Source organism: Trebonia sp. (assembly GCF_030042015.1).
Lineage (GTDB): Bacteria > Actinomycetota > Actinomycetes > Streptosporangiales > Streptosporangiaceae > Trebonia.
The window spans coordinates 1-57,671 of record NZ_JASIAL010000203.1 but is presented as its reverse complement, the minus strand read 5'-3'; the positions used below and the strand labels follow the sequence as shown (position 1 = coordinate 57,671).

Here is a 57,671-nt window from a genome sequence, read left to right as displayed (position 1 = left end):
GGCCCTCACGATCGCGTCACGGCCCTGCGTACCGTGTTTGTGAGCTACAGCATGGCTACGCGAGTTAGGTGCCCGCATGCATTACATCCTGGACAACTGGTCGTTCGACCCGTTCCTGGTCATCGCGCTCGTGGTGGTCGTGTGGCACGAGATCGGGCTGCGGCGGCTCGCCAGCCGGTCCACGCCGGAGCGGACCAGGGAACGCAGGCTGCGGTCCTGCTGGTTCTACTCCGGCCTCGCGGTCTTCCTCATCGCGTTCGAGTCCCCGATCGACTATTGGGCCGGGTCGTACTTCCTGGTGCACATGCTGCAGCACCTGCTGCTGATGTTCGCCGCGCCGTCGCTGGTCGTCGCTGGCGCGCCGTGGCAGCCACTGCACGACGCGCTGCCCTGGCGGTCCGGCCCGCCGGCAGCGGGCGCGGGGGCTACGCACAGCTGGTCACAGCGGATGCGCAGGGCCGGCGGGTTCTTCCTGCGGCCGTGGGTGGCGATAGCCTGCTTCAACCTCGTGATGGTGGGCTGGCACATCCCTGCGCTGTTCGACGTGGGAGAGTCGAACTCGGCGGTGCGCGTGTGGCTGATGCTAACGAGCTTCTTCGTCGCGGGGGTGATCTTCTGGCTGCAGTTCATCCCCTCGCCGCCGTTCCGCAGCCAGCTGCCCCTGCTCGGCCGGGCCGCGGCGCTGCTCGCCACCAACGTCGTGATGATCATCATCGCGATGTCGCTGAGCATCTTCACGAACTATTCGGTGTATGCGATCTACAACCACGTGCCCGGCGTGACCCTGCCGCCGTTCGCTGACCAGCAGATCGGCGCGGCGATCTTGTGGGTGTGCGGCGACTTCTGGGCGCTGCCCACGATGATCGTCACGATCAGGAAGCTGATCGGTGACGAGGGCGGCGTCGGGACCGCGATGGAACGTTTCCTCGGCCGCGGCACCCAGAGCTCGACCGTCCGGGGCTGGGCCTCCTCGGGTTCGCGCGACCGGCTTTCGTAAGCCCCGCATACCGGGCTGTGACCGCTGGGCGGCCGCGTCGCCCGCCGGCTGCCCGGACGGGGCCTGGCCGTTCGCGGCCTGGCCGGCCGGGGGGCCCGTCACCGGCTCGGTGCTCGGCTGCTGGCCGTTCTCCTGCTGGCCGCTGTCCTGCTGCCCATTCGGCGCAGGCTCCTCCGCCGGCTGCCCGTCGGCGTGGCCGGAGTGCCTGCCGGGAATGCCGTGCGCAATCGTGGGCGGCGTCCACGTCCGCAGCTGCGACAGCGCCGGGGCACGGGCCACCATGATCACGCCGACGACCAGCGCGGCGATACCGCCCGCCTGGATCGCCAGCATTCCCGGGGCGACCTGGATGCGGTCACCGAAGACGATGATGCCGAGCAGGATGCCCACCAGCGGCTCGCCCGCGGAGATGGCAGGCAGCGACACCTGCAGCGGTCCGGCGTTGAACGCGCTCTGCATCAGCCAGATGCCCGTCACGCCCGCGCCGACCAGCGCGTATGGCGCCCACGCGGCGAACATCCCGCTGATCCCGTTGGACTGCAGGATCTGCAGGGTCTGCCGGGTCAGCGCGTCCTGGATGCCGAGCACCAGGCCCGCGCCGACCCCGGTGAGCATCGCCTTCGCCCGATTCGATCGCCTGCGGCCCGCCTGCACGGCCAGGAACGCGACCGCGGCGATCACGGCGGCGGCCGGCCAGTGCGACACCGAGCCGAACGACAGGCCGATCGGCTTCGCCGACCTCGACAACGACAGCAGCGCCACCCCGGTGCACAGCACCGCCGCGCCGAACACCTCCCAGAACCTGACCGACCGCCGCGCCAACGGCACCGCGAGCACCAGCGCGAAGATCAGGTTGGTGGCCAGCAGCGGCTCTACGAACGACAGCTCGAGGTGCCCGATCGACCAGGCCGCGAGAATGTAGCCGAGCACCATGCACGAGATCCCGGCGAGCCAGCGCGGGGCGCGCACCAGGTCGGTCATCAGCCGCCAGCTGAGAAAGCGCGACTGGGGCTCGCGTTCGGCCGCGTGCTGCTGCAGGACGAACCCGGTCCCGATCAGCATCGCGGCCAGCAGCGTGAGCCCGTAGTCGAGGCTGATGCCGATGTCACCAGCCAGACCAGAGCTCATGGTCGCTGTCGCCCCTGGTTTCGTACGGACGGGTCGCCTTGTGCGCGATCGCGCCGGAGCCCGGGATCCGGCGGTGCAGCACGCACTGGAACGTATGGTAGCCGGGTCCGGCGACCCAGCGGGCAGACGCGGGAAGCCGCCATCGGCCGACATCGAGCTGATACCCGGGCCGCCTATCATCCCGGGCTCGAAATGATAACGTTCCGGCGTTTCGCGGACCCGCCAGCCAACCGATTCCCGTCCGCGACGGCAATCTCTGCCGCCAGGGTCTGCCCAGGTCAGGCCGTACTATCATGAGGGCAGCCGCGGGTCAGCGGGCATGATTGCACAGCGTAGGGAGAGAGCCAGAGGTGGGGGACGCGATGGGCGGGTCTAAAATCACGCGCGCAGGCACGAAACGAACCGCCGGCCGGCCGCGGGCGGTCGGCACCCGGGACCGGATCATCGCTCATCTCGCGGCGGCCGCCGAGATCGCCGATCCCAACGGGATGGCGAGCACCAAGCTCGCCGGGGCAGTCGGGTACCCGGGTTCCAGCGTCGCGTTCGCGCAGCTGCTCTCCGGCATGGAGCGTGACGGGCTGATCGCGCGGGACGTGCGCGGCAAGCGCACCTACCGCATCGCCCTGCCTGGCACGCCGGCGCCGGCCACGCGCCCGAGGCGGGCGAACCCGGCCCCGACCGCCACCCAGGCGGCACCGCAAGCCGTCTCCGGCCTGGACTATGACGAGCTTGCCCGCAGGCTGCTCAGCCAGGTCATCCGGCGGCTCGCGACCAGCCCGGCCGACCTGGAGCAGACCGTGGCGGGGCTCGAGCGGGAGCTGGCCACCGCGTGGACCAGGCACGGAACGCTCACCGCGGAGAACGTGCGGTTGCGGCAGCAGCTCAGGCAGGCGCAACGCGACCTGGACCTGGCGCGCGAGCGCAATCGCCGCACTGCGATCGCCGGCGAGCTGGACCAGGGGGAGGCCGTCGAGCCCGAGCGGCTGCTCGACCCCGACACCGACGGCCGCGGCCAGCCGCCGGCCGGGACCGCGAGCTGGCGGCCGTGAGCCGGCCGGCCGCTAATCGTCTGGGGGCGGCAACGCCCAGGTGAACGCGGGGGCGGCGCGGTCGGGGGCGCAGGTCGGTTAGCGGAGGCGGCGCAGGCCTGCCCGGTGGTGGCGGGCGGTTTCGATGTAGGTGCTGACCGCCTGCCGTGTCCAGCTGGTGTCGACGCCGGTGCGCTTGATCGTCGCGGGCACGCCCGCCACCAGCGCGCCGGGCGGCACGACGAAGCCCTCGGGCACGAGGGCGGCCGCGGCGACGATCGAGCCCGCGCCGACGACGGCACGGTTCAGCGTCACAGACCCCGAGCCGATCAGGCATCCGTCCTCGACCACGCACCCCTCCAGGTGCGCGTTGTGCCCGATCACGCAGTCCGCTCCGATCACCGTCGGCGCGCGCACGCTCACGTGCACGACCGTGCCGTCCTGCACCGACGTCCGCGCGCCCACCGTGATCGTCCCGTGGTCGCCGCGGAGCACGGCACCCGGCCACACGGACGCCTCAGGGCCGATCGTCACCCGCCCGATCACCACCGCATCAGGGGCCACGTAGGCAAGTTCGTCGATGTCCGGCTCGTCATCGTCCAGGGCGTAGATCGGCACGTGCATAGGGTAGCGTCTCGCTCGTGGCCGACAGATCGCCTGCACAGGTTCAGGAGCTTCTCGCAAGGGCGATCGCCGCGATCGGCGGCTTGGAGCGGCCCGGGCAGACTCTGATGGCGGAAGCCGTCTGGACCGCGATGGCCGACCGAGCCCACCTCGCGGTCCAGGCGGGCACGGGCACCGGCAAGTCGCTGGCCTACCTGGTGCCCGCGCTGCTGCTCACGACCAGCCAGCGCGGCCCGGTCGTCGTGTCCACGGCGACGATCGCGCTGCAGCGCCAGCTCGTCGACCGCGACCTGCCCCGGCTCGTTGACGCGCTGCGCGGCCCGCTCGGCCGCACCCCCGCGTTCGCGATACTCAAGGGCCGCGCCAATTACCTGTGCCTGCACAAGCTGAGCAGCGCCCCGCAGGCCGGGCAGGAGGCGCTGTTCGAGCCGACCAGCGCGCTAGGCCTGCACGTCAAGCGGCTGCACGAGTGGGCAGGCGCCACCGCCACCGGGGACAGGGACGAGCTCGTTCCCGGGGTGCCCGACCAGGCGTGGCGCCAGGCGTCCGTGACAGCAATGGAGTGCATCGGGAGTCAGCGGTGTCCGTTCGGGATCCAATGTTTTAGTGAGCGCGCACGGCGGATAGCGGCGGACGCCGATGTGGTGGTCACCAACCATGCGCTGCTCGCGATCGACGCGCTCGGCGAGGGCGGGATCTTGCCCGAGCACCGCGTCGTCGTCGTCGACGAGGCGCACGAGCTTGTGGACCGGGTGCGATCGGTGGCGAGCGGCGAGCTGTCGGCGACCGCGGTGGAGGCGGCGGTGCGGCGCTGCGGGCGGCTGGCCAGCGAGGCGGAGACCGGGCGGCTCGCCGAGGCGGGCAACGCGCTTGGCCCGCTGCTGCTGACCACGCCCGCGGGGCGGATGGACCGGCTCGATCCGGCGCTGGCGGCGTCGCTCGGCGTCCTGCACAACACGGCCGTGACGTGCGCGGCGGAGGTGCGCAGCGCCGTCAAGCGCAACGAGGGCGACCCGGGGGTGGCCGCCGCCGGGCAGGCGGCACTGGTCGGCCTTGTCGACATCGCGGTCACCGCCGAACGCATGGTCACGACGTTCGACGAGCCGGTTGAGGAGCGCGACGAGGTCGTCTGGCTGGAACGGGCGGACGACGTTGCCGACACATCGCGCCCCGCGACGCTGCACGTCGCGCCGCTTGAGGTCGGGGAGGTGCTGGCAGCATCGCTCTTCGCGCAGCGGACCGTGGTGCTCACCTCCGCGACGCTGACCCTTGGCGGCTCGTTCGTGCCGCTCGCCAGGCAGTGGGGGCTTGACGCGGACTCGATGGGCACCACGTGGAGCGGCATCGACGTCGGCTCGCCGTTCGCGCACGGGCGCAGCGGGATCTTGTACGTCGCCAGGCACCTGCCACCGCCGGGGCGGGACGGGCTCCCGGCGCAGTACGTCACGGAGCTCGCGGGGCTGATCGAGGCGGCGGGCGGGCGGACGCTCGGCCTGTTCTCCTCGATGCGGGCGGCGCGCCAGGCGACCAACGCGCTGCGGCCGGAGCTGGGGTTCCCGCTGCTGTGCCAGGGGGACGACGCGACCGGGCAGCTGGTGCGGGAGTTCGCAGCAGACGAGCCGACCTGCCTGTTCGGGACGCTGTCGCTGTGGCAGGGCGTGGATGTGCCAGGGCCGTCGCTGCGGCTGGTCGTGATCGACAGGATCCCGTTCCCGCGCCCTGACGACCCGCTGGCGAGCGCGCGGACCCGGCAGGTGGAGGCGCGCGGCGGCAACGGGTTCATGGAGGTTTCCGTCGCGCACGCCGCGCTGCTGCTCGCCCAGGGCGCCGGGCGGCTGCTGCGGTCGGTGGACGACCGCGGCGTGGTCGCGGTGCTCGACCCGCGGCTGGTCACCAAGCGGTACGGGGACTTCCTGCGCGCGTCGCTGCCGCCCTTCTGGCAGACCACCGACCCGCAGGTAGTGCGGGGCGCGCTGCGGCGGCTGGCGGCGAGCTAAGCCGGTGCCGACTACGCCGCTCTGGTTACGCCGCTCTGGTTACGCCACGCCGGCCAGAGGTGGCGGTGGGTGTTCTTGGTGCGTTCTAATGGGTACTTGTGGGGGACATGAGGGAATCAGATGTTCTTGTGGTGGGCGGCGGGCCGTCCGGGCTTTTCGCCGCCGTGGAGCTGGCGCGCCACGGAGTGCGCGCCCGGGTAGTGGAGCGCGAGCGCCGCCCGCACGATCAGGCCCGGGCGACCGCCGTGCAGCCGGCCACGCTGGAAATCCTGCAGCAGGCGGGACTCGCGCAGCGGGTGCTCGAGTCGTCGGTGCACCTGGGGTACGCGCGGATCTTCGACGCGGGCCTGGCGTGCGTGGTCGAGCTGCCGCTGGCGGGGGCCGGCTGCCCCTGGGAGTTCCAGGCCAGCCTGCCGCAGTGGCAGACCGAGCAGATCCTCGCCGGCCGGCTTGCCGAACTCGGCGGCCGCGTGGAGCGCGGGGTCACGGCCGTGTCGCTCACCGAGCGGTCCGACGGCGTCGTGGCGGAGCTCAAGGGGGAGGACGGAGCGGTCGGCAGCGTCGAGGCGGCCTGGGTGATCGGGGCGGGCGGCGCGCACAGCGTGACGCGGGAGTCGATGGCCGAGGAACTCGCGGGCTCCACCTACGCCGGTGTGGCGCTGGCGGCCGACGTAGGTGTGTCGTGCGGGCTGCCGCGCGACGGCATGGCGCTGATCGCTTCCCCCGACGGCTACGTGCTGCTCGCGCCGCTGCCGCACGGGCGCTGGATCACGTTCGTGGGCGACCTGTCCGCGAGCGAGGCGGAGCTGCTGGCCGGCGATCGCTCGCGGAAGGCGGTCGCCACGGCGATCGGCCGGCGGATCCCTGGCACCCTGCTCACGCTCGATGACGTCGGCTGGGCGTCCCCGTTCCAGATGCATCGGCGCCTCGTGCCGCGCCTGGCCGACACGCGGCGCTTCCTGCTTGGCGACGCCGGTCACCTATCGAGCCCGTTCGGCGGTGAGGGCCTGAACTCCGGCCTGCACGACGCGCACAACCTGGCCTGGAAGCTCGCGCTGCAGCTGCGCGGTCGCGCCAGGCCTGGCCTGGTCGACAGCTTCGCCGCCGAGCGCTTTGCGGCCGACCGCCATGTCCTTGAGGTCTCCGACCGCCTGCACGCACTGGCGCACACGTCGGTCGAGGGCGCCAGAACCGGCTCCTTCCCTGCCCAGCCGGCGCCGGCCGAAGTGCTCGGCCTGGTCCGGGCCCGCTCCATGCTCGACGTCTCGTACGCCGACAGCCCGCTGACCGGCGAGTACTCCGCGCCCGGCGGGCCGCCGCCGCCGGCGTCCCCGGCGCCGGGCGATCGCTACCCCGACCGCACGTCGCTGAGCGGCACGCGGCACCAGCTGCTTGTGTTCGGTCCGGCCGCGGACGCTGACCTCGGCTACCTGCGCCGGCGGTGGGACGGGATCGTCGACGTCGCCTCCGCCGACGGCGATCCCAAGCGGGCCGGACTGGCGGGTGACGGCGCCATCCTGGTCCGGCCGGACGGCTACATCGGCTTCCGCGCGGTCCCAGCCGACCACGCCGGGCTCGGCGCGGTGGACGCGCACCTCGCGTCCTACCTCGTCCCCGCCGGCGCGTAGCCGGGGCACGCCGGGCCGCGTCGCTCGGCGGGGCCGGTCAGCGGGGCCGGTCAGCGGGCCAGGTCCAGGGCGTCGAACCGGTGGCGTTCCCACAGGTGCATCGACGCATCTTCTGGATACGGCGCGACGTCGGGCTGCAGGTCGTAGACCCGGGTCGTCCGGCGCTCGGTCCCGTACACCGGCCAGCCCGGGTCGCCGGAGTTCGCGAAGCTGAGCCACTCGCTGCGCATCAGGTCGCCGACCGCGACAAAGTCCGGCGGCGGCTGCTCGCCGGTCAGCAGGGCGCCGATGCCCTGCCCCGCCGAGCCGAACACCAGCGGCACGTCGAGCGCGTGGCATGCGCCGAACATGCCCTGGCCGGCGGGCGCTTCGGCGCGCAGCTCATACAGGAACGTCCTGCCACCCGAGGCCGCGTGCGCCTGCGCGAGGTGCAGCGTCGGCATCCGGAACAGCCAGTCGGAGAAGACCAGCTCGAACAGCCGGCCCGCGTCCGCCTCCGGGTACGACTTGCGGTACCCCGCGGGTCCGTCCGGGGCCGGCGCGAAGCTGTTCAGGACGGTGGCCGCGTCTTCTTCGGTGATCGTGCCGAGCCGCCCGGACATCGCGATGAACAGCCGGTACTCGTCGCGGTTGTGGCCGGTGAGCAGTTCGACCTCGCTGCCGGCGCCGGACAGCAGCGCCCGCCAGGGCGCGCGGGGCAGCACCTCACCGTCGACGACGGGGGAGAACGGGGTGTCGGTGAGGTTCACCGCGCCCCACTGGGGAAACTGCCTCATCCGGCCGGTGACCGCCATCTGCGCGTCGACCAGGAGCGTCGGCGGCGCCGCGCTGAGCGCCTCATAGGTGGCGGGGACCGCGGCCGCGGCCGCGATCGCCCGGGTTATGTCGGCGCTCAGCTCGGGGGTGAACACCGTCCCCGGCACGCTCTGCGCGATCGCCCTCGTGAACAGGCCGCGGGCGCTGTCCATCGCGAGCAGCGCCGAGATCGCGCCCGCCCCCGCCGACTCGCCGAACACGGTGACGTTCGCCGGGTCGCCGCCGAACCGGTCAATGTTGTCGCGCACCCAGCGCAGCGCGGCCACCAGGTCGAGCAGTCCCCGGTTGGCCGGCGCGCCAGGGATCTGCGCGAACCCCTCCATGCCGAGCCGGTAGTTGCAGGACACGAAGACCGTGCCGGCGCCCGCGAACTTGCCGCCGTCGTAGCCGGGATCGGCCGCCGAGCCGAACAGGTACGCGCCGCCGTGGATCCAGACCATCACCGGCAGCGTCCTCGCCGCGGGGTCCGGGGTCCAGACGTTCACGGTGAGCCACTCGTCGCTGTCGGTCTCCGCCGGCGGGGCGGCCGGCGACCCGGGGAACCGCGCCTGTGGCGCCGGCGGGCCGAAGGCCGTGGCGTCGCGCACGGCCTCCCATGGCTCCGGCGGCTGGGGCGCGCGGAACCTCAGCGCGCCAAGCGGCGGCTTCGCGAACGGGATGCCGCGGAACACGGCTATTCCGTCCTCGACGCTCCCGCGGATCCGGCCGGCAGTGGTGCGAACCTCAGGATCGGCTGGGCCCATGGACCGACCTCCCGCTACGTCGACGGAGCGTTCGTTCAGGTGTTATTTAACAGGATCGAGAACGACGACGGGAATCGTGCGGGGGGCTGCTTTGGTCGCGTACTGCGCGAAATGCGGGGCGCGCCGCGTCTGCCTTTCCCAGATCACGTCCCGCTCGGCGGGCTGCGCCAGGCGCGCGGTCACGGGAATGGTCTCGGTGCCGACCTCGACGGACGTGTCCGGGTGCGCGAGCAGGTTGTGGTACCAGGCGGGGTTCTCCTGGGCACCCGCCTTCGAGGCGAAGACCGCGAAGCCCTCCCCCACCCGCAGGTAAGCGAGCGGACTCACCCGCGCGGTCCCCGTGCGTGCCCCGGTATGGTGCAGGAGCAGGATGTCCGCGCCGGCGAACGGACCGCCCACCGTGCCGCCGTTCGCCCGGAACTCCGCGATGATCTTGCCGTTGAAGTCAGTGGGCTCCGTCATGGCCATTAGTTTAGGAAACAAAACCATGAAGTCACCGCGCAGCCTCGCGGACCTGCCCTTCGCGGCGGCATTGCGGCCGTTCGCCGGCGTGCTCGAGCTTGATGAGGATTACGACCGGGTCCTGTTCAACGATTCGGCGTTCGCCGACGCCGCGGCGGGCGGGTCCCGGTTCGCCGAGTCGGCCTTCACCGGCGTGACCTTCGACGGCGGACGGGCACGGCGGGCACGGCTGTCGCAGGTGTGGGTGTCCGAGTCGCGGTTCGTGGCCTTCGACCTGGCCGAGTCCGCGCTGGTTGACGTCTGGTTCAGCGGCTGCGTGCTGGCAGGCGTGCAGGCGTTCGCGCTGACGGCCAGGCGGCTGACATTCCGCGACTGCAAGCTGGACTCGGTGAACTTCCGCGATAGTTCGCTGACCGACGTGCTTTTCGACGGCTGCGTGCTGCGCGACGCCGACTTCGGCGGCGCCCGGCTCACCCGGGTACGGTTCCCTGGCTGCACGTTGCGCGGCGCCGATTTCACGAAGGCGTCGTGCACGGACGTCGACCTGCGCGGCGCGGCGCTGGGCGGCGCGGCGGGCGAGGCCGGCATCCGGGCGGGCTTCGACGCGCTGGGCGGTGCCCGCATCGACGCCCTGCAGCTCATCACGCTCGCCCCGTTCCTCGCCCGTCACCTGGGCATCATCGTCGAGGACGCCTAGCCACCCAGACAGGCGCGGGCATAGCCGAGCGGGCAACGGGAAAGATCCTCCGCCCCCCGGCCTCGTCGGGCAATCGCGATTGTCCGTTCCGCGCGGTTCCAGGCCGGTACGATCCCGGCGGCTATTGGCGGCGGGGCCAGCACGCGCGGCAACCTCAAGCGGGACTGACTACCGCAATCCGGGCAAATCGCTCGCGGAGGGTCGTTACGGCGTGCGGGCGCAGGCGCGCATCGCGCTGGCGAAAGCCTCGGCGCGGTCGCGGTAGTCGCGGAAGCGGCCGAAGCTCGGCGCGGCCGGGGAGAGCAGCACGATGCCGTCCGGGCGAGCCCAGCCGTACCCCGCGGCCACGGCGGCGTCCAGGTCGGGGCAGTCGGTCACGCCGGCCACCCTGTCGCCTGATCGGCCGTCCAGTGCCTTTTCGATCTCCGCGCGGATGCGCGGTCCGCTGTCGGGCAGCGTCAGGACGTACGTCTGGGCAGTCCGCCCGGCAAGTACCTCCGCGAGCGGCGTGTAGTCGATGCCGCGGTCCTCGCCGCCCACGATCAGCGCCACCCGGCGGCCTGGAAACGCCTCGAGCGCGGCGGCCGTCGGCAGGACGTTGGTAGAAAGGCTGTCGTCAACAAACGTCACCCCCGCGAGGTCGCCGATGATCTGCAGGCGGCTTTGCAACGGGAGGTATCCCTGCGCCGCACCGCGCAGGGCGTCGTCGTCGGCGGCCTCGGGAACGCCGAGAGCCACCAGGCACCGCCGCGCGATCAGCGCGTTACGCCGGTTGTGCGCGCCGAGCAGCCCTAGCGGATCCATCCAGGTGGCGCCGGGTTCATCCGTCGCGCATACCCACTCCACCCGGGGCCCGAGCTGGCCTGCGCGCTCGCGGATCAGGGCGGCGTCGCCGTTGGCGACCGTCAGGTCCGCGCCGGGCTGCGAGCACACGGACAGCTTGTCGTCGTAATACCGGTCGACGCCGCCGTGCCAGGGCAGGTGATCAGGGTTGAGCGACGTCACGGCGACGACCGGCGGCGAGCAGGCAAGGTCGGTCGCCTGATAGCTGGAGACCTCGATCACCCAGTAATCCCACGGCCCGGCGGATGCCTGCGGATCGTATGGGGGCGAGCCGAGGTTCCCGCCCATCATGCACGGGTACCCGAGTCCGTTCAGCAGGTGGCCGGCCACCGACGTCACAGTGCTCTTGCCCTTGGTACCGGTGACGCAGACGATCTTCTCGAGCGGGGCCTCCTGCAGCCAGAGCCCCAGTCCGCCCACCACGGGGATGCCGCGCTCGGCAAGGGCGGCCACCTCGGGACGGTAGCGGCTGATCCCCGGTGTCTTGACCACGACGTCACAGCCGCACAGTGCCGCGAGGCCATCCCCGCCAGTCGCCAGCAGCGGCAGTCCATCGATGAGATCCGCGCCCGGCTTGTCGTCGACGAGCACAGGTTCGATGCCCATCGAGCGAAGCTTGCGGAGGTTGGCCATGCCCTCGCGGCCGAGGCCCCAGACGCCGGCCCGCGCGCCGCGCAGGTCCGACCAGGCGAGCTTCGGACGTCCCGTCGTCGTCATGCCAGCAGGTCCTCGGGGCTGAAGGCGGCGGGGATGAAGTGGGCGCCGACTGGACGCAGCATGGCCGCCGACGCGGCGGGCGATGGAGCGTCCGGCAGGGCCGCCACCTCGGCCGCGAGCTCCTGCAACAGCTTGCAGTCGGCCCGGTCGGCACGCCGCGCGGCGAGCAGGGCTGCCGCGCGGCACTCGCCGATCTCACCGACACACTCGAAGGGCTTATCGCCCGCGGACGTGCCGAGCAACGCGCGGAACCTGTCCGCCTGCGCAGGATCTGCCAGCGGCTCACGACTGCCGGGGGCGGGCGGCAGGTCTCCGCCGGCGAAGATCTTCTCCAGTTCGGCGACCGGCAGGAACGGCGCGAGGATCAGGTCGATGAAGCAGCACTTGTCGCAGTGCCCGCACCAGTGGTCAAGGCGCAGCGTCGTGTCGATATGGAAGGCCCTGTTACAGCTGCGGAACGTGTCGTGGTAGCGCTTCAGGCCGGCGAACTTCCGCGCGACCCACAACTCCGTGCGGGGCCGGAGCAGCGAAAAGTACTCGGGAAGTCCCGCGCCGGCCGCCGCGAGCACCCGGCGGAATCCCGCTTCGAACGACTCGCTCTTGGAGTACTGGTGGTTAATCGGGCGGCCGCGATCTTCGAGCGTGGGAATGGACGCCGACCACTCGTTGGACATCACCACGGCGTCCCGGCCCGCAAGCACGGCCGCCAGGACAGCGACGGCGGAGAGGATCCCCGTCACCGGCACGTGCCCGTTGAGGAAACCGAGCTCCTTCGAGCGAAGCAGCTGCGGATCGATCTCGCGATCGGCCCGGATAACCGGCAAGCCGGTGACCGCCGCGGGGCGTTCGATGGCCGCGAACCTGTCCCCCGGCCTGCTCACGACGAACAGGGCGGCGTCGGCGCGCTGGCGGACCTGCTCCACAGTGACGATCGAGTCGATACCGCCGCCGAACGGCACGAGTGCCCGCAGCTGCCCACCGCCACCCGCCGACTCCGGCGCCGCGGCCGCGGCGACCGGGCCCTCGACGCGCAGCGACGTCAGGTCGATCCTGTTCTGGAAGCCGAACTCGCCAAGGCCCTGCAGGTAGTACTCGCGCAGGAAGCCGCGTTCGGTGTCGGTGACCGCGGTCTCGCCGAGGTCGATGACGGGCGGGGCGGCCGTCTTGTAGTAGGAGACGCCCGCGAGCAGGAACACCAGGCGGCCGGCCGCCCGCGCGGCCGGGGAGTTCCATCGGCCGGCCGGGGTCAGCGCGAACCGTTCCTCGAACCCCCGCCCGTCGACGCTGTAGCGGCAGGAGAGCAGGCCCGCCGCCTCGTCGACCAGGTAAGACTCGTAGCGGAAGACGTCTCCGCGGCGAGCTGAGTCGTCCACTAGCCGCCCCGGGGGCGCAGCCGCGCGACGGCGGCGAACCGGCCGCATGGCCGGACCTCGCGGTCGCTGAAGAACAGGCCAGTTCCGGCGGTTCCCGTGGGGGTAGCGGCCACGCTGACGTGCTCGTCGGCAAGGCCCGCCGCGCGCAGCACGATCCGGTTGGCGGCCCACAGGTCGAACAGCCACTTGCCCGTGCCGTCCGGGCGGATGACGTCGGCGGCCCCACCGCCGAGGTTCCGCTGTGCGGCCCCGACCACGTCCGCGCCCACCTGGTACCGGTCGGGCGAGATCGCAGGCCCCAGCCCGGCGATCACGTTCTCCGGGCTGGCCCCGAGTCCGCGCATCGCCGCCACCGCCGCCTCGCTGACCCGCGCCACCGTGCCGCGCCACCCGGCGTGCACGCAGGCAAGCACGTGCGCCACCGGATCGTAGAGCACGATCGGCACGCAGTCCGCGACCATGACCACGAGAACGACGCCGGGCTCCGCAGTGACCAGCGCGTCTGTCTGGGCTATCGCGTCGTCCAGCCTGAGCGAGCCTCGTCCCCGGTCGGCGGCAGAGACGACGCGCACCTCGCGGCCGTGCGCCTGGTCGCAGAAGACCATGTCGCGCAGGTCCGCCCCGAGCGCGACCGCAGCGCGCCTGCGGTTCTCAAGCACGTCTTCGCCTTGGTCGCCGACGTGCAAGCCGAGGTTGAGCGACGCGTACGGTCCTGATGAGACTCCGCCGATCCGGGTGGTCACCAGCACGTCGAGGTCGAGCCCGTCGAACGCCGGCCAGGTCAGCACATCCAGGTCCGCCCGCCGACGAAGCTCCGACGTGACTTCGGCCGGTGCCGCCATCAGCTCCGCCTCCCCAGGCTGCTCAGCGCTCGTGCCGTCACGCCGCAAGAGTACCGGACCTGGCGGCGGCAGGTGATGAGCGCGAGGCTACGCCGGGGCCAGGGTAAGCCGCAGGGTGTTGGTGGTTTCGCTGGTCATGCCGCCCTCGACGCCCACCGAGATGCTGCCGTCCCTGGTGACGCCGAACGAGATGTCGACGGTCGCGGTCGACAGCGCCCAGGGGTCCTCGCCCCCTGCCGCACTGACCACCGTTTGCCGGACCCGGCCGATGGCCGCGACCAGCACGCGGGGGAAGTCGCCGCTAGAGCGAGCGGCCCTGGACGTGAGCTGGCTCGGCGGTACCAGGGTGATGTCGATCGTGTGCGTGTCGTGCTGCGTGTGCGTGCTGCCTATGCCGACGTCGGCTCCGATGAACGGCACGCGGAAGTTCACCTTGACACCATCGGTTGTCGTCGCGACCACGTTGAGGATCAACTGGACTGAGCTCACCCGCAGGTCCGCGGCCGGGTTCGCGTTTGTCACTCCCGCCAGCACGAGCGCGTTCTTGACCTCGGCTATCAGCGCGTCAACCGGCATACCCCAGTCAGATTCTGCCATCGGGTCTCCCCTGCAGCTCGATTGGACCCGGCCAGCTCACCCGGCTGAAGGTCTCCGCCAGTGCCTCGCGCGTTACGTCCATCACGTTCTCGACGCCGGAGGAGGGCCGCGAACTACCGGCGAACAGCATCGCGATAGCCACCTTCAGCATGAACTGGCCTGACTTTTGGACATCGCCATTGGTCAGCACGGCCGGGCTGTCGGGGCCGCCAGCGACTATCTGCCGCTGCCGCATCGCCTCCGCGGTGAGCTCGAATGAGTCGATCAGCGCGCCGTGCTCGCCAAGCAGGATGGCGCGGTAGTAGGTCACGTACGCCTCGCCCTGCACGCAGGCGGCGAGGTGCGGATGCGGCTGGCCTCGGTACCGTATCTCCCGGAGCCGCCGTACGTGCTGGTAGACAGTACGCGAGTTGACCAGATCGTCGCTCGCCAGCGTCAGTAGCTCCCGGCGCCGCTCCGAGCCGGGCGGCTCGACCTCCGCTAGCTCGTGGTGGACCTTGGCGAGTTCGAGGTAGGTGCCTGACAGGTTGTAGTACGCACGTTCGGCGCTCAGGTCATCGCTGGGCGCCGGCGGCGCGCCGCGTTCGATGGCGGCATCCGCGCCGCGAATCAGACGCAACCGCGCCTCATAAGACAGCCAGAGCTGCTCTATCACCTCGGCCAGCTCGCCCGCCCGCTTTCGCGGGTTCCGCTCACGTCCGGCGATCCGCCGCGCGATGAGCCAGGACAGCGCGTTTCCCTGCTCCCGGAGTTCCCTGGCGCTCGAGTCAGCTAGCGGAGCGAGGAGGTCCCGGGCCGCTGCGACCTGCGCACGAGCCTGGGTCAGTTGGTCAGCAGACGACTGGGCGTTCTGGTAGACGACCCGGGCGCGCCCGATCATGCTCTCCGCCACCTCGCACGGGTACTGTTCGGGGTCCAGCAGCTGCAGGGCTTTGTCGAAGTGCGGGTCAGAGCCGGCGACGGGACCGCGCCGCTCCCGGATGTGTCCAAGGTTGTACCACAGCAGCCCCGCCGTGGACGGATCCGCGCTGGCGGCCGCTCGCGGCACATCACCGGGCTCGCCTGCTTCATCCCCGTGTTCCAGCCGCCCAAGGGCCTTGCTGTCCGCGGCGGCGATAAAGGTAGCTCGACCCTGTTCGGCCGAGAGCAGGCGGCTGATCACGCCGATGGCCATCTCCGGGTTGTCATGCCACGTCTGGCGTCGCACAGCCGCAGCGAACAGCCTGTGCATCTGGACCGTCAGCCGTCCGGCATTGAACGACGGCGACACGAAGGACAGCTCCGCGAGACGCCGGCCGACTGCCTCGCCATCGCCGCGCTCGCCGATCTCGCCGAGCAAGTCCGCGTCGATGGGCTCGGGCGGGCACCAGGCGAGCAGCCGCGCCAGTTCGCCGATGGCCGGCCAACGATGCTGCGACATGCGCAGCAAATGCCAGACCAGCCCGGGGCCGTCGGTGCCCGGCTGCGCGGGGAGCGTTACCGCGGCCCGCTCGCGAAGCGCCACGACGGCCTGCGTGATCAGCGGGGTGCCATACACCGCGCTGCCCGTTTGGCTGGCAAGGCCGAGCTTTTCAAGGTCTGGCTGTCCGAGCGGTGGCAGCTCGCGCACCTTCCACCCTGAGCTCTCGCCCAGGCGCGCCCAGTCCGGGTCTTTCGTCGTGATGATCACGACCTGACCGTTCGTCCGCGGCCGGGGAATCAGGCCGCGCAGGCCCGCTAGGCCGGGCGGACTGTCGCAGTTGTCGAGCACGACCACCCACGGCTGGCCGGTCTCGCTGAGCCGCCTGAGGGCGGCGGACGCTAGCCCCCGGTCCTCGATCGCGTCTACGCCCTCGCCGTGCATCGCGGGGCCGGCGAGGCCCGCTCGCTTGCCCAGTTCCTGGTTTTCGGCCTGGGCCAGCGACCTGGTGAGGATCTTGTCGTCTGTGGCGTTGAGGAACCATCCGCAGCCGTGGTCGGCGGCGACCGCGAGCCGGGCGGCGAGCATGCTCTTCCCGCGTCCCGGTTCTCCGTGCAGGACGATCGTCGCGGGGGGCAGCGCCGCGCCCACTACATCGTGCAGGTCCGCCAGCAGCTCCTGTCGCGTCGGGTAGTCGATGAACGACGGGAACGTCGGAAGGTATCCGTATATCGCGGGCACGGCCGACCCGACAGGCGGGACATAAGGCTCAAGGGGCGTCCGCCGGACACGGTCGACATCAACAAGGGTCGAATTCCGGGAAGCCCCCTCCATGCCCGGCAAGTCCAGTTCCTCGCGCTTCGCCGCGCTGAACGGCGCGCCAATTTCCGGCAGGGGCATGCCCGACAACGGAGGGTTACGGGCGGCGAGGGAGACGTCGATCACTAGCCAATTGCCGTCGCCGGCGAACGACGAACCGTCCGGCGCCGGATCCCAGACACCCGGTTCACCCGGGCGTTCGGTAAAGCCGGGCGGATCGGGAACTTTGTCACCCTGCACGGAACGAGCCCGTTGAATGGGCAAGACGACAAGCGCGTGCAGCACAGGTGCCGACTGCAGGGCGATGAACGGCCGCATGTCGGCGCACATCGCCATTCCCGCGAACACCAAGGCGAGGTCCAGGCAGGTCGCAGGTCCCTGAATGGTCTCGTTTGGGCCGCGCACGCGCTGCAGCGTGCCGGCGCCGCCATAACGGGCTTGCTCCTCCGGCCCGAACGGGACCGGATTCCACGGTTCATGAGAGTAGGGGATCCGCCTGGACCGCAGCTCTTCGTACAAGAGCTCTGCCCGCTCGCTGCCCGCCTGCGGCCCGTACCACGGGGAAAAGCAATTCACCGGAACCAGGCGCCAGGTTTGCGTGGTGTCGACGTAGCGTGCCAGTTCCCTCGCGTGCTCGCCTGGGTTGTCCCAGAAAACGGGCCAGTCAGGCCATGTCTCAGGCATCGAATCCATCCCCGTTTCGAAACGGCCCTGGCCCGCGTCGGCCATACTGGGGCGTTCAGTGCAGAGTCTTCCCTACCTTGAAAAGGCCCGCACTGTCCCCACAGATATTGTTTTGTCACGCGAAACAAGTAAACCATTGACGCGTGGTGCGCTCGGTGCGTTCGCGTGGGCTGTCGCGGCACGCGCAGACTCCGGCATGGCGCGTAGCATCGGCACGTGACCGAGGGAATCCGCTTCGAGCGGGTGCCGCTGCCGTCGCTCCCGCCGGGCGAGCTCACGGCAGCGCGCCTGGATCCATCACTACGGGAGTGGGCGAGTTCGGCACCGATGCGAGCCCTGGCCAGGGCGTCCGGCTGGGAGTGGCCAGCCGGCCGGGACACGGGAGAACTGCTCGACCGCCTGGCGGCGCTATCGGATGAGTGGGACTTCCGCGGACGCGGAGGCGGCGTTGAGCGAAACCTCATCGGCGCGGACGCCGCCGAGGTGAACGGTCACCTCGTCGCCGAGGAACTGGTACTCGCCGCGGCGGACGCGCTTGGCCTCGTCCGGGCGACCCCGGTACCAGACGTGACGTTCACCACGCTGCTGGTCCTGTCCGGCCTGGTGCGCGCGTGCGTGAACCGTACCAGGCACGCGGCCGCCTTGGTCAGGGACGGCCTGCACGCTGATTCCGTGACTGTCCTGGGCGGGCACAGGGAACTCGGCGGCGCCGAACCCGAACAGGCCGCGACGCTCGGATTCGGGGAACAGCTCGACGAGGCCGACGTCGTGCTGGCAGCGACGAGGCAGGCCTTCGGGCTCGGGGAACCGCGCAAGTCGGAAGAGTCGGGACCGCGACCCGGTGCGTGGGACGACCGACTGTGGTCCGCGTGGGCACGGTACGCGTGGCCGGGCATCCAGGTGCTCATCGCGCCGTCCAGCGATCCGGGCAGGCGCGTGAACACCGTGGACCAGCTGCGCTTCTGGGCCAGCGAAAACGGCATCGGCCACGGGGACCGGGTACTGCTGCTGACCACCCAGATCTACGTGCCGTACCAGCAGTTCGGCGCCCTCCAGGTGCTGGGCATCGAGCGGGGCTGCGGCGTCTATTGCTGCGGGGTGGACGCGGCCAGCTCCTTCCTGCCTGGCACGGTCTTCAGCGGGCGCAGTTATCTGCAGGAAATCCGGTCGGCACTGCGGGCGGCCTCCCAGTTGCTGTCGGCGGTGCGGAAGGCGGGCGGCTAGCGACGGCTAGCGCGCGGGCTAGCGCGCCCCCCGGGGCGCGGCTCACTCGTCCGCGGCGGCGAATGACTCCGCCGCGCGCAGGACCCGCAGGATGTTGCCGCCGGCGAGGGCCTCGCAGTCGGCTTCGGACCAGCGGCGGCGGAGCAGTTCGGCGAACAGGGCGGGGTAGCGGGAGACGTCGTGCAGGCCGGCCGGGAGGTTCGGGGTGCCGTCGAAGTCGCCGCCCAGGCCGACGTGCTCGATTCCGGCGACCGACCGCACGTGCTCCACGTGGTCGGCTACCTGGGCCAGGGTCGCGGCGGGCTCCGGGTGCGCCGCCGCCCAGTCGCCCTTGACCGCGTAGACGGCCGACAGGTCTCTCGGGTCGAGCCCCCGTGCGGCCACCTCGGCGCGCAGGCCGCCAAACCAGTCGTTGCACTCCTGCGAGACGAAGAACGGCACGAACGTGACCATGCACACGCCGCCGTTGACCGCCAGTCGCAGCAGGACCTCGTCGGGCACGTTGCGCGGATTGTCACAGAGCGCGAGCGCCGAGGAGTGCGAGAAGATCACCGGCGCCCGGGCCACGTCCAGGGCGGCGTGCATCGTGACGGGCGCGACGTGCGACAGGTCGACAAGCATTCCCAGCCGCTGCATCTGTCTGACGACCTCGCGGCCGAAGTCGGTCAGGCCGCCAGGGACGACGTCGTCGGTGGCCGAGGACGCCCAGCCGACGCTCGAGTTGTGCGTCAGCGTCAGGTACCGCACGCCGAGCGCGTACAGCGAGCGGAGCACGCCAAGCGACCCGCCGATCGAGTGCCCGCCCTCGGCTCCGAGCAGCGAGGCGATCCGCCCCGCGGCGAACGCCCTCGCCACGTCGTCCGCGGTCGTGGCCAGCTCGAAGCGGGACGGGTAACGCCGCACGAGGCGGTGCACCAGGTCGACCTGCTCAAGCACGGCGATCACCGCCGCCTCGCCGGCTAGCCGGGCCGGCACGAAGACCGACCAGAACTGGCCGCCCACCCCGCCGGCGACCAGCCTCGGGATGTCGGTGTGCGTTCCGGCGACCACCGCCGTCAGGTCGACGGCCCCAACGTCGCCGCCAAACTTCTCCCGCAGCTCCCACGGCAGGTCGTTGTGCCCGTCGATGAGCGGGAACCGGCTGAGCATGGCGCGCGCGAGCGCGAGGGAAAGAGCGGAACCGTCGGCTGTAGTCACGGCGTCAGGGTAGCCGCAGCCACGGTCAGGCCGCCTCGGGGACCGGCTGGCCGCCGAGGTCCCCCGGACCGTCCGCCATCGTCGGCGCGGCGTCGGCGTCATGGACCAGGGCAGAGAACAGCACGCCGAAAGCCATCAGGCACGCCGCGGCGGCGAACGCCATCCGGTAGCCGGCCAGGTCGACAGGTCCCGGCCGGGTGGCGCCGAGCACGGTGGCCAGCAGCGCGACCCCGGCCGCTCCCCCGGCCTGCCGCAGGGTGTTCAGGAGCGTCGACGCCTGCCCGGTCTGCGCCGCCGACACGGTGGCCATGCCCGCCGCCTGCGACGGCGACATCGCGAACCCGAACGAGCACCCCGTGCAGAACATCAGCACGGGGATCAGCCACGCCGCGTCGCCCGGGCCCGCGAACCCCATCCCGGCGATGGTCACCACGGTGCCGCACATCCCGGCGACCATCAGCCGCCGCGGCCCCACCCGCTTGTACAGCCGGGTGGTCACCTGCACGCCCGCCATCCCGCCGAGCGCCTCGGGGAACGTCGACAGGCCCGAGTGCAGGGCGCTGAACCCCAGGCCGTTCTGCAAGAACAGCGGCACGAGGAACAGCGTGCCGACGAACCCCGCGCCGGCGAACGTCAGCTGCAGGTTCGTGACCCGGAACAGGCGATCGGAGTAAATCCGCAGCCGCAGCATCGGCTCGCCGACCCGCAGCTCGACGAGCACGAACAGCACGAGCAGCAGCGCCCCGGCTACGCCCGTGCCGAGCACCGACGGCGATCCCCAGCCGGACGACGCGCCCGTCGACAGGCCGAACATGAACAGCGGGAAGCCGAACCCGGCCAGCAGGAAGCCCGGCAGGTCGAACCGGCCAGGCCGGTGCTCGGAGCCGCCCGGCATGAACAGGGCGCCGAATACCAGCGCCGCGACTCCGACCGGCAGGTTGATGTAGAAGATCCACCGCCAGGACAGACCGTCCACAAGCAGCCCGCCGATCACCGGTCCCAGCGCCGGCGCCATCAGTGTGGGCACTATCAGCAGCCGGTTCGCCCGGATCCGCTCGGCCGGCGGGAACGTGCGGAACAGCATCGCCATCCCCACCGGGATGAGCAGCCCGCCGCCGAACCCCTGGACCGCGCGGAACGCGATGAGCTCAGGCAGCGACGTCGCCACCCCGCACAGGGCGGACGCGGCGGTGAACAGGCCGATCGCGACGAGCATCACGCGCCTGGCGCCGAATCGGTCCCCGATCCAGCCGGACGCGGGCATCGCCACGGCCAGGGTCACCAGGTACGCGCTCACCACCCCGCTCACCGACGCCACCGGCACGGCGAAGTGCCGGCTCAGCGTGGGCAGTGCCACGTTCACCACGGTGGCGTCCATGATGTTCATGAACATCGACGCGACGAACACGGCGCTGACGACCAGCCTGGGCGGGACCGATACGCTCACGGACTAGTACAAGACCCGGCCGGGCGGGCGTGTTCCCAGCCTGGGCAAGGCGCGCCGGACTGGCAGGGGGGCAGCCCAGCCTACTTACGGCGCCCCGGGCCGGTCTTGGCCAGCCGCCACTGGGCCACGCCCAGGGAGATCACGCCGATGGCGAGCAGACAGACCATGTCGGTCAGCCACTGGCTGGCGGAGTGGGTCCACAGCGCGTCGAAGGGATGGCTGCCCGGCGGGTTGATCCTGTTCAGGTCGACCGTTGAGGCGAGCGCGGCCAGGCCCCAGCGGGCGGGGGCGATGTCGGAGAAGTAGCCCGCGATGCCGCCTAGCGCGATCACGCCTCCGGAGAGCACCACCTGGACCATGGTGACCACCACCAGCGCCGGCATCGTCTGCTCGGACTTGGTGACCAGCGCGGACACAGCGAGGCCGACGAGCATCGAGACCAGGCAGAGCACGGCGACCGCGACCAGTATCTCAAGGAACGCCGGCCCGATCGCCGCGCCGTGCGGCGGCATGCCCTTGCCGGCGAGCCCGATGACGACGATGAGCACCGTCTGGATCACGCTGACCAGGCCCAGGACGAGCACCTTCGAGGCCAGGTACGCGCCGGCGGAGAGCCCCGTCATGCGTTCCCGCTCGAATATCTCGCGTTCCTTGACGATCTCGCGGACCGAGTTCGCCATGCCGGACAGGCAGGCGGCCATCACCATGATCAGCAGCGCCAGCTGCGCGCTGGCGTTACCGTGCGGTCCGCCGGCGCCGAGACCGCCGCCGGACGTCGCCCGGACAAGCACTCCGAGGATCAGCGGCAGCAGGGCCGTGAACATCAGGTAGCCGCGGTCGACCGACATCACCCGGGCGTAGCGCCGCGCCAGCGTGGACGCCTGCTTCACGCGACCGCGCTGGTGCGACGGCGCCGCCTCCCCTCGCTGCTGCGCCCCAGGCGGCAGCGCCTGCGGCGGGCGGACGCTCAGCGGCGCTTCCACGTACCCGGCGTAGTCCTTGGAACTCCTGAACTCCCCCATCCAGTCGCGCCGCGGATCGTCAGAGAAGTCCTTGAAGACGTCCGCCCAGTCGGACTTCCCGAAGTACTTCAGGCCCTCCTGCGGCGGCCCGAAGTACGCCATCGTCCCGCCTGGGGCCAGCACGAGGAGCCGGTCGCACAGGTCGAGCAGCTTCGCCTCTACGTCGTGCGTGATCACGACGACCGTCTGGCCCTTTTCCGCCGTCCTTTCCGCCATCTTGCGCATCCGCTCCATGAGCTCGCGCTTCAGGTGCGGATCAAGCGGCGAGGTCGGCTCGTCGAGGAAGAGCAGGCTCGGCCTGGTCAGCAGCTCAAGGCCGATGTTGACCCGCTTGTTCTGGCCGCCGGAAAGACGGTCGACCCGGGTGTCCCCATGCTGGGTCATCTCAAGCTCGGCGAGCACCTCCTCGACGCGCTGGCGCCGTTCGCCTGCCCCCGTATCGGATGGGAAGCGGAGCTCGGCGGCGTAGCCAAACGCCGCCCTCGCGCTGAGCTGGTCGTGCGTGACGCTCTGCTGCGGCACCAGCCCGATCCGGTGCCGCAGCTCGTCGTAGCTCTTGTACAGGTCACGGTTGTCGTAGAGCACGACGCCCTCGCTCGCCGACTTCTTCCCGGTCAGCGCGTTGAGCAGCGTGGTCTTGCCGGCTCCCGCGGGGCCGATGACCGCGAGGAAGGAACGCTCGGGCAGCGGGAACGTGACGCCCTGCAGCAGGATCTTCGCCTTCCCGCCGTCGGTCACACGGACGAGGAGGTCGCGTGCCTCGAAGGTGACGTTGCCGTCGTCGACATACTCCCGCAGCTCGCCGCCGGCCAGCCGGAACGTGGCGTGGCCGATGCTGATGATGTCTTGCTCGCTGACTTCGGCCGCGTCGACGCGGGCGCCGTTGACGTACGTGCCGTTGTGGCTGCCCAGGTCGACGATCTGGTACCGGCCGGTTGGGGACTTCCTGAGCTCGGCGTGCTTTCTCGACACGCCAAGGTCGGAGACGACCAGGTCGTTGTCCGGGGTGCGGCCGATGCTCATGACCTTGGCGGGCAGCGGGAGGCGGGCGGTGGGCCGCCGGTCCACGCTCGGCAGGTGGTCGAGGTTCGCCGGTACCGCCGCCGGCCGCGGCGGCGGGGGCTCCGGGGGCAGTTGCGGCTCGAACCTCAGCACCGGCCCGTCGTCGGGGTTGCCGAGCCTTACCACGCAGTTGGACCGGATGTCGACTCGGTCGGTGCGCTCGGCGCCGACGAAGGTTCCGTTGGTGCTGCCGAGGTCCTCGAGCACCCAGGACTGGCCATCCGTTCGCAAGACCGCATGCCGCCAGGACACCCGCGAGTCGGTCAGCACGATGTCAGCCGCGGGATCACGCCCAATCCGGTATTCTGTCCCGCTGTCAAGCCGGTGATCAGAGCGCCTTGTCCGTACCAGCAGCGGTGCCACCTGATTACCCACCGCCGGATTCCCCTCCCGCTCGTTACGCCCCGTTGTTTGGTTGCGTTTGCTTCGTATTCTTGGTGTGCTGGCTGTGCGCCAGCTCGCCGTCGTGTTAGTCCGGCACCGTCGCCGACCGCGTCGAGGGCGGCCGGCTTCGTCATCCGGTTGCGGTCACCTTGCGCCGTTTACAGCCGTGTTGCGATCGCTCGGGGGGCATGGGGTTGCCGTATCCCCTTGAGTCTAGGGCTCGGGCGTGAAATCCGGAATCTGGTGAACTATAACTGCGAGGGAGACGTTTAAATCGGGACGTCGATATCAATCGATACGCGAATGCGGCGGCAGTTGACAAGATCTGGGGGCTGAAAATGAGCGTAGACCCGAGCCAGTCGGCGACTCCGCCGGCGTCGGCCGGTTCCGACTCCGCTGAAGAGCCGGAACTTCCCCCTGGGTCGGCGCCGCCGACCCGGCCGATACAGCCGCGGCAGGATGACTGGCCCCCGCCACCGCCGCCGCGGCCGTCTTTCACTCCGGCTGCGCCGACGTTCACCCCGGCTGAGCCGGCCGCCCAGGCCGCCGAGGCGGAGCAGCCAGGCCAGCAGCCAGGATGGGGCGACCAGCCAGCCCAGCAGCCAGGATGGGGCGACCAGCCAGCCCAGCAGGCACCGCAGGGGTTCCAGCCGGGGGGCTGGCCGGACCAGCCCGGGCAGCCCGGGCAGCCCGCCGGGGTGGGACAGGCTCCCCCGCCGGGCGACTGGCCGCCGCAGCAGTACCCGCCGCAGCAGTACCCGTCGCAACCTGGCTGGCCGCCGCAGCCGGGACCCGGCGCGATGCCCGGCGGGCAGCTGCCGCAAGGGCGCCGCGGGCAGGCGGGCTATCCGGACGGCCGGCCACGGCGCCGGCACCGCGGCCGGCGCTGGGTGATGGCCCTGTTCACCCTGATCGTGGTGCTGATCCTGCTGGTGATCGGCGACCGGGTGGCCAACGCGGTCGCCGAGAACGAGATGGCCGATCAGTTCGTGAAGAACGGCTTCCCCGTCAAGCCGTCGGTCGACATCACGGGCTTCCCGTTCCTCACCCAGCTGATCGCGCACGACCTGCGCCAGGTCGACATCTCGGCGAGCGAGGTCCCGGCCGGGCCGGTGAACATCACCAGCATCAAGGCCACGGTGACCGGCCTGCACATCAACTCGTCGTTCAACGGCGGGACGGCCAGCCACGTCAGCGGCACGGCGTTCGTGTCGTTCGCGGACCTGGCCGACGGCTTCGGCGCCGGGACGGGGACCGGGATCACCCTGTCCCAGGACGGGCCGGACCAGGTGAAGATCACCGCCGGCATCGGGCCGCTCAGCGACACCGAGGTGGCGACCGTCACCCAGACGGGGCCGAGCACGATCAGCGTTCAGGTGGTAAACAGCGGAAGCCTGCTCGGCGGACTGCTCAGCTCGCTTGGCCCGTTCTCGTTCAGCATTCCCAAGCTCCCTGAGGGCTTGCAGATCACCCACCTCGCCGTGACGCCGCAAGGGCTGACGGTGTCGGTGGCGGCCAACAACGTCCCGCTGACCCAGCCGAGCTCATCCTGATCATCGGGGCCGTGATGCTGGCACGGCCCCGGGTAGTCCCTGTCCGCCGGTATAAACGATGGTGGAGCGCAGCGGCGAGAGGGGCTTAGGTGAGCGAGTACCCGAAGCAGCAGCAGGCCGGGTGGCCGACGCAGCCGCCCCGGTACACCGCCCGCCCGCAAGAGCAGCCAGGCTACGCCGGCGCCGCGGGGCGCGCCCCGCGGCGCCGGCGGCGGGGGCGGCGGTGGATCGCGCTCATCGTCACGCTCGCCGTGCTGGCGGTGGCGTTCGTGGTCGCCGACCAGGTCGCGCGCGCGTACGCGCAGAACATAATCGCGGAAAAGCTCCAGGCGTCGTCGGGGTTGTCGGCCAGGCCCTCGGTGACGATCAAGGGGTTCCCCTTCCTCACCCAGGTCGCCGAGCACGACATCGCGACGATCGACATCAGCGCGAGTAACGTCCAGGCGGACAAGCTGGACATCTCGAGCATCACCGCGACGGCGACCGGCGTCCACCTCAACTCCGGCTTCAGCAGCGTCACGATCGACCACATCTCCGGCACCGCGTTGATCACGTTCGCCTCGCTGGAGAACGCGGCGGGCGCGCAGGGCATCACGATCACCGCGGACCCCGCCGCCGGGCCGAACGCCGCGAACGTCAGCCTTGGCCCGCTCACCGCCACCGCGGACATCGTGCAGACCGGGGCGAACCAGCTCACCGTCCGGATGGCGGGCCTGAGCGGCATCGCCGCCTCGCTCATCGGCTCGCTCCCCGGTTACGTGATCAACGTCCCGAAGCTGCCCGCGGGGCTGCAGATCACGGGCGTGGCTGTGGACAGCCAGGGCGTTGTCGTCAAGGTCGCGGCGCAGGACACGACGCTGTCGCAGTAGCGGCAGGAAACGTCCCAAGGCCGCACGCCGGCGACCTCGCCGGCCATCTCCCCGGCAGCCTGTGGTGTGACCGGACCGGCCCGGGGGAACAGCGGCAGTAAGGGGGAGCGCCCGGGACCTTCGCCCGCGGGGGCACGGCCGCCTGACGATAGTCACGGACCGTTGCCTCAGGACTACAACATGCTAAGTATCACGCGCGGCCACAAGGAGAGCGAACATGCCCACGATGAAGGCAGCGGTCGTCCCTGAGCTCGGTGCCAGCCTGGTAATCCGCGAGCTCCAGGTCCCCGACCCAGGACCGGGCCAGGTGCTCGTCAAGATGGAGGCCTCCGGCCTGTGTCACACCGACATCCACGCGGCGCACGGCGACTGGCCGGTCAAGCCGCACCCGCCGTTCGTCCCCGGCCACGAGGGTGTCGGCGTGGTGGTCGCGACCGGCCCAGGCGTCACCCTGCACAAGGCCGGCGACCGGGTGGCGATCGCCTGGCTCGGGTACGCGTGCGGGCACTGCGATTACTGCATCGGCGGCTGGGAGACGCTGTGCGAGGAGCAGCGCAACACCGGCTACTCGGTCGACGGCGCCTACGCCGAGTACGCGGTCGCCGACGACCGCTACGTCGTCAGCGTCCCCGACTCGATCTCGTCCTTCGAGGCGGCGCCGCTCACCTGCGCCGGCGTCACCACGTTCAAGGCCATCAAGGTGGCCGGGCTGCAGCCAGGCGAGACCGCGGCGGTCTTCGGCATCGGCGGGCTCGGCCACCTGGCGCTGCAGTACGCGCGAGTGCTCGGCGCCCGCGTGATCGCGGTCGATGTCGAGGACGCCAAGCTCGACCTGGCCAGGGAGCTCGGCGCGGACTACGCGATCAACGCCAGGACCGATGACCCGGTCAAGGCGATCGCCGAACTCGGCGGCGCCGACGTCGCGGTCGCCACCGCGGCCGCCGAGCGGTCGTTCGAGCAGGCCTACGCGTCGCTGCGGCGGGGCGGCAGGCTCGCCTGCGTGGCGCTGCCCGCCGACGACACGATGACGTTCTCGATCTTCGACACCGTGCTCAGCGGGAAGTCGATCATCGGCTCGATCGTCGGCACCCGCAACGACCTCGCCGACGTGTTCGCGCTGCACGCGGCGGGCCGGACGCGGGTCATCGCCGAGCCCAGGCAGCTCGCGGACGTCAACGCCTGCTTCGGCGAGGTGCTGGCCGGCCGGGTCCCCGCGCGACTGGTGTTCACGTTCTGACCGGCCGGCGCCGGCTGGCATGACGGCCGCTAGACTGCGGGCTCATGCCGGGTTCCGCCGCAGACACGTGCGCCTTCTGCGCGATCATCCGCGGCGAGGCGGACGCGGTGCGGATCCTGGAAACCGAGCGGCTGCTCGCGTTCCTCGACCACCGGCCGCTGTTCCGCGGTCACACGCTGCTCGTCCCCAGGGCGCACCTGCGGCTGCTGTCCGACCTGCCCGCGCAGGACGCAGGCGAATTCCTGATCACCGCGCAGCGCCTGGAGCGGGCGATCGAAGACGGGCTGGGCGCGGCGGGCACGATGATCCTGGTCAACAACGTGGTCAGCCAGTCGGTGCCGCACCTGCACATGCACGTGATCCCGCGCAACCCCAAGGACGGCCTGCGGTTCTGGCTCGGCCCGCGGCACCCGTACGACGCCGCGCACCCGGCGGAAGAATACGCGGCCAAAATCCGTGCCGCGCTCCCCGCGGGGTAGACATACGGGGGAAACCCGACCTTACGGGAGCCGCCATGACGGAAGCCAGCCGATTCGCGCGGAGCCTGTTCTCGCCGCTGCCCGCTCGTTACGACCGGCTCGCTGAAATTCTTTCCTTTCATCAGAACGGACAGTGGCGACTCGCCACGGTCGCCGCGATCGCGCGGGGGGTGGGGAACGGAGCGGCGGGCGGTGTGCGCGGGCCGCTCATCCTCGATGTCGCGTCAGGGACCGCGGGGGTGGCCATCGAGCTGGCCAAGCGGACGGGGGGGACCGTGGTCGGTGTCGACCTGACCGAGCAGATGCTGCGGCGGGGGGCGGCGAACGTGGCGGCGTCCCCGGCCGCCGGGCGGATCGTGCTCGTTGGCGGGCAGGCGGAACGGCTGCCGTTCGCCGACGCGACCTTCGACGCGCTCGCGTTCAGCTACCTGCTGCGCTACGTCACCGACCCGCAGGCCACGCTGGCCGAGCTCGGCCGCGTGGTCAAGCCGGGCGGGGTGATGGCCAGCCTGGAGTTCTGCGTCCCGGCCGGGCCGGTCTGGCACCCGTCGTGGGTCGCCTACACCCGGCTGGTGCTGCCCGTGGCCGGGCTGCTGGCCGGCGGGCCGGCCTGGTGGCGCGTCGGGCGGTTCCTCGGGCCGAACATCGCCGGGCACTACCGGCGCTACCCGGTCGACTGGACCGTCCGGGCGTGGGAGCAGGCCGGGTTCGCTGACGTGGGCACCCGGCGGATGAGCCTGGGGGGCGGGCTGATCATGTGGGGAACCCGGGCCGGTGGATGACAGGGGCGACGATGCCACCCGGCCGGCGTTCTACGCCGCGCGGCCCGGGGCGTGGCGGGACTGGTGGACGCTGCTGCACCCGCCGTACACGGCGTGGCACCTGTCCTACGTGGTGATCGGCGCGTGCCTGGCGCCGCACGTGTACCTGAGCAGGCTGCTCGCGTCGGTGGCGGCGTTCTTCCTCGCGGTCGGCGTCGCCGCGCACGCGCTCGACGAACTGCAGGGGCGGCCGCTGCGCACGTCGATACCCGGCTCGCTGCTTGTGGCGGCGACGGTGTTCGGGCTGGCGGGCGCGCTCGGGCTCGGCGCCGCGGGCATCGCCGTCATCGGCTGGCCGCGCGGGTGGATCCTGCTGCCGTTCATGGTGGCCGGGCCGGTGCTCGTCGTGGCGTACAACGCGGAGCTGTTCGGCGGGCTCGTGCACACCGACCTCGGCTTCGCCGCCGCCTGGGGCGCGTTCCCCGCGCTGACCGGGTACGCGGCGCAGGCCGGGGACCTGTCCGTGGCGGCGCTGCTGGCGGGCGCCGGCGCGCTCGCGCTGTCCGCCGCGCAGCGCCGGCTGTCCGCCCCGGCACGGGCGATCCGCCGCCGGGTCGCCAGCGCCGAGGGCACGATCACGTTCGCCGACGGCCGCGTGGTCCCGGTCAGCACGCGGCTGCTGCTCGAGCCGCTCGAGCGCGCGCTGCGCGCGGCGTCCTGGGCCGTCGTGCTGCTCGCGGCGGCGCTGGCCACGGCCAGGCTGAGCGGGACGATCCCCTGAGCGGGCGGGTTTTCGCCGTCCCACCAGGGCTGTTTCGCGCCGCGCTAGCGGTCGCTTGCCCCAGGCAGCACAGGAGAAGCCCACAAGCCATGACATACTGGACGATAATTGATAAAGGGGAAGAATCGGAACTCCTCTTTGCACCCGCGCGCGGTAGCCCATAATTGGCAAGAGCGCACCGTGCACGAAACTTCAGGAGCAGCCCGTGGCAACCGGCAGAAGGGTGAGCCGAAAGGCACCGCCGGTGAACGTGACCGTGAGCTCGTCGGTGCGGACCCTGATCCTCGGAATCGACCGTTCCGGCCGGATCGTCCAGCATGACCGCACGGCTCCCAAGATTCTGGCACGCACTTGCGACGACCTGCTCGGAGTTCACCTAAACGACATCACCGCGCAGGCACATGGCGGGGCCGCGGGAGCCGGCCCGGCTCGTTCGGGAGATAAGGAAAGGGACGCGGTCGGGACGCTGCTTGAGGCCGTCAAGAGCGAGCGGGAAGGGAACGCCGTCCTGACAGTCGCCCTCGCCAACGGCGGAACCGCCGAGGCCGTCGTGACCGCCAAGCCGATGCAGGCCGGGGACAGCAGCGTCGCGGCGTTCGTCATCTTGCAGATCCCCGTGCCGAGCGCCGAGCGGTTCGTCGACCCCGCGCTGATGCGCGACATGCTGCTGCGCGACACGTTCACCGGCATCGATGACACGCTCGACTTCAGCGACCTGGCCGAGAAGCTCATGAACCGGCTGGTGCCCGCGTTCTGCACCGCCGGTGACCTGCTCGTGCTCGAGAGCCTGGTCGGGGACAACGAGTTCCCCGCGCACGGGCCGGACATCAGCCACCCGCTGCGGCGGCTCGCCGTCGCCCACGACCAGAAGGACCCGGCCTGGCAGGCCGCGTTCCCGACCGGCGAGATCCTGCGCTACCCGCCCGGCTCGCCCTACGTGCGCTGCATCGAGTCGGGCAAGGCCGTCCTCGAGCAGTCGTTCAGCGCGGACGCGGCGCGCAAGCTCGCGCGGGCCTGGCGGCGCAAGCCGGTCTCCGACTTGCTGTCCGACGTCTCGATACTCATGCTGCCGCTGGTCGCGAAGGGCACCACGCTCGGGTTCTTCTGCTGCGTGCGGCAGCCGGGCACCCGCCGCTTCGACGCCTACGACATGGAGATGGGCATGGAGTTCGCCTCCCGTGCCGCGATCTTCTTCGACAACGCGCGGCGGTACAACCGCGAGCACGCCACGGCCCTCACGCTGCAGCGGTCCATGCTGCCGACCGGGCTGTCCGCGCCGTCCTCCGTCGAGGTGCGGCACAGGTACCTGCCAGGCAGCAAGCTCGTCGAGGTCGGCGGCGACTGGTATGAGTCGATCAGGCTGCCCGGCGCGCGGGTGGCCCTGGTCGTGGGCGACGTCGCGGGGCACGGCGTGCGGGCCGCGGTCACGATGGGACGGCTGCGCACCGCCATCCAGACGCTGGCGATGCTCGAGCTGCCGCCCGCCGAGTCGCTGCAGCAGCTCGACGAGCTGATGCACGCGATCGGCCAGCGGGAACCGCACTTCGCGACCTGCGCGTACGCGGTCTACGACGCGGTGACCGGCGAGTGCGAGCTCGCCGTGGCCGGGCACCTGCCGCCGCTGCTCGTCCACCCGGACGGCCGCAGTGAGCTGCTGTCGGTCACGCCGTCGCCGCCGCTCGGCGTCGGCGACGGGATCGTCGAGACGACGCGGTTCGCCATCGAGGACGGCAGCCTGTTCGTCCTGTACACCGACGGGCTCGTGGAGAGCAAGGACAGGGACATCAGCGACGGGCTCGACCGGCTGCAGAAGACGTTCGGGCCCGGGTCGCCGCAGGCGCCGCTCGAAGACCTGTGCAAGGCCTCGCTCGACGGCGTGTACTCCGACGCCCAGCGGGACGACATCGCGGTGCTCATCGCCAAGCTGCGGCGGATCCCCGAAGACCAGCGGGTCTGCTGGACGCTCGCGCCCGAGTTCCCGTCCGTCGGCCAGGCGCGCTGCCTGATCCGCGACCCGCTGAAGCGGTGGGGCCTCGAAGACCTCATACCGGTTACCGAGCTGCTGGTCTCCGAGCTGGTCACCAACGCGATCAAGTACACCAACGGCGAGGTTCTCCTGCGGCTCGTGCTCGAGTCCGACAGCCTTGCCTGTGAGGTGCACGACTCCTCGCCCGCGCTGCCGCGCGTGCTGCAGGTGGACAGGGAGGCGGAGAACGGCCGCGGGCTGCACGTGGTGTCGCAGCTCGCCGCCCGCTGGGGCGCGCGGCGCACGCACACGGGCAAGGTCGTGTGGTGCGAGCAGACCCTGCCCGAGTCGGTCATCGAGGCGATGGCCGCCGCGGCGGCCATCGAGCTGACCGCCGAGGAAGCGGTGCTGGCGCTGCCCAGCTTAAGAACCTTGAGCCCGGCCTAGCGGCGCTGACCATTCCCCGGCAGCGGTCGTGGCGCTGCCAGGCAAGGCCACGGTCCGTTCGGGATGACTAAAGGGCCTATGCAGGGGCGGACCCGCACCTTTTTGATGACGCGGGCGGCGCGGCTATTCGACCGTGACGCTCTTGGCCAGGTTGCGCGGCTTGTCGATGTCGCGGCCGAGCTTCGCCGCGGTGTGGTAGGCGAGGATCTGCAGCGGGACGTTCAGCAGGATCGGCTCGAGCTCCGGTTCGGCCCGCGGGATCCTGATGACCGCGTCGGCCAGCCCTTCGGGGATGTCGGTGCTCGTGAGGGCGATGACCGGGCCGCCGCGCGCCTTGATCTGCTCGATCGTGGAGATGTTCTTCGCCACCAGGCCGTCGCTCGGGATGATCACCACGCTCGGCATGTCCCGCTGGATCAGCGCCAGCGGGCCGTGCTTGAGCTCGCCCGCCTGGTAGGCCTCCGCGTGCACGTAGGAGATCTCCTTGAGCTTCTGGGCGCCCTCGCGGGCGACCGGCCAGCCGCGGACCCGGCCGATGAAGAACATGTGGTCGGCCTCGGCGAATCTGTGCGCGATCGTCGCGATGTCCTCCTCGCTCGCCAGGATGCGCGCGACCTGCTCGGGGAGGGTGCGCAGGCCGGTGACGACGCGGTGGCCGCTGGCGGCGGACAAGTCGCGGACCCGCCCGAGCAGCAGCCCGAGCAGCGCGAAGTTCACCGCCATGTTGGTCAGCGCCTTGGTGGAGGCGACCGCCACCTCCGGCCCGGCGTGCAGGAAGATGCCGCGGCCGCACTCGCGGCCGATCGCGCTGCCCACCACGTTGACCGCGCCGATCACCTGGCCGCCCTTGCGCTTGAGCTCCTGCACCGCCATCAGCGTGTCGATCGTCTCGCCGGACTGGCTCACCGCGACGTAGAGCGTGTCCGGGTCCACCACCGGGGAGCGGTAGCGGAACTCGCTGGCCGGCTCGGCGTCGGCGGGGATGCGGGCGAGCTCCTCGACGACCATGGCGCCCATCTGGCCCGCGTAGTACGCCGAGCCGCAGCCGAGGAACTTGACCTGCCTGATGCTTCTCAGGTCACGGGCATCGAGGTTGATGCCGCCGAGTCGCGCCGTGGCGAAGCGATCGTCAAGGCGCCCGAGCAGCGCGCGGCGCAGGGCGTCGGGCTGCTCGTGGATCTCCTTGCGCATGTAGTCCGGGTACGGGCCGAGGTCGTAGTCGCCTTCGTCGGCGTCGACCGTCGTGGGCGTCTTGGTCTTGTTCGCGGCCTGCCCGCCGTTGAGCGTGGTGGTGCTGTAGTCGGCCGCGCGGATCGTCGCGACCTCGCCGTCCTCCAGGTAGATCACCTGGCGGGTGTAGCGCACCAGGGCGGCCACGTCCGAGGCGACGAACATCTCGTTCTCGCCAAGGCCGAGCACGATCGGGCTGCCGTTGCGGGCGACGACCAGCTGGTCGGGGTGCTTGATGTCGAGCACGACCAGGCCGTAGGCGCCCTCGACGCGGCGCAGCGTGCGCATGACGGCGTCCTGGAGCGTGCACTCGCCGGCCGCGGCGAGCTCGGCGGCGATCATGTGGGCGAGCGCCTCGGTGTCGGTGTCGGTGACGAGCCTGACGCCGCTGTCCTGGAGCTGGGCACGGAGCTGTTCGGCGTTCTCGATGATGCCGTTGTGGACCACGGCGATCCGGCCCGCGGTGTCGGTGTGCGGGTGGGCGTTGATCTCGTTCGGCTCGCCGTGCGTGGCCCAGCGGGTATGGCCGATGCCCAGCGTCGCCCTGGTATTGCTCTTCAGCTTTTCCCGCAGGTCCTGCACCCGGCCCGCCGTCTTGGTCACCTGCAGCCTGCCGCGGTGCACCACGGCCAGGCCCGCCGAGTCATACCCGCGGTACTCCAGCCTGTGCAGGCCCTCGATCAGCACCGGTACCGCGTCCCGCTCACCTACGTAGCCAACGATCCCGCACACGCGCGCTCCCCTTCCTGGTTTCCTGCTGGTTTCCGGTCCGCCGTGGCCGTGCCGGGCCGGCTTGCCGCATCAGCTGTAGACGATGCGCCGCAGCTGCCGGCCGGACAGCTCCGGCGACCTGAACCTGCGGGTGGCGAGCTCGGCCGCGATCTGCGGCCAGATCTCGTCGTTCTTGCGCTGCTTGCGCTTGAGCTCCTCGTGCCGCCGGCAGACGAAAACCTCGACGGTCTCGCCGTAGTACGCCGCGATGTCTGCCACCACTCGCGTCGCGATCGCCTCGGGCAGCCCGGTGGACGCCGCGATGTGGCGGACCAGGTCCTGCGGGTACCGCGGTTCCTGCCGGTCCTGCGGGTGTGTGTCGTTCATGGCGATGATCAGTGTGGCAGCGCCTGGCGTCTTGCGGCAAGATTCCTGCCCGATATCGGGCAGGAACGACGTGGCTTTGGCGCGTTCGAGTGAGCTTACCGAGGCTGGCTGGCCGTCGGCGGCGGTTTCCCCCAAACCGGTCCGCGCGCTGTGCGTGCGCTGTTGAGTACGGAGAGTAATATCGCCGGGCATAAGGAAGGGCCCGCAGGGTCCACCCGGGCAAACTCCGCCTGCCCGCCGAGGCCGACGCCCAGCTCGGCGCCGGCCTCGGCGGGCGCGGCCACGGCGACCTTGTTCCGGCCGGTCTGCTTGGCGTGGTAGAGCGCCGAGTCCGCGGCCGCGAGCAGGTCACTGAGCTCCCGGCTGGCCCCGCTGGGTATCGCCGTCACCCCGACGGAGATCGTCAGCCGGACGAGGGGCGCGTCAGGCCGGTCGTCAATCGGAACCGCCATCGCGGCCACGTATTTGCGCAGTCTTTCCGCCACGCGACGGGCGTCGCCCTCATTGGTCTGCGCGAGCAGGAGCACGAACTCTTCTCCGCCGAACCTGCCCGCCCGGTCGTAGTCGCGCAGCTGGCTCCTGAGCGCGGTGGCAACGGCTCGCAGTACCCTGTCGCCGACCAGGTGGCCGTGCGTGTCATTGACCGACTTGAAGTGGTCAATATCGACCAGGCCAATCGCGAGCGGACTGCGGGTCCTGATCGCGCGGGACAGCTCTCCCTCGGCTTCCTTTTCCCATGTGGAGACGTTGAGCAGGCCGGTCTTTGCGTCAATCCGGGATTGGGCAAGGAGCTGCGCGTGCATCATGAAGCGCCTGACCAGCAGGACCGTGGGCACCGCGAACACCGCGAGGACCGGGCTAATGGCAAGGACCAGGGTAATCAGGACCGCCAGGTCGAATTCGGCGAAGTCACCCTGCAGCGCCTCGCGATTCCATTCCAGGTTCCTCATCTTCGCGCTTGGATCCGATAGCTTGACCGCGCCGACGATCAGGAAATGGTGCCCCCTGCCGCCCACGATTTCGCACAGCGCGACGACCGCGGCCCATGTCAGGGCGTGCAGACCGGAGCCCACCGAACCGCCCGCGATCGAGGCAGGGAACGCACGGAACAGCAGTGCCGCGCAGAAGTAGCCCACGCTGATCGTCGCGGCCGTGAAGACCCGCCGGTACACGATTCCCCTGTGCACCCACCACTGGATCAGCGCGAGCAAGGGTATCGGCATCAGCACCGCGTATACGGGCGGCAGCAAGATCGCGGCCGGAAGGACCCACACCGTGACGAAATCCCTGGTCATGCCCCCGCCGCTATAAGCGATACGCGGGGTGCAGGCCACGGAGATCATGCCGCAGCAGACAAGCAGCAGGAATTTAACCAGGTCGGCCAAACGCCAGTCGGTCCTGGAAACGGTGAGCCCGACAGCGATCAGCGCCAGCACGGGCGGAGTCGCGACGTACCAGCGAAGCATTGGCGGAAGCCGCCACCAGGGCCAATCCCGCACGCTCGTGCCCGCTTTGAGGCGGCTGGTGAGGGACGAGGCTTGCATCTTCCACCGTTCCGTGCGTGACACCAGGGTCTGCCTTGTAGTAGCAGCTCACCGTAAATGACTAGCTGCGTATAGCTACCATAACCCATCTATGCCGGTCGAGGTAACTATTGCAGCCAGATTCACCGACATCTCAGGACAAGAAGGTGCTAAATGGTGCGTAGTAATGATGGCTCGGAGACGCATTCAAGCCAAAGACAACGGGGTGAATGCAGGTGTCAACACGCACAGAAGGTACGCGTGAGGAGGAGTCGCCGTGCGCACTGTCTGGATCTGACGCTGCCAAACTCCCCCAGTCGACGAAACTTCTTACGCTGAAGGGATGACGCACCATGCGCGACACGTGGACCTGAGCGCGGATATTCGGCTAGCCCTTTGACCTGGCCCTTAGCTCCTTGACCTGGCCCTTAGCTCCTGACTTACCGTTAGCCCCGGATTTTTCACCGCTATCCCGTGGCGCGGAGCCCGGGAATCAGCCCCGCGGACGGGTGCCTTTGCGATGCCGCCGGGGTGGGAGGCATGATCGCGCAGATGCCGCGCGGAGTGGCGGCCGACGGCGGGCGACATCCGCCGCCAGCGAAGCGCCAGGCCCCCTGCCGCCAGCGCACCAAGTCCCCCGCCGAGGGCGACCACCGTCGAGGGAGGAATCACCTCGGCGGCCGCTCCTGCGGCCATGAAAGCCACCCCCTGACCGACGACCAGCCCGGCGTTGGCGAGGCCGAACGCCTGCGCCCGGCGCTCGTTCGGCAGCCTGGCGACAAACGCCGTGTTGGCCGCGACCTGGTAAATCGCGAACGTCCCCGACAGCGCGAAGATCGCCATCGAGACGCCAAGGCCCGGGCGCGCCGCGGTAAGCACGAGAACCGAGCACGCCGTGACCGCCATCGGGCCCATCCAGCGCAGCCGCGTCAGCGGTCCGATCTTGCTGGTGAAGACCGGTGTGACGAGCACCGCGCCCACCTGGGTCGACGCGATGAGCAGGCCCGCGGCGACCGGTCCGCCGCCGAGCCGTGCGGCATACGGGGCCGCGATCCCTTCCGGGACTTCGTAGAGCGCGACCAGCCAGCCGAGCAGCAGCAAAGTCCGCAGCGCCCTGTCGCCGAACACGAGCCTGGCCCCCGCACCCAGGCGGGCCAGCTGTCCCTGACGCGGCCTGCCGGCCGGGACCGGCCTGGCCCTGGTGCCGAGGCCGACGATGAGGGCCGAGGCGACGAACGTGGCGGCATCCGCGCCCAGCGCGGACCGCGCCCCGATGACCGCGACCATGACTCCCCCGACAGCCGCCCCGACCACGAGGGCCACCCGGTACGTCGTCTGCATGGCCGCGGCCGCCAGCGCGTACCGCTGTCCGTCGAGCATGTCGGGGAGAATGGCCGACCGCGCCGCGTCGAATGGCGGCTGGACCAGCGTGACCGCGTACAACATCGCGACAAGGACGTCGAGCGGCATGTGCGGCACCAGCATCACCCCGACGATGGCGGCCCTGATCACGTCGCAGCCGACCATCACCTCCCGGCGCGGCAGCCGGTCGGCGAGGCCGGAAAGGAACAGCCCGCCTACGATGTACGGGACGTAGCCCGCGGCGTAGGCGACGGCGGCGAGCAGCGCGGAGTGGGTCCGGTCGTAGACCAGGAGTGTCAGCGCGACCAGGGCCAGGCGGTCGCCGCCGACCGAGAGGACCTGGGAAACCCAGAGCGCGCGGAACTCGCGCACAGCGAACACGTCGCGAAAGGTTTCCCGCCGCGGGGAACTGCTCACGGTGACCCTCTCGTCCTGGCGGACGCGTGACAGCCACGCAAAAGGCCCGCCAGCTACCGCTCGCCATACTGACAGAAACAACCACTTCTCGTGGCTAAACCCTCACATGTGGTACACGGTGGGCAGAATAGATCAATTACGACTATCGAGGCATTAGTCACCGGTTGCCGGAGGCGTCGGTGACGCCGCCGCACGCGACTTCGTGCTGGGGTCGCCGGCCGCCGGGCCGGCGGCGGGCCGGCCCGGCGATTTAACCCCTGGTATCGAATGCCTTTACCGATAGGTCATCAAATGATTGGCCAAAGCAGAACAACCGCTGCCCGGGCACGACAGAATTCCGGTAGGACCTGACAACTCAACGGGGAGGAGTCCCATGCCGCAACTAGTGCCGCTGGCGGGCAGCGAGCGATCGGAGCTGCCCGGCGCCCAGCCCGCCGGAGACCTCAATGCCAACGCGGCGATCACGGTGACACTGATCCTGCGGCGGCGCGCCGCCGTGCCGGAGCAGCTCATCATCGGGCCGGAGACGCTGACTTCCGACCAGCTCGGCGCGCGGTACGGCGCCGGCCCAGCCGACGTCGCACTCGCCACGCAGGTGCTCGGCGGGTACGGGCTGACCGTGACGGAGTCGCGCCCTGAGTCCCGCCGCCTGAAGGTGACCGGCACGATCGCCGCGCTTTCCGCGGCGTTCGGAACGACGCTGACGCAGGTCGCCAGCCCGCACCCGGACGGCAGCGGGCTGGTCGTTCACCGGTACCGGTCCGGCGGCCTGTCGGTGCCCGCCCAACTGGCCGGTATCGTCACCGCCGTGCTCGGCCTGGACACCCGGCCGCAGGCCCGGCCGCACTTCCGCAAGCGGGGCCACAGGCACACGGGAGCGGCCCCCGGGGCGGCGCCGGCCCCGGGGCCGCTCACGGCGCTGCAGGTCGCCGGGTTCTACGACTTCCCGGCCGGCACCGACGGCACCGGGCAGACCATCGCGATCATCGAGCTAGGCGGCGGCTACAACGCCAGCGACCTAAGCACCTACTTCAGCGGCCTCGGCCTGCCGACCCCTTCGGTCACGGCGGTCGGCGTGGACGGCGGGTCGAACTCCCCCGGCCAGGCAGCCGACGGGGAGGTCGAGCTTGACATCGAGGTCGCGGGCGCGGTCGCTCCCGGGGCGGCGCAGGTCGTCTACTTCGCGCCCAACACCGACCAGGGCTTCGTCGACGCGATCTCCGACGCGGTGCACGCCACCCCGGCGCCCATCGTGGTGTCGATCAGCTGGGGCGGACCGGAGAACTCGTGGGCGGCGCAGAGCATGACGGCGATGGACGACGCGATCGCGGACGCGGCGGTGCTCGGCACCACGGTCACCGTCGCGGCCGGCGACAACGGCAGCAGCGACGACCCGAACAACCCCAATGGCCCGGTGCAGGTCGACTTCCCCGCGTCAAGCCCGCACGCGCTCGCCTGCGGCGGCACCGAGCTGACCGGCAACACCAGCACGTACACGATCACCTCAGAGGTCGTCTGGAACGAGATCGCCAACAACGAGGGCGCCACGGGCGGCGGCGTCAGCGCCGTCTACCCGCTGCCATCCTGGCAGGCGAACGCGGGCGTGCCCCTGTCCGCGTCCGGCACCGCGACCTCGCCCGGCCGCGGCGTCCCCGACGTCGCAGGCAACGCCGACCCGGTGACCGGCTACCAGGTCATCGTGGACGGCAATCCGGAGCCGGTGGGCGGCACCAGCGCGGTCGCGCCGCTGTGGGCGGGGCTGATCGCCCGGCTCGCGCAGGCCACCGGCGAGAAGTTCGGCCTGCTCCAGCCGCTGATCTACGCGGGCGCGCTGCCGGGTACCGACGTGCCTGGCTTCAATGACATCGTGTCGGGCAACAACGGCGCCTACAGCGCGGGACCCGGCTGGGACCCGTGCACCGGCCTGGGCAGCCCCAACGGCGAGGCGCTGCTGTCCCGCCTCAGTTCCTGAAGCGAGCTGGCACCTGGGCAAACCGTGACCACCAGCGTCGAACGCGAGTGGCACGGCTAGAGAACGTCGTGACCGGGGTGCGGCTCCTGCGGGACGATCGCGCTCGCCGGCTGGGCGGGGATCGTGCCCAGGCGGCCCGCCTGGTAGTCCTCGAACGCCTGCACCAGCTCGGCGCGGGTGTTCATCACGAACGGGCCGTACGCCGCCACCGGCTCGCGGATCGGCTCGCCGCCGAGCAGCAGGACGTCAAGTGACGGGCTGGGACCGTCCATCTTCGTGTCCGCGGCGACCGTGATCGACTCGCCGGGCCCGAACACCGCGAGCTGGCCGGTCCGCACCGGCCGGTGCTCCGCGCCGGCCGAGCCCGCGCCGGCCAGCACGTAGCCGAGCGCGTTGAAGTCCGCGCGCCAGGGGATCCGGACCCGGGCGCCGGGCGAGACCGTGGCGTGCACCAGCGTGATCGGCGTGTGCGTGATGCCAGGGCCGGCGTGCCCGCCGATCTGGCCGGCGATGACCCGCAGCAGCGCGCCCCCGTCGGGCGAGGTCAGCAGCGCGACCTGGCCGGCCCGGATGTCCTGGTAGCGCGGCTGAGTCAGCTTCAGCCTGGCGGGCAGGTTGACCCACAGCTGGAAGCCGTGGAAGAGGCCGCCGCTCGCGACCAGGTCCTCGGGCGGCTCCTCGATGTGCAAGATGCCGCCGCCGGCGGTCATCCACTGCGTGTCGCCGTTCGTTATCAGGCCGCCGCCGCCGTTGGAGTCCTGGTGCCTGAACACGCCGTCGATCATGTACGTGACGGTCTCGAAGCCACGGTGCGGATGCCACGGGGTGCCCTTGGGCTCACCCGGGGCGTACTCGACCTCGCCCATCTGGTCCATGTGCACGAAGGGGTCGAGCTGCTTCAGGTCGACCCCGGCGAAGGCGCGGCGCACCGGGAAGCCCTCCCCCTCGACCCCCGACGGCGCCGTGGTGACCTTGACCACCGGGCGTTCGGCCTGCGGGCCAGGTTCGGTGACCCGCGGCAGGACCAGCAGATTTTCGACCGTGACGGCTGGCATGATGGCGCTCCTCGTTCGTTGGCCCGAATTGTCATACCCGGTAACCGGGCAGTCATAAGCGGCAACGATAGATGAATATTCAACATTCCCGGCGGCGCGGCACGGCACGATGACGGGCGGCGCGTGAGAGCCGCGGGACACATGGTATCCGCGGGATATATGGGATCCGCGGGTGCTGGTAGCAGCAAGAGCCTCCGCGCAGCGATGTCACACCAGCACCACCTGCCCACTTCGCACACTCCTTGCATGGACAAATCGCCCAAAACGGACCCACAAAAGGTCACAGAGTGTGCAAAGTTGCACGCCAGGGGCTGGTGTGACGAGGGAGGGAGGGCTCGCGGGGAGGCGGCCGGGGGGAGGCGGGGAGGCGGCCGGGACGCGGGCCTACAGGGGCAGGCCGGATTCTAGGAGGGCTAGGGCCTCGTCCATCCGCTGGAACGTCTGCTCGCCCACGTCGGCGCCCCAGGCGGCCGGGGACAGGACCGAGAGCATCACGCCGAACACGGCGCCGACGTATGTGCGGACGGTCAGGTCATCGGCCGTCCGGCCGATGCGCTTGGCCAGCGCGCCGGCCATCACGTCGATCGTCCTGCTCAGCTCGTCGAGCGTGCGCGCCCGGATCTCCGGCACCGTCAGGCCGAGCACCGACGCCTCGCGGAACTCCTCCCATTCGGCGGGGGTGAGCGTCGCGATCGCCTCGCGCAGCGCCGCGCGGATCGCGGCGATCGGGGTCAGCGACGCCGGCTGCCGGCCGAACGCCTCCAGTATCCGGTCGTCGAAGTCGTCCCGCAGGACCACGTCCTCTTTGGTCGGGAAGTAGCGGAAGAACGTGGACGGCGACACTTCGGCGGCCGCGGCGATCTGCTCCACCGTGGTGGACTCATAGCCCTGCTCGCGGAACAGCCGCAGCGCGTGCTCCCTGATCGCGGCCCGGGTCCGCGCCTTCTTCCGTTCCCGCAGGCCGCCGAAGTTCGCCTGATGCACTGTCGTCACGCTCCCAATTGTGCCTCGTCGCGCTCCGGCGGGGCAGTCGCCGCCGGTGGCCGCGGCGCGGACCGCCCGGGCAGGAAGGCCAGGGCAAGCAGCGCGCTGGCGATCGCGATCCCGCCGCAGGTCCAGAGCATGATGTCCATCCCGTGGATGAACGCCGAGCGCACCTCGTCGAGCAGCGGAACCGACCCCAGTTTGGTGGCCACCTCGACGCCGCCGGCGACGCTGCCGCGCACCGCGGACGCGGTGGCCGACGGCAGCCCGGTCAGCGACAGCCGGCTCGTGTACCCGTTGCTGATGACGGTGCCGAGCACCGCGACCCCGATCGTCGCGCCCACCTGGCGCACCGCGGTCATCAGCGCGCCGCCCGACGCGCTGCGCTCCTGCGTCAGCGGGCCCACCGCGGCGTTCATCGCGGCCGGCATCGCGACGCCGAGGCCGAGGCCGGTCACCGCGACCCACAGCGCCGCGAAGCCCGTCGAGGACCCCAGGCCGGTGCACGCGCCGACCGCCAGGCCGGCGGCCATGATGAGGAAGCCGGCCGCGACCGCGAGCTTCGCGTTGAGCCGCGGGTTGCCGAGCGTGCCGTCGGGCAGCTTAGCCGCGGCGGTCAGCCTGCTGGCCGCCGCCATCCCGGCGAGCATCCCGCCGATCAGCGGCAGCAGCCGCAGCCCGCTGCCGAGCGGCGTCGCCCCCCGCACGTCCTGGAAGTACTGCGGCGCGGCGAAGAACAGGCCGAACATCGCGAACGAGACGAACGTCATCAGCAGCGTCCCCCAGCGGAAGCCGGCCACCCGGAACAGCGTCATGTCGACGAGCGGCTGGCTCCCGCTCCGCCGGGCGGCGAAACGCTCCCACCAGACGAAGCCGGCCAGGATGGCCGCTCCCGCCACCATCGTGGCCAGCGCCAGGGCGTCGGTCCAGCCGCTCTGGCCTGCCCTGATGAACCCGTACGTGAGAACGGCCAGCCCGGCGCTCGAGATCACGACGCCCTGGGGGTCCAGGCCGGGCCGGCTGGCGGCCCGCGACTCCGGCAGCAGGAACGTCACGGCGACGAGCGCGATCGCCACGATCGGCACGTTGATCAGGAAGACCGAGCCCCACCAGAAGTGGTCGAGCAGGAAGCCGCCGAGGATCGGCCCGATGGGGTAACTGACGAAGATGGCCCCCGCCATCACGGCGATCGCCTTCTGCCGCTCCTCCTCGCCGAACATCACGGGCAGCACCGAGATCGCCATCGGGAGCACCGCGGCGGCGCCGATGCCGAGCACCGCGCGGGCCGCGATCAGCTCGCCGACGCTGGGCGAGTAAGCGCACCACACTGAGCTCGCGACGAACAGCACGAGGGCGATGAGCAGCACTCTCTTCCGACCGTAGCGGTCGCCGAGCAGCCCGGCGGGCAGGATCATCGCGGCGATCACCAGGGCGTAGGAGTCGGCGATCCACTGCAGGTCGCCCGTTGTCGCGTGCATCGTCGCGGCGATCGTCGGCAGCGCCAGGCTGAGCACGGTCAGGTCAAGCCCGACAACCAGCACGCTCACCGAGATCGCGGCCATCGCCCACCAGCGACGCGAGGAGTCCGTCATGGGAGTCACCGCCTTTCGGCTGTAACACTTAAATGGAAGCTACTCTCATAATATAGGTACGTTCAGTTGGGAGCGTCAAGCACGACGAACGGCCCGGGCGTGCGGGTGGGCAGACGCCACGGACCGTTCGGGATCATGACTGGTCTTTACGAGCGCAGCAGCCGCAGCGCGAGCGTCGGGCAGGCGCTGACCGCGGCGCGCGCGTCCTTGTCGAGAGCCGGCGGGACCGGGCGGCCGTCGATGATCGGGTACCCCCACTCGTCCAGCGTGATCATCTCGGGCAGCAGCTCGGCGCACGCCCCGTGGCCCGCGCAGTCGATCGGGTTGACCACCAGCCGCTCGCTCACGTCCAGTCCTCTTCCGTGCGTGCCTGACCGGGCGGGACCGGCAGGAACGGCTGCCGGCTGGTCCCGCTGCAGCGGCCTCGCTCGTGCCGGTCGAGCTCGGCCGCGAACGTGATCAGCGCGCTGCGCACGAACCGCGCCGTGCCGTCCGGGTGGTGGCACGCGCCGCGGCCGGTGACAAGTCCGGCCCAGCGCTCCACGTCCGCGCGCGCCTGCCGCCGCGGGCGGGCCCCCGCGAGCTCGACGAGGGCGGCCGCGATCCGCGGCAGCCCGTTCAGGCAGGGGCCGCACTGACCGGCCGATTCAAGAGCCAGATACCGAACGGTCCTGGCCGTCTCGGCCAGCCCGCAGCTAGCCTGCGGAAGGGTGATCACGATCCCGGCGCCGACGCGGGCGCCGACCGCGCCGAGCGACTGGTTGTCCAGCGTCAGCCGCACGGCTTGCCCGGCAGGCACCCAGCTGCCGTGGTAGCCGCCGATGAGCACCGCGCCGTCTTGCGGGAGCGGGCCGAGCAGGTCGCGCAGCGGCATGCCGAGCGGGACCTCGGTGACGTGCGGCGTCCGGTCGGCGCGGCGGATCGTGCACAGCGTCGAGCCCGGCTCGGCCGCGGTGCCCAGCTGGCGGAACCAGCGCGGCCCGCGCCGGGCGATCAGCGCCAGGTGGGCAAGCGTCTCGACGTTCTGGACCAGGGTCGGGGCGCCCTCAAGGCCGCGTTCGGTGACCCGGGGCGGCATGAAGGTCGGGATGGCGGGGCCGCCGCCGATGTGGTTGATCACCGCGGTCTCCTGACCGGACAGGAACCGCGGCGGCGCCTCGGCCAGCTCGACGGGGACGCGCTCGACGCCGGCCGCGCGGCGCTGCATGAGGGCCTGCCGCAGCCGCCTGCCGACATCCTCCCGGCGTTCGGCGTGGGTGTAGAGGATCGCCTGGTCGGCGCCGGCCGCCTCGGCGGCCAGCTGCAGGCCGTCGAGCACCAGGTGCGGGGCCAGCCACAGCAGCGTGGCGTCCTTGTCGCTGGCAGGCTCGCTCTCCGCGCCGTTGGCGATCACGACGGGGGTCTTCCGCCGCGATGTCGCCGCGTCGAGGACGGCGGCGAGCTTGCGGTGCACGGGGAACGCGGCGCCGCCCCGCCCGGTCAGGCCGGCGTCCCGCAGGTCGGGGATCAGGCGGGCCGGTGCGCCGCGGTACGGGATCGGGCCGAACCGCGCGTGGTGCGCGGACCAGTCCTGCGGCTGCTGGCTCGCCGGCAGCAGCCGGGGCAGGTCGGTGGCCGTGCCTTCTGCGCTCGCACCCTGGGTGGCCGCGGTCATCGGCGGGTGGTCCGTTCCCGTCCGCGGGTGGCTTCGTGCACCGCGGACATCAGCAGGCCGACCCGCTCGGCGCGCGGCACGTCGCGCGCGGCGGCGGCCAGCCGCCAGCTGAGCGCGATGACGACGGCCAGCGCGGACCCGACGGAGACCGCGAGCATCCAGCTGTGCAGCATGTCGGCGCTCGCGGTGATGCTGTGCAGCCAGGCGACCGGCCAGCTGGCATAGGCGAGCAGGTGCACGCCGCGCCACACCCGGCGGCTGAGGTGGCGGCGCAGCAGGCTGGTCACGATCACCGCGATCGTGATGTCCAGGCTGACCGCGCCGAGCCCGAGCTCGAGCCGCTCATAGGGAGAGGCTAGCGGGATGATCGCGGCGGTGAGCGGGATGTCCACGTAGCCGTCCACGACCGCGGTCAGCACGTGCACCGCGACGAACGCGACGGCGAGCAGCGACAGGTTGCGGTGCAGGCCGGTGACCGCGAACCGGGGCAGGCCGGGCAGCCGGCCCTGCCTGGTCACCAGCAGGCCGAGCAGCATCACCGCCGTCAGCAGCAGCAGCGCGACCACGCCGGTGGCGCGGCTGGCGTACCACAGCGCGGTGGTGGAGTCGATTCTGCCCACGCTTGCAAGCATCGGGCATCAAGCACAGCGGAGGATAGATAGACCCTATGAGGTGGTTCTGAAGCCGCTGTCCAGGTACTGCGGTCCCGCTGAGGCCCGGCCTTCAGTGCAAAAGGCCGGTTCGCGGTGGTCTGCACTAGAATCGAGCGACCGCCGGCCGTCGGCGGCTGCGCGCGCGCGCCGCAATCGAGGATTCGTCCGGGATGAGCCAAATATCTGAGCTGGCCGAGACGCTTGTTGAGCGCCACGCGCACAACCAGCGTGCCCCGATAGTAGTGCTTGCGAACGATCCGTGGATCCCCCAGGCCGGCCAGAGCGACGTCGATATCATCGCGAAGAACAAGGCGATCTGGGATCGCGATCCCACGCCGGGCGACAATTATCTCGGCGAGCTCATCGGGCAGGGCTTCATCACCGCCGTCCTTGAGCTCGGCGCGGGTAATTCCCTGGAGCGCGCTGTTGCCAACCGGGTCCCGGCCGGCAAGTACCTGCGGCTGGTGCGGGGCGAGCACAATGATTCTTACCTGGAGCAGGCGCTGCAATTCGACGAGCCGAAGGTGAGGCTGGTCAAGCTCAGGGGAGACATCATAGGACGCAGCGCCGGGCACTGCAGAATCGACGCGCCCCTGGCCTCGGGGCTGCGTAATTCACTGAAGGCTGTCATCAGGAGCTCTGACCTTATCTGGATCGGCCCGGTTGGCAAGGGCGCTGACGTCGATTCCATAATGCGATCCGATGCCTCGGTCATCTGGTGGGCCGCGGCGAACCCACCGGACACCGATACGGTAAGGCAGCTGCAATCCCGCCATCACGTGCGGATAATCGACGGTGCCGACGCCTCGTATGACGCGTTCTTCCGCGAGCTCGCGCTGGAAACGGCGCGCCTGGCACTGAAGCCCATCGCGCACGACAGCATCCGGCGCATCAATGAACAGGTGCGCTCGAAGCTGCCCGCCGACATAACGTACTCCGACCAGCTCATCCAGCGGCTCGCCCAGCAGATAAGGGTGGTTTGCGACGAATGGCGGCAGCGCACGCTGCTCGTCTATATCCACGATCCTGCCGCGCCGGGTGGCAGCGAGGTGGAGAAGAGGATCCACCGCTACCTGCGGTCGCCAGACAACCGCGAGCCCGACAGCATCCAGATCACCGTGCGCGGCGCCAACATCAGGTGGATAGACAGGCACGCCGAGCGGCCGGCCCTCACCGATCCCAAGGTCAACTACGAGAAGATCATCGTGGTAGACAGCATCAGCTTCACCGGCCGGACGCTGCAGCTCGCGGAGGAGCACGTGCGGGCCGAGTGGCCGAGCGCCGACATTTACTGGGCGGTCCTCGTCGCCTTCCAGGACCTGGCCACCGGCGCGATTCCGTCGGGAATCGCGCCGAACCACCTGATAGCCGCCGCCAGGACAGACCGGCATGACATTTTCTTCCCCTGGGGGTGGACCCAGGCCACTTCCTCGATCGTCCGCCACCTGCCCATGTACGACCGCACCCAGGACATCACGGTCGAGCAGCGCCCGTGGGGAACCGTCGAGGTCCTGGCCGACCAGGCGTGGTGCTCGGCCCGCCTGCTGTCGATTCGCGCCGGGCACCGCCTCAGCTACCAAAGTCATTCGGTCCGCGATGAGCTCTTCGTCGTGGTGGACGGCGACGTCGGCTTTGAGTTCGACAGCGACGAAGGCGACGTGATCGATGCCGTGCTGCTGGCCGAGGGCGAATACATCGCCGTGCCGAGGGGCGTACGGCACAGGTTCGCCGCCTATCGCAATACCGTGCGGCTGCTCGAGATCGGCTTCGGATTCTACGACAAGGTATTCGACGTCGAGCGCTCCTCAGATGACTATGGACGGGTGGGCAAGCTTGGCGATGTCTGAGTGCGGCCGGTACCCGGCGGCCGCGGGGCAGCGGGCTGGCTGATGGCTGCGGCACGGGTTTACTTCCTCGGCGTCAGGACGCGCGGCTCGGCTTCGCACAGGGCGTTTCCCGCGTGGATGAAAGCGATCGGGTGGTCCGCGTCCCTCATCGGGGTCGATATGCCGCTGCACAGCGACTGCCCCAGGTACGCGGACTTCCTGGCCCGCATGAAAGACGACGAGCGCTGCGCGGGGGCGCAGGTCACCTCGCACAAGGTCCGGGTCTTCGAGTGCCTCGCGGACGGACTCGATTTCCTCGATCCCGACGCGTGCTCGCTCGGCGAGGTCGGCGCCGTAGCCATCGCGGCGGGCACGCTGACCGGGTTCTCGCCGGACATGATGGCGCTGGCGGGCGAGCTGTCGCGGATGCTGCTGGCCGGCGGTCAACCGCCCCGTGCCAGGGAAGTGGTCATTCTCGGCGGCGGCGGCGCCGGGCGCGCGGTGGCACTGGCGAGTGCCAGGTTCGGCGGCGCCATCGTTCCGAAAATAACCATCACCGAACGCGACGGCCAGGTGAAGGCCGATCTGGAGGCCAGGCTCGAGGCGCTGCTGAACACGGCCGGCCGGGTCCACGCCGAGGTCCGCGACGGCGCCGAAAACGACGACGTGGTCCGCCACGCGCCGGCCGGAAGCCTGCTCGTCAACGCCACGGGGCTGGGCAAGGACATCGCGGGCTCGCCGATATCCGGCGACGTCACCCTGCCCGCGGACTCGATTGCCTGGGACTTGAACTACCGGGGCGACCTGCGTTTCCTGCAGCACGCCCGCGCGCAGAGCGGGCGCGGTGTCCAGGTATTCGACGGCTGGGACTACTTCCTGCGGAACTGGTTCGCGTGCCTATCCCGGCTGGCCGGGATGGCACCGGCGGAGGACCGGTTCGAGCGGTTCTGCGCGGCTTCTGAGTTTCTCCGGCCGACGATCAGCTACTGAGCGACGTGGAGGGGGACGGGATCGCGTGATACTCAAGGGTCACCGCGGGCGGGCGGACAGCGCCGGCCGCCCAGCCGCGCGGGGCATCGGGATCAGGCGCACGGAGCACGTGGTGATGCTGCTGCTCAGCGCCCTCGCGGTCGTGTGGCTCGGCGTGGGCGCCCTCACCAAGCCGCCGGATCAGGGCTGGCGGGAATGGTTTTCCGGATTTTCCGTCGGCATCGGAACGGCGATGGCTGCCGCGGTCCTGACGTTTCTGCTCATCGACATGATGCTCGCCAGGCAGCGGGAGACCGAGAGCCGCGAGAACGACCAGCGGGAGCGGCTGGGGAACCTGCTGGCGAGACTGCGGGTGGGCGGGGTTGAGGAGAACCGGAGCGTGCTTGAGCAGATGAGAAGCGCGGGCTGGCTGAAGAACGGCCAGCTGCGGGATGCGGATTTTTCCGGCGCGAACCTCGAGGGATTGGACCTCAGCTCGGCGGACCTGCGCATGGCCGTGTTCGTGGGAACCCGCCTGCGCCGTGCCAGCTTCCGCAACGCCGACGTGTCCAGCGCCCGGTTTACCCGGGCCGACCTGCGCGGGGCGAGGTTTGACGGCGCCGTCACGCAGGGAGCCGACTTCACCATGATCACCAAAGACGAGGACACGTTCCTGCCATGACGCGGCCCGCGGGGCAGCTCGACGCCGGCCACTACCCCTTCCCCTGGCTGCTCGTGGAAGGCGGCGGCAGCCGGACCTGGGTTGCCGTGGTGGGCGATCGCGACGCGCAGCTGTCCGGGCTGAGCACGAACGTGACCACCGGTTCCCAGTCGTCGGCGAGGCAGCGGCTGCGCAAGCTGCTTGGCTCGGTCCTCGCCGCGGCGGGCACTCGGGCAGCCGACGTCAGGCTCGCGTTCGCCGCGCACGGCGCGGCCGCCACGCAGCGGGCGGCTGAGCGGTTCGCCGACGTCTGCGCCGAGGTCCTGGCCGGACTGGGCGTGCGCGCGGACCTGATTGTGACCAGCGACATGGTGCCCGTGGTCACCTCGGGCGACGCCGACCGCGTGGTCGCCGCGATCGCCGGGACCGGCACCGTGTTCGTCGCACACCGTGAGTTGAGCCACTGGGCCCGGGCCAGCGGGGCGGACTACCTGCTCTCCGACGAGGGCGGCGGCTTCGATCTGGCGATGCACGGCCTGCGGGCCGCGATCCGCGCCTCGGACGGCCGCGGCCGGGCAACCGGCCTCGTCGCTCGTGCCCGCCAGTGGTCCGCGGCCCCCGACGGCGTGCGGCTCAGCGATGCGCTGTACAACCATGTCTACGTGGCACGGCCGCGCTCGGTGGTGGCCGGGTTCGCCCCGTCGGTGCTCGACGCCGCCAGGGACGGTGACGACGTAGCGGTCGCGCTGGTCGAGGCCGCGGCGGAGGAGTTCCTCGTGGGCGTGCGTGCGGTCGCCGAACAGGTGGACATCGCCAGGGACTCACCCGCGGTCATCTTGTCGGGAAGCCTGGCCACCGTCGAGTCGCCGCTGCGCAGCGCGATCCGCACGCGGGTACGCGAGTATCTCTCGCCCGCGGCCATCACCGATTACCAGCCGGAGAACCTTGCCGCGAAAGTCGCCGGCGTGGTCAGGCTGCTGCACGACGGTGGCGCGCACATGGAAGGGCTGAAGGCGGTGCTGCCGGTGACGATCCGGCGGGTGACCTGACCGACGGGCGGCGGCCTTGACAATTGCCTCTTAGTGTGACTGATTTGAATATGTCCGCTGAGGAGGAGCGCGCATGACGGGACGGGGCCGGGTGCGGAAAGTCAATGATTTGCTGACGTCAAGCCGGCGCTGCCTGAATCAGGAGCTCCAGCAGTTTTCTTACAACCTGCAGACGATCCGGCCCGTCGGTCGGCCCGTTGTGTTCCAGGTCGAGCTGACCAACAACTGCCCGATGACCTGCACAATGTGCCCCAGAACGCATTCGATGGAGCGCTCCATCGGCAACATGTCGCGTGAGCTGTATCACAAGATACTTGACGAGGCGGCGGGGTCCACGTCTCGTTTTTACATGCATCATTTCGGCGATTCCCTGGTGCACCCGGATCTCGGGCACTTCGTGGGCGAGGCCACGCGGCGGGGAATTAACGGCTATCTCTCCGCCAATCCCGTGCTGCTCACCAGGCAGCGCATTCGCGCGATCGTCGATAACGGCCTGCACGAGCTCAACCTGTCCCTGGACGGGGTGACCGCGGAAACTTCTGAAGCGGTGCGCGGTAAGGCCGCCCGTAATGTCGCGCTCGCGGAAAAGCGCATCCACGAGCTGCTCGACTACCGCGCCTCGGCCCGTTCCCCGTACCCGAGGATCGTGCTGCAGATCGTCCGCCAGAAACAGAACGCGCACGAGGTGAAGGACTGGCTCGCCAAATGGAGCCCGGTTTCCGAGATCGACCGCATCAAGGTGAAGTCGTATGTCACCTGGAGCGGCGGAGAGGAACCGATAAACGAGTTGCGGATCTCCCCCGCCGCGGCGCGGCCCGGCGTGGTGTGCGAGAAGCCGTGGACGTCCGTCACGATCTTGTGGGACGGAACGGTCGTCCCCTGCAACTTCGATCACGACGGGCTCTATCCGCTCGGAAACGTGGCGGAGCAGACCCTGCGGGAGATCTGGGCGGGCGAGCCGCTGACCACCCTGCGCTGCCGTCACCGGGACCGTGACCTGAGCGACATCCCCCTGTGCCGCGACTGCGTCGACATGGAAGGATTCCCGGTCAGGAAGTGGTATTACCCGGTCAACCGGCTGCGCCAGGCTGTCACTCCGGCCAGTTATGAATTCAAGCCCGCGCGGCCATCCTCGAACGGCCGCGCGGAGCAGGCGCAGCGTGTTTCCCGCGCGTTCGCGACCCCGTACCGGGACAAGCCGCTTGGGCACCATGTCACCCGCGCGCAGAGCAGAGCCCGCAAGGAGGCACTGGGCGAGGACGTGCCGTAACGCCGCGCGGCCCGGCCGGCAGGCCGCACCCGGCAACCGCCCGGGCGCTGTCTTCGTCATAGGGGCGGGCAGAAGATTGGGGCGCCATGGCGATCTGGGCGCGTTCGGTACTTGCGGTCGGGGCGGCGCTGCTCGCGGCGGCTTGCGGCACCGCGCCCGCTGGCGGCGCGGGCCATGCGAAGGCGGTGCCGCGGCAGGCGGCCGCCGCGGCCGTGACCGTCACCCCGGACACCGGCCTGGTCGGCGGGCAGCCGCTGCGGGTGAGGCTGACGGGGTTCCCGCCGGATTCCTTCGTCGAGCTTTACGAGTGCGCGGCCCCGGGGGCCTGCTCCGCCGTCTGGGGTGTCGGCACCGGGAGCACGGGCAGCGCCTCGGCCACGTTCATCGCGCAGCCCTCGGTGCCATCGGGCGCTGGCGCCGCCTGGGTGCCATGCGGCCGGCGGTGCGTCCTGGACGCGGTGGCTGTCAAGGAACCCGTCGGCGTCCCGGCGGAGCCGGCCCCGGCCGCCACCGCCCGGCTTGCCTTCGCGGCCGGGTCCCCCGCCGCGGCGACCGACCTGGCGTACTCCTCGCTGCTGTCCGTCAGCTGGGTCAGCGCGACGCAGGGCTGGGCGCTGGCCGCCCAGCCCTGCTCCACGGGCACATGCGCCCGGCTCGCGCGCACCACCGACGCCGGGCGGCACTGGCAGCTGCTGCCAGACCCGCCGGCCACGATCCAGGACGGCACGGCGGACTGCCAGGTCCAGTCCTGCGTGAGCCAGGTCAGCTTCGCCAGCCCCGCGGTCGGCTACCTCTACGGCCCGGCGCTGCTGATGACCACCGACGGCGGCCTGACCTGGCACGCCAGGCCAGGCCTGCAGACCGAGACGCTGACCGCCGACGGCGGGCGGGCATACCGCATCACCTACACCAGCGACGGCTGCCCCGGCCCCTGCCAGCCATCCTTGCAGGAGGCCCCGGCCGGCACGGGGAGCTGGCGGACGCTGATCGGCCAGCTCGCCGAGCCGGGCCGCAGCGACTCGGCGCAGATCGCCGTCTCCGGCCCGGACGTGGTCATCGCCATGTACGGCAGCCTCTCCGGGCCGGTCCCGGCGCAGGCGGTCCTGTACCGCTCCGCCGACGGCGGGGGCACCTGGCAGCGGGCAGCCGACCCCTGCGACGGGCTCGGCCCCGGCGCCCCGCGCAGCCCTGGCGCCCCGGGCGCCCCGGGCCAGGAGGAGGACCTGATCGGGCTGGCCGCAGCACCCGGCGGCTTCTTCGCCGGCCTGTGCGTCACGCGCGCCACCATGAGCGCCTTCGTCATCACCTCGGCCGGCGCGGCCGCCTGGAAGGCAGCCGCGGCGCCGCCGCCCGGGCAGAACCTCGGCGTCATAGCCGCCGCCGGCCCCGCCGTGATCGCCGTCGCCAGCGCCGCCCTGGGCGGGGACGGCAGCTACACCGCCCGGCTGCTCGTGACGACCGACGCGGGCCTGCGCTGGGTCACCGCCGCCACGGACACCCAGGACCTGGCAGCCGGCGGCGTCCCGGCCTGGGCCGGCTTCGAGACCGCGCTGGATGGCCAGTGGCTCGCCGACCCGCACAGCGTCTGGACCACCACCGACGGCGGGCTGCAGTGGACCAGGACGGTGTTCCGCTGACCCGGCCGGTGACCGGGTCAGGACGGGTCGGGGGGCCAGCCGGCGATCGCGAGCACGGTGCCGTCGGGCTCGACCAGACGGGCGGGCAGGTGCAGGCCCGCCAGCCACGCCGGAGCCTGGCGGCCCCTGATGACCGCCGCGGTCGCCGCGGTATTGGCGTCGGCGCAGCTGGCGGCGGCCACCGAGACCGTGCGCCAGACCGGCGCCGCCGGCAGGCCGGTACGCGGGTCCAGGATATGGTGCAGCACGTCGCCGCCGCGCTGCCAGCGGCGGGCGGCGGTGGACGAGGTGGCCAGCCCGCCGTCCCTGATCGCGACCACGGTGCTTGGTCCCGGCGGCGGCTCGTCGGGCATCGTGGTCAGGTCCTGTACCCGGATCCGCCAGCCGCCCTCGGGCGGCTGGCCCGCCACCGCCGTGTCACCGCCCAGGCTGACCAGCACCCCGCAGCCGAGCCGGTCCGCGATCCGCGCGGCGGACCGGTCCGCCGCCCAGCCCTTGACCGTGGCGCCGAGGTCGAGCTGGACGCCCGGCGGGACGGTCAGCTCGCGGGCGGCGGGATCGAGCCGGATGGAGCGCCACCCGGGGATCACCCGGACGCTGACGAGCGCGGGCAGGGCCGGGCCCGCGGGCGCCACCTGGCCGAAGTCCCTGTCGTAGCCAAGCGCGGACAGCGCGCCGCCTACCGTCGGGTCCACGTCCCCGTCGGTGAGGCTAGCCGCGCGGAGCGCGACGGCGACGGCCTCGGCCAGCAGCGTGCTGACCGTGATCGTGACCGGGCCGTCCGCCGCGCGCGCGGCGTCGGCGAGGGCGGCAAGCTCGGAGTCCGGGCGGAACCTGCTGCAGGCCAGGTCGAGCTCGGCGAGGTCAGCCGCGAGCAGCCGGCGGGCGGCGGCGAGCTGTCCTGGGGCGGTGACCACGAGCTGGACGAGCATGCCGAGCGCGTGCCAGGCGGCGAACGCCGTCGGCTCGGCCTGCGGCACTGTCCCGGTTTCGGCCTGTGTCATGTATTCGCTGGCCCCGGTGTCAGTGCGTCCCGCCGGAGGTGACCTGGCCGCCGCCGTTCGACTGGACCGGGACGTACGTGGGCGCCTGCAGGTTAGCCGGGCCGCTCGAGGAGCTGGAGCTGGAGTTGGAGTTGGCCGAGGAGCTGCCCGATGAGCCCGCCGGGCTTGAACCGCCCGAGGTGCCTGTGCTCGATGAGCCAGAGCTGCCGGTGTGGGAGCTTGCCGGCGAGCTGCCCGAATCGGTCACGGTCGTGTGCGTGGAGCCGGGCAGCCCCGCGGCCACCGCGCCGGCCGCGGCCACGCTCGCCAAGCTCACGGTGACAGTGGTGGCGTTCAGCCGACGGCGGCCGCGCTCGCGCTCCGCGACGGCATGCGAGACGCTAGACGTGCCGCCGCGGTCGGCCCAGGTCGCGCGCGGCGCACCCGCGCCGCGCTCTGAGCTACCCATGCCGCCAGTGTGGCATACCCGGCTGGATGGGCTGTCGGGGAAGCTTCTCAGCACGCTCTGATCGCGCCCCCTGCGGTGGGGCTTTGCCGTGCGGGTGCGGGCTGGGATTATTGACCGATGAGCGATGCTGCTTCGACCGCCGCCTTCCGCGCGGCGCGGGACCTGCTGCTGCGTCACCGCGAGGATTACGAGACCGCGCGCAGCCTGTTTTCCTGGCCCGAACTGGACGAGTTCAACTGGGCACTCGACTGGTTCGACGTGATCGCCGCCGAACATCGCGACTGGACCGCGCTGCGGGTGGTCAGCGACGGCGGCGGAGACGAGTCGGTGAGCTACGGGCAGCTGTCGGCCCGTTCTGGCCAGGTGGCGAACTGGCTGCGCGGGCTCGGGGTCAGCCGCGGCGACCGGGTCCTGGTGATGCTCGGCAACGTGGTGCCGCTGTGGGAGGTCATGCTCGCGGCGATGAAGCTCGGTGCCGTGGTGATCCCGGGGTCGACGCTGCTGCAGCCCGCCGACCTGGTCGACCGGATCCAGCGGGGCGCGGTCAGGCACGTCGTGACCGACACGGCGCAGGTGCCGAAGTTCGCCGACGTTCCCGGCGCGTGGACGCGGGTGGTCGTCGCGGGAACGGCCGATGGCTGGCACGCCTACTCCGACTCACGCAACGCTCCGGCGGAGGTGACGCCGGACGGGGTGACCAAGGCGAGCGATCCGCTGCTGCTCTACTTCACCTCGGGGACGACCTCCAAGCCCAAGCTCGTCGGGCACACCCAGGCCAGCTACCCGGTCGGCCACCTGTCGACGATGTACTGGATCGGCATCAAGCCGGGCGACGTGCACCTGAACATCTCCTCGCCCGGCTGGGCCAAGCACGCCTGGTCCAACCTGTTCGCGCCGTGGAACGCCGAGGCCACCGTGCTGATCCTCAACCAGTCCCGGTTCAGCGCGGCCGGCCTGCTCGCCGCCCTCGGCGACTGCGCGGTCAGCACGTTCTGCGCGCCGCCGACGGTCTGGCGGATGCTGATCCAGGCCGACCTGGCGGCGGCGAACAGCAGCGCGCTGCGTGAGTGCGTGGCGGCGGGTGAGCCGCTCAACCCGGAGGTAATCGAGCAGGTCCGCAAGGCCTGGGGGATCACCGTGCGGGACGGGTTCGGGCAGACGGAGACGACCGCGCAGGTCGGCAACACCCCCGGCCAGCCGGTCAAGCCCGGCACGATGGGCCGGCCCCTGCCTGGCTACCCGGTCGTGCTCGTCGACCCAGTGAGCGGTGAGCCGGGCAAAGACGGCGAGATCTGCCTCGACCTGAGCCGCCGGCCGCTCGGCCTGATGACCGGATACCTCGGCGACGCCGGACGGGACGCGCAGGCCTTGAGCGGCGGGTACTACCACACCGGCGACGTCGCGACCTGCGACGAGGACGGGTACATCACGTACGTCGGGCGGACCGACGACGTGTTCAAGGCGTCGGACTACCGGATCTCGCCGTTTGAGCTTGAGAGCGTGCTGATCGAGCACGAATCGGTCGCCGAGGCCGCCGTCGTGCCCTCCCCTGACCCGATCCGGCTGGCGGTGCCGAAGGCCTACGTGCTGCTCGCCGCCGGCGCGTCGCCAAGCCCGGAACTGGCGCGGGACATCATGGCGTTCTGCCGGGAGCGGGTGGCGCCGTACAAGCGGATCCGGCGGATCGAGTTCGCCGACCTGCCCAAGACGATCTCCGGCAAGATCCGCCGCGTCGACCTCCGCGGCCAGGAAACCGGGCCGCGCGAGGGCCGCGGAGTCACCGAGTTCTGGGAGGAAGATTTCAGCTCTTGACAATGCCGCTGGCCAGCTGTGATGGCGCGCGGGAAATGCGAGGATGGCGGCATGGACACGCATTCTCTGGCGCTGTAATTGCCCGTGGCGTTCACGGTGCTGCGGGTGTGCGGGGCGGCGTACCTGCTGTACCTGGGCGTGCGGGCGCTGTGCAGCGCGCGGCGGGACCGCCGGAAGGCTCGCAGCCGGGCGCGCCGGTCAGCGGGCGGTACGCCTACCTGCGCGGCGCGGTCACGAACCTGGCTAACCCCAAGTCGGTCACGTTCGTGGTCGCGCTGCTGCCGCAGTTCGTTGACCGCGGCGTTGGGCACGTTCCGCTGCAGTTCGCGGTCCTGGGGGCGATCTTCGTGGCTTTCGAGGTGCTGGGCCTGGCCTCCGGCCGGATCGGCGGCTGGCTGTCCCGGCGGCGCCGTGCCCGTCAGGCCCTGGACGCGGGATCGGGGACGATCATGGTCGCCCTGGCGGGGCGGCTGGCTCTTGAGCGGTGAGGCAGGGCCCGTCGGGCGCGCCTCAGCTGGTGACGTCGCCTGAGGTGAACCTGGCCCAGGCGATCAGGCAGCACAGCACCCCGTACACCGCGAACGAGGTCAGCCCGTGCCACATCGTGACGGTGTCCACGGGCGTGCGCAGCAGCGAGTCGAACATGTCCCACCAGTGCGTCGGCAGGTACGGCGCGACGGTGCCGAACTGCGGTATCTGGTCGACGACCTCGCTGACCACGACGAGGATCATGATGGCCGCGATCGCGCCGATCGCGTGCTCGGTGAACGTGGAGACCGCCAGCCCGATCGCGCCGACCGCGGCCATCGCGGCGCAGATGTACAGCGTCACGAACAGCACCCGCACCAGGCCGGCGGCCAGCGACACGGTGGTGCCCGACAGCAGCGTCACCGGGCCGACCGGGAACAGCGACACCCCGGTCAGCAGCGCGACCACCGACACGGTGAACGTGACGGCCACCGCCCACGCCACGATCGCCAGGTACTTGACGATCAGCAGCCGGGTCCGGCCGGCCGGCACGGCGAGCAGGTAGCGCAGCGTCCCGTACCCGGCCTCGCCCGCGACCGAGTCGCCGGAGACGATCGCGACCGCCACCGGCAGCACGAGGATCAGCAGCAGCGTCAGCGCGATGAACGTGAGGAACACGCCGTTGCCGGCGAGCTGGTTGAAGAACGTCGCGCCCGGGCCTGTCGCGCCGCCCTGCGGCGCCGCGACCTTCAGCCCGATGCCGATGAGCAGCGGGAACAGCGCGACGGCCAGGAGCAGGAGCTGGTTGCGCCGCCTGAAGAAGATCAGCCTCAGCTCATTGCGCAAAAATCTGAGGTCTTGCCAGCCAGGGGGGCCAGGGGGGCCAGGGGGGCCAGGGGGGTGAAAGGGGGGACGGGAAGTCCCCCCTTTGCGGGGGGTCACCGGGGGGTCGTCCCCCGGGAGCAAATCAGTGCTCGACATCGAAGCCTTCTCCGGTCAGGCCGACGAACAGGTCCTCCAGGCTCGGCGACTCGACCGACAGGCCGCGGACGGCGACGCCGGCGTGCACCAGCTCGGCGCAGACGTGCTCGGGCGCGGCGTCACCGAGTTCCGCGGTGATCTCGTCCTCTCGCTGCGACGCTGGCTCGGCCAGGCCGAGCTTGG

46 protein-coding genes and 2 pseudogenes are annotated in these 57,671 nt (G+C 71.0%); 23 read left to right on the top strand and 25 right to left on the bottom strand.

What is annotated here, in order from left to right:
* The first annotated feature begins 76 nt into the window (after positions 1 to 76).
* On the top strand, positions 77 to 997 hold the full coding sequence (locus Q1N79_RS10515) for a cytochrome c oxidase assembly protein (RefSeq protein WP_300607547.1): 921 nt from the start codon (positions 77 to 79) through the stop codon (positions 995 to 997).
* Between the two features lie 327 nt (positions 998 to 1,324).
* On the opposite strand, the pseudogene Q1N79_RS30645 reads toward Q1N79_RS10515, so the two are convergent.
* Positions 1,325 to 2,059, bottom strand: a pseudogene (locus Q1N79_RS30645) (DMT family transporter); the annotation flags it as partial.
* A gap of 428 nt (positions 2,060 to 2,487) precedes the next feature.
* Between Q1N79_RS30645 and Q1N79_RS10500 the strand changes: the two are divergent.
* A complete protein-coding gene (locus Q1N79_RS10500) occupies positions 2,488 to 3,174 on the top strand; it encodes a hypothetical protein (protein WP_300607538.1) in 687 nt (228 codons plus the stop codon).
* Positions 3,175 to 3,252: 78 nt separating this feature from the next.
* Here Q1N79_RS10500 and Q1N79_RS10495 read toward each other — a convergent pair whose 3' ends face one another.
* Positions 3,253 to 3,771 (bottom strand): gamma carbonic anhydrase family protein, encoded by a 519-nt coding sequence (locus Q1N79_RS10495; RefSeq protein WP_300607536.1) that lies wholly within the window; start codon positions 3,769 to 3,771, stop codon positions 3,253 to 3,255.
* A gap of 113 nt (positions 3,772 to 3,884) precedes the next feature.
* Between Q1N79_RS10495 and Q1N79_RS10490 the strand changes: the two genes are divergently transcribed.
* Both Q1N79_RS10490 and Q1N79_RS10485 read left to right on the top strand, forming a co-directional pair.
* The gene (locus tag Q1N79_RS10490) at positions 3,885 to 5,774 is read left to right on the top strand and encodes an ATP-dependent DNA helicase (RefSeq protein ID WP_300607573.1); all 1,890 of its coding nucleotides are present in this window, start codon (positions 3,885 to 3,887) and stop codon (positions 5,772 to 5,774) included.
* Positions 5,775 to 5,881: 107 nt separating this feature from the next.
* Entirely contained in the window at positions 5,882 to 7,402 is a 1,521-nt protein-coding gene (locus tag Q1N79_RS10485) for an FAD-dependent monooxygenase (RefSeq protein WP_300607533.1), read from the top strand.
* A gap of 50 nt (positions 7,403 to 7,452) precedes the next feature.
* On the opposite strand, the gene Q1N79_RS10480 is transcribed toward Q1N79_RS10485, so the two are convergent.
* Together Q1N79_RS10480 and Q1N79_RS10475 are read right to left on the bottom strand one after the other, a co-directional pair.
* Positions 7,453 to 8,961, bottom strand: coding sequence for a carboxylesterase family protein (locus Q1N79_RS10480; protein ID WP_300607530.1), 1,509 nt, complete (start codon positions 8,959 to 8,961; stop codon positions 7,453 to 7,455).
* 42 nt (positions 8,962 to 9,003) lie between these two features.
* Positions 9,004 to 9,423 carry a nitroreductase family deazaflavin-dependent oxidoreductase gene (locus Q1N79_RS10475; protein WP_300607527.1) on the bottom strand — a complete coding sequence of 140 codons (420 nt, stop codon included), beginning with the start codon at positions 9,421 to 9,423 and terminating at the stop codon, positions 9,004 to 9,006.
* Positions 9,424 to 9,448: 25 nt separating this feature from the next.
* Between Q1N79_RS10475 and Q1N79_RS10470 the strand changes: the two genes are divergently transcribed.
* Positions 9,449 to 10,120, top strand: coding sequence for a pentapeptide repeat-containing protein (locus Q1N79_RS10470; protein ID WP_300607524.1), 672 nt, complete (start codon positions 9,449 to 9,451; stop codon positions 10,118 to 10,120).
* A gap of 204 nt (positions 10,121 to 10,324) precedes the next feature.
* On the opposite strand, the gene murD is transcribed toward Q1N79_RS10470, so the two are convergent.
* From murD to Q1N79_RS10445, 5 genes are all read right to left on the bottom strand, one after another.
* Positions 10,325 to 11,680 (bottom strand): UDP-N-acetylmuramoyl-L-alanine--D-glutamate ligase, encoded by a 1,356-nt coding sequence (gene murD / locus Q1N79_RS10465; RefSeq protein WP_300607521.1) that lies wholly within the window; start codon positions 11,678 to 11,680, stop codon positions 10,325 to 10,327.
* Complete coding sequence (locus Q1N79_RS10460) at positions 11,677 to 13,053, bottom strand: hypothetical protein (protein ID WP_300607518.1); 1,377 nt, start codon at positions 13,051 to 13,053, stop codon at positions 11,677 to 11,679. The genes murD and Q1N79_RS10460 overlap by 4 nt, the downstream gene beginning before the upstream one ends.
* Complete coding sequence (gene pgeF, locus Q1N79_RS10455; protein ID WP_300607515.1) at positions 13,053 to 13,895, bottom strand: peptidoglycan editing factor PgeF; 843 nt, start codon at positions 13,893 to 13,895, stop codon at positions 13,053 to 13,055. Before pgeF ends, Q1N79_RS10460 begins: the two co-directional genes overlap by 1 nt.
* Positions 13,896 to 13,982: 87 nt before the next feature.
* Positions 13,983 to 14,492 (bottom strand): trypco2 family protein, encoded by a 510-nt coding sequence (locus tag Q1N79_RS10450; protein ID WP_300607512.1) that lies wholly within the window; start codon positions 14,490 to 14,492, stop codon positions 13,983 to 13,985.
* Positions 14,479 to 17,394, bottom strand: coding sequence for an ATP-binding protein (locus Q1N79_RS10445; RefSeq protein WP_300607509.1), 2,916 nt, complete (start codon positions 17,392 to 17,394; stop codon positions 14,479 to 14,481). Before Q1N79_RS10445 ends, Q1N79_RS10450 begins: the two co-directional genes overlap by 14 nt.
* A gap of 216 nt (positions 17,395 to 17,610) precedes the next feature.
* Here Q1N79_RS10445 and Q1N79_RS10440 point away from each other — a divergent pair, with 216 nt between their 5' ends.
* A complete protein-coding gene (locus tag Q1N79_RS10440) occupies positions 17,611 to 18,618 on the top strand; it encodes a hypothetical protein (RefSeq protein ID WP_300607506.1) in 1,008 nt (335 codons plus the stop codon).
* Between the two features lie 42 nt (positions 18,619 to 18,660).
* Here Q1N79_RS10440 and Q1N79_RS10435 read toward each other — a convergent pair whose 3' ends face one another.
* The 3 genes from Q1N79_RS10435 to Q1N79_RS10425 form a co-directional block, all read right to left on the bottom strand.
* Positions 18,661 to 19,815: a dipeptidase gene (locus Q1N79_RS10435; protein WP_300607503.1), complete on the bottom strand. Its 1,155-nt coding sequence runs from the start codon at positions 19,813 to 19,815 to the stop codon at positions 18,661 to 18,663.
* A gap of 25 nt (positions 19,816 to 19,840) precedes the next feature.
* Entirely contained in the window at positions 19,841 to 21,262 is a 1,422-nt protein-coding gene (locus Q1N79_RS10430; protein WP_300607500.1) for an MDR family MFS transporter, read from the bottom strand.
* 80 nt (positions 21,263 to 21,342) lie between these two features.
* Positions 21,343 to 23,709, bottom strand: coding sequence for an FHA domain-containing protein (locus Q1N79_RS10425; RefSeq protein WP_300607497.1), 2,367 nt, complete (start codon positions 23,707 to 23,709; stop codon positions 21,343 to 21,345).
* 359 nt (positions 23,710 to 24,068) lie between these two features.
* Between Q1N79_RS10425 and Q1N79_RS10420 the strand changes: the two genes are divergently transcribed.
* The 7 genes from Q1N79_RS10420 to Q1N79_RS10390 all read left to right on the top strand — a co-directional run bounded on the left by Q1N79_RS10420 (position 24,069) and on the right by Q1N79_RS10390 (position 31,823).
* Positions 24,069 to 25,283 carry a DUF2993 domain-containing protein gene (locus Q1N79_RS10420; RefSeq protein WP_300607493.1) on the top strand — a complete coding sequence of 405 codons (1,215 nt, stop codon included), beginning with the start codon at positions 24,069 to 24,071 and terminating at the stop codon, positions 25,281 to 25,283.
* 89 nt (positions 25,284 to 25,372) lie between these two features.
* A complete protein-coding gene (locus Q1N79_RS10415; protein WP_300607490.1) occupies positions 25,373 to 26,152 on the top strand; it encodes a DUF2993 domain-containing protein in 780 nt (259 codons plus the stop codon).
* 217 nt (positions 26,153 to 26,369) lie between these two features.
* On the top strand, positions 26,370 to 27,389 hold the full coding sequence (adhP, locus tag Q1N79_RS10410; protein ID WP_300607488.1) for an alcohol dehydrogenase AdhP: 1,020 nt from the start codon (positions 26,370 to 26,372) through the stop codon (positions 27,387 to 27,389).
* Positions 27,390 to 27,433: 44 nt separating this feature from the next.
* A complete protein-coding gene (locus Q1N79_RS10405; RefSeq protein ID WP_300607485.1) occupies positions 27,434 to 27,868 on the top strand; it encodes an HIT family protein in 435 nt (144 codons plus the stop codon).
* A gap of 35 nt (positions 27,869 to 27,903) precedes the next feature.
* Entirely contained in the window at positions 27,904 to 28,650 is a 747-nt protein-coding gene (locus Q1N79_RS10400; protein ID WP_300607482.1) for a class I SAM-dependent methyltransferase, read from the top strand.
* Complete coding sequence (locus Q1N79_RS10395; protein WP_300607479.1) at positions 28,643 to 29,410, top strand: hypothetical protein; 768 nt, start codon at positions 28,643 to 28,645, stop codon at positions 29,408 to 29,410. Before Q1N79_RS10400 ends, Q1N79_RS10395 begins: the two co-directional genes overlap by 8 nt.
* A 244-nt stretch (positions 29,411 to 29,654) precedes the next feature.
* Positions 29,655 to 31,823, top strand: coding sequence for a SpoIIE family protein phosphatase (locus tag Q1N79_RS10390; protein WP_300607477.1), 2,169 nt, complete (start codon positions 29,655 to 29,657; stop codon positions 31,821 to 31,823).
* Between the two features lie 123 nt (positions 31,824 to 31,946).
* On the opposite strand, the gene glmS is transcribed toward Q1N79_RS10390, so the two are convergent.
* The 4 genes from glmS to Q1N79_RS10370 form a co-directional block, all read right to left on the bottom strand.
* Complete coding sequence (glmS, locus tag Q1N79_RS10385; protein ID WP_300607474.1) at positions 31,947 to 33,785, bottom strand: glutamine--fructose-6-phosphate transaminase (isomerizing); 1,839 nt, start codon at positions 33,783 to 33,785, stop codon at positions 31,947 to 31,949.
* Between the two features lie 69 nt (positions 33,786 to 33,854).
* Positions 33,855 to 34,151 (bottom strand): hypothetical protein, encoded by a 297-nt coding sequence (locus Q1N79_RS10380; RefSeq protein ID WP_300607471.1) that lies wholly within the window; start codon positions 34,149 to 34,151, stop codon positions 33,855 to 33,857.
* 95 nt (positions 34,152 to 34,246) lie between these two features.
* Positions 34,247 to 35,617 carry a GGDEF domain-containing protein gene (locus Q1N79_RS10375; RefSeq protein WP_300607468.1) on the bottom strand — a complete coding sequence of 457 codons (1,371 nt, stop codon included), beginning with the start codon at positions 35,615 to 35,617 and terminating at the stop codon, positions 34,247 to 34,249.
* A 465-nt stretch (positions 35,618 to 36,082) separates the two neighbouring features.
* Positions 36,083 to 37,453 (bottom strand): MFS transporter, encoded by a 1,371-nt coding sequence (locus Q1N79_RS10370; protein ID WP_300607465.1) that lies wholly within the window; start codon positions 37,451 to 37,453, stop codon positions 36,083 to 36,085.
* Between the two features lie 373 nt (positions 37,454 to 37,826).
* Between Q1N79_RS10370 and Q1N79_RS10365 the strand changes: the two genes are divergently transcribed.
* Positions 37,827 to 39,425 carry a S53 family peptidase gene (locus tag Q1N79_RS10365; RefSeq protein WP_300607463.1) on the top strand — a complete coding sequence of 533 codons (1,599 nt, stop codon included), beginning with the start codon at positions 37,827 to 37,829 and terminating at the stop codon, positions 39,423 to 39,425.
* A gap of 56 nt (positions 39,426 to 39,481) precedes the next feature.
* Here the strand turns inward: Q1N79_RS10365 and Q1N79_RS10360 are convergent, their stop codons facing one another.
* The 6 genes from Q1N79_RS10360 to Q1N79_RS10335 form a co-directional block, all read right to left on the bottom strand.
* On the bottom strand, positions 39,482 to 40,480 hold the full coding sequence (locus Q1N79_RS10360) for a pirin family protein (RefSeq protein WP_300607460.1): 999 nt from the start codon (positions 40,478 to 40,480) through the stop codon (positions 39,482 to 39,484).
* A gap of 384 nt (positions 40,481 to 40,864) precedes the next feature.
* Complete coding sequence (locus Q1N79_RS10355; protein ID WP_300607458.1) at positions 40,865 to 41,473, bottom strand: TetR family transcriptional regulator; 609 nt, start codon at positions 41,471 to 41,473, stop codon at positions 40,865 to 40,867.
* Positions 41,470 to 43,056: an MFS transporter gene (locus Q1N79_RS10350; RefSeq protein WP_300607456.1), complete on the bottom strand. Its 1,587-nt coding sequence runs from the start codon at positions 43,054 to 43,056 to the stop codon at positions 41,470 to 41,472. Before Q1N79_RS10350 ends, Q1N79_RS10355 begins: the two co-directional genes overlap by 4 nt.
* A 146-nt stretch (positions 43,057 to 43,202) precedes the next feature.
* Complete coding sequence (locus Q1N79_RS10345; RefSeq protein WP_300607453.1) at positions 43,203 to 43,403, bottom strand: ferredoxin; 201 nt, start codon at positions 43,401 to 43,403, stop codon at positions 43,203 to 43,205.
* Positions 43,400 to 44,710, bottom strand: a complete 1,311-nt coding sequence (locus Q1N79_RS10340; RefSeq protein ID WP_300607451.1) for an NADH-ubiquinone oxidoreductase-F iron-sulfur binding region domain-containing protein — start codon at positions 44,708 to 44,710, stop codon at positions 43,400 to 43,402. Before Q1N79_RS10340 ends, Q1N79_RS10345 begins: the two co-directional genes overlap by 4 nt.
* On the bottom strand, positions 44,707 to 45,330 hold the full coding sequence (locus tag Q1N79_RS10335) for a ferric reductase-like transmembrane domain-containing protein (RefSeq protein WP_300607449.1): 624 nt from the start codon (positions 45,328 to 45,330) through the stop codon (positions 44,707 to 44,709). The genes Q1N79_RS10340 and Q1N79_RS10335 overlap by 4 nt, the downstream gene beginning before the upstream one ends.
* A 203-nt stretch (positions 45,331 to 45,533) precedes the next feature.
* On the opposite strand from Q1N79_RS10335, the gene Q1N79_RS10330 reads away from it, so the two are divergent.
* From Q1N79_RS10330 to Q1N79_RS10305, 6 genes are all read left to right on the top strand, one after another.
* Positions 45,534 to 47,210 (top strand): hypothetical protein, encoded by a 1,677-nt coding sequence (locus tag Q1N79_RS10330; RefSeq protein ID WP_300607446.1) that lies wholly within the window; start codon positions 45,534 to 45,536, stop codon positions 47,208 to 47,210.
* 42 nt (positions 47,211 to 47,252) lie between these two features.
* Positions 47,253 to 48,179, top strand: a complete 927-nt coding sequence (locus Q1N79_RS10325; protein ID WP_300607443.1) for a hypothetical protein — start codon at positions 47,253 to 47,255, stop codon at positions 48,177 to 48,179.
* A 25-nt stretch (positions 48,180 to 48,204) separates the two neighbouring features.
* Positions 48,205 to 48,840 carry a pentapeptide repeat-containing protein gene (locus Q1N79_RS10320; protein ID WP_300607440.1) on the top strand — a complete coding sequence of 212 codons (636 nt, stop codon included), beginning with the start codon at positions 48,205 to 48,207 and terminating at the stop codon, positions 48,838 to 48,840.
* Positions 48,837 to 49,868 carry a BadF/BadG/BcrA/BcrD ATPase family protein gene (locus Q1N79_RS10315; protein ID WP_300607437.1) on the top strand — a complete coding sequence of 344 codons (1,032 nt, stop codon included), beginning with the start codon at positions 48,837 to 48,839 and terminating at the stop codon, positions 49,866 to 49,868. Before Q1N79_RS10320 ends, Q1N79_RS10315 begins: the two co-directional genes overlap by 4 nt.
* A gap of 73 nt (positions 49,869 to 49,941) precedes the next feature.
* Entirely contained in the window at positions 49,942 to 51,138 is a 1,197-nt protein-coding gene (locus tag Q1N79_RS10310; protein ID WP_300607433.1) for a radical SAM/SPASM domain-containing protein, read from the top strand.
* Between the two features lie 86 nt (positions 51,139 to 51,224).
* The gene (locus Q1N79_RS10305; protein ID WP_300607430.1) at positions 51,225 to 52,775 is read left to right on the top strand and encodes a hypothetical protein; all 1,551 of its coding nucleotides are present in this window, start codon (positions 51,225 to 51,227) and stop codon (positions 52,773 to 52,775) included.
* A 17-nt stretch (positions 52,776 to 52,792) separates the two neighbouring features.
* Here Q1N79_RS10305 and Q1N79_RS10300 read toward each other — a convergent pair whose 3' ends face one another.
* The gene (locus Q1N79_RS10300) at positions 52,793 to 53,779 is read right to left on the bottom strand and encodes an FAD:protein FMN transferase (protein ID WP_300607427.1); all 987 of its coding nucleotides are present in this window, start codon (positions 53,777 to 53,779) and stop codon (positions 52,793 to 52,795) included.
* 38 nt (positions 53,780 to 53,817) lie between these two features.
* Here Q1N79_RS10300 and Q1N79_RS10295 point away from each other — a divergent pair, with 38 nt between their 5' ends.
* The 3 genes from Q1N79_RS10295 (at position 53,818) to Q1N79_RS10285 (ending at position 56,527) form a co-directional block, all read left to right on the top strand.
* The gene (locus Q1N79_RS10295) at positions 53,818 to 54,288 is read left to right on the top strand and encodes a hypothetical protein (RefSeq protein WP_300607424.1); all 471 of its coding nucleotides are present in this window, start codon (positions 53,818 to 53,820) and stop codon (positions 54,286 to 54,288) included.
* 56 nt (positions 54,289 to 54,344) lie between these two features.
* Positions 54,345 to 56,039, top strand: coding sequence for an AMP-binding protein (locus tag Q1N79_RS10290; protein WP_300607421.1), 1,695 nt, complete (start codon positions 54,345 to 54,347; stop codon positions 56,037 to 56,039).
* 149 nt (positions 56,040 to 56,188) lie between these two features.
* Positions 56,189 to 56,527: a LysE family transporter gene (locus Q1N79_RS10285; RefSeq protein ID WP_300607418.1), complete on the top strand. Its 339-nt coding sequence runs from the start codon at positions 56,189 to 56,191 to the stop codon at positions 56,525 to 56,527.
* Positions 56,528 to 56,549: 22 nt separating this feature from the next.
* Here the strand turns inward: Q1N79_RS10285 and Q1N79_RS10280 are convergent, their stop codons facing one another.
* Both Q1N79_RS10280 and Q1N79_RS10275 read right to left on the bottom strand, forming a co-directional pair.
* Positions 56,550 to 57,353: an ABC transporter permease subunit gene (locus Q1N79_RS10280; protein WP_300607415.1), complete on the bottom strand. Its 804-nt coding sequence runs from the start codon at positions 57,351 to 57,353 to the stop codon at positions 56,550 to 56,552.
* 121 nt (positions 57,354 to 57,474) lie between these two features.
* Positions 57,475 to 57,671 (bottom strand): annotated as a pseudogene (locus Q1N79_RS10275) (hypothetical protein); the annotation flags it as partial.

Bases quoted from the DNA above. Each gene is read 5' to 3' on its own strand.
- Q1N79_RS10325 (WP_300607443.1), top strand. From the start codon at position 47,253: ATGGCTGCGGCACGGGTTTACTTCCTCGGCGTCAGGACGCGCGGCTCG.
- pgeF (WP_300607515.1), bottom strand. From the start codon at position 13,895: ATGGCGGCACCGGCCGAAGTCACGTCGGAGCTTCGTCGGCGGGCGGAC.
- Q1N79_RS10330 (WP_300607446.1), top strand. From the start codon at position 45,534: ATGAGCCAAATATCTGAGCTGGCCGAGACGCTTGTTGAGCGCCACGCG.
- Q1N79_RS10350 (WP_300607456.1), bottom strand. From the start codon at position 43,056: ATGACGGACTCCTCGCGTCGCTGGTGGGCGATGGCCGCGATCTCGGTG.
- adhP (WP_300607488.1), top strand. From the start codon at position 26,370: ATGCCCACGATGAAGGCAGCGGTCGTCCCTGAGCTCGGTGCCAGCCTG.
- Q1N79_RS10480 (WP_300607530.1), bottom strand. From the start codon at position 8,961: ATGGGCCCAGCCGATCCTGAGGTTCGCACCACTGCCGGCCGGATCCGC.
- Q1N79_RS10485 (WP_300607533.1), top strand. From the start codon at position 5,882: ATGAGGGAATCAGATGTTCTTGTGGTGGGCGGCGGGCCGTCCGGGCTT.
- Q1N79_RS10405 (WP_300607485.1), top strand. From the start codon at position 27,434: ATGCCGGGTTCCGCCGCAGACACGTGCGCCTTCTGCGCGATCATCCGC.
- Q1N79_RS10360 (WP_300607460.1), bottom strand. From the start codon at position 40,480: ATGCCAGCCGTCACGGTCGAAAATCTGCTGGTCCTGCCGCGGGTCACC.
- murD (WP_300607521.1), bottom strand. From the start codon at position 11,680: ATGACGACGACGGGACGTCCGAAGCTCGCCTGGTCGGACCTGCGCGGC.
- Q1N79_RS10300 (WP_300607427.1), bottom strand. From the start codon at position 53,779: ATGACACAGGCCGAAACCGGGACAGTGCCGCAGGCCGAGCCGACGGCG.
- Q1N79_RS10305 (WP_300607430.1), top strand. From the start codon at position 51,225: ATGGCGATCTGGGCGCGTTCGGTACTTGCGGTCGGGGCGGCGCTGCTC.
- Q1N79_RS10365 (WP_300607463.1), top strand. From the start codon at position 37,827: ATGCCGCAACTAGTGCCGCTGGCGGGCAGCGAGCGATCGGAGCTGCCC.
- Q1N79_RS10380 (WP_300607471.1), bottom strand. From the start codon at position 34,151: ATGAACGACACACACCCGCAGGACCGGCAGGAACCGCGGTACCCGCAG.
- Q1N79_RS10340 (WP_300607451.1), bottom strand. From the start codon at position 44,710: ATGACCGCGGCCACCCAGGGTGCGAGCGCAGAAGGCACGGCCACCGAC.
- Q1N79_RS10470 (WP_300607524.1), top strand. From the start codon at position 9,449: ATGAAGTCACCGCGCAGCCTCGCGGACCTGCCCTTCGCGGCGGCATTG.
- Q1N79_RS10400 (WP_300607482.1), top strand. From the start codon at position 27,904: ATGACGGAAGCCAGCCGATTCGCGCGGAGCCTGTTCTCGCCGCTGCCC.
- Q1N79_RS10315 (WP_300607437.1), top strand. From the start codon at position 48,837: ATGACGCGGCCCGCGGGGCAGCTCGACGCCGGCCACTACCCCTTCCCC.
- Q1N79_RS10475 (WP_300607527.1), bottom strand. From the start codon at position 9,423: ATGACGGAGCCCACTGACTTCAACGGCAAGATCATCGCGGAGTTCCGG.
- Q1N79_RS10515 (WP_300607547.1), top strand. From the start codon at position 77: ATGCATTACATCCTGGACAACTGGTCGTTCGACCCGTTCCTGGTCATC.
- Q1N79_RS10310 (WP_300607433.1), top strand. From the start codon at position 49,942: ATGACGGGACGGGGCCGGGTGCGGAAAGTCAATGATTTGCTGACGTCA.
- Q1N79_RS10445 (WP_300607509.1), bottom strand. From the start codon at position 17,394: ATGCCTGAGACATGGCCTGACTGGCCCGTTTTCTGGGACAACCCAGGC.
- Q1N79_RS10490 (WP_300607573.1), top strand. From the start codon at position 3,885: ATGGCGGAAGCCGTCTGGACCGCGATGGCCGACCGAGCCCACCTCGCG.
- Q1N79_RS10420 (WP_300607493.1), top strand. From the start codon at position 24,069: ATGAGCGTAGACCCGAGCCAGTCGGCGACTCCGCCGGCGTCGGCCGGT.
- Q1N79_RS10500 (WP_300607538.1), top strand. From the start codon at position 2,488: ATGGGCGGGTCTAAAATCACGCGCGCAGGCACGAAACGAACCGCCGGC.
- Q1N79_RS10450 (WP_300607512.1), bottom strand. From the start codon at position 14,492: ATGGCAGAATCTGACTGGGGTATGCCGGTTGACGCGCTGATAGCCGAG.
- Q1N79_RS10375 (WP_300607468.1), bottom strand. From the start codon at position 35,617: ATGCTTCGCTGGTACGTCGCGACTCCGCCCGTGCTGGCGCTGATCGCT.
- Q1N79_RS10290 (WP_300607421.1), top strand. From the start codon at position 54,345: ATGAGCGATGCTGCTTCGACCGCCGCCTTCCGCGCGGCGCGGGACCTG.